This window comes from Gandjariella thermophila (genome assembly GCF_005405885.1).
GTDB lineage: Bacteria > Actinomycetota > Actinomycetes > Mycobacteriales > Pseudonocardiaceae > Gandjariella > Gandjariella thermophila.
Genome location: NZ_BJFL01000006.1, coordinates 173015 through 224090, shown reverse-complemented (window position 1 = coordinate 224090; position 51076 = coordinate 173015). Strand labels below are relative to the sequence as shown.

The 51076-nt window shown below is 73.0% G+C and carries 50 protein-coding genes, 1 tRNA gene and 2 riboswitches (1 of these 53 only partly in view); of the genes, 27 read left to right on the top strand and 24 right to left on the bottom strand.

Going from position 1 to position 51076, the window contains the following annotated elements; all coding sequences use genetic code 11:
- The 3 genes from FFT21_RS09425 to FFT21_RS09415 all read right to left on the bottom strand — a co-directional run.
- The coding region (locus FFT21_RS09425) for a trehalose-phosphatase (RefSeq protein WP_307722911.1) at positions 1-262 on the bottom strand (262 nt) is incomplete at its 3' end.
- Positions 263-302: 40 nt separating this feature from the next.
- Positions 303-1745: an alpha,alpha-trehalose-phosphate synthase (UDP-forming) gene (locus FFT21_RS09420; RefSeq protein WP_225978246.1), complete on the bottom strand. Its 1443-nt coding sequence runs from the start codon at positions 1743-1745 to the stop codon at positions 303-305.
- Between the two features lie 220 nt (positions 1746-1965).
- Positions 1966-3351 (bottom strand): threonine/serine exporter family protein, encoded by a 1386-nt coding sequence (locus tag FFT21_RS09415; RefSeq protein ID WP_137813420.1) that lies wholly within the window; start codon positions 3349-3351, stop codon positions 1966-1968.
- Positions 3352-3725: 374 nt separating this feature from the next.
- Between FFT21_RS09415 and FFT21_RS09410 the strand changes: the two genes are divergently transcribed.
- A tRNA-Thr gene (locus tag FFT21_RS09410) sits at positions 3726-3798 on the top strand.
- Positions 3799-3970: 172 nt separating this feature from the next.
- Complete coding sequence (gene mgrA / locus FFT21_RS09405; protein ID WP_137813389.1) at positions 3971-4999, top strand: L-glyceraldehyde 3-phosphate reductase; 1029 nt, start codon at positions 3971-3973, stop codon at positions 4997-4999.
- A 10-nt stretch (positions 5000-5009) separates the two neighbouring features.
- Here the strand turns inward: mgrA and FFT21_RS09400 are convergent, their stop codons facing one another.
- Positions 5010-6461 carry a sensor histidine kinase gene (locus FFT21_RS09400; protein ID WP_137813388.1) on the bottom strand — a complete coding sequence of 484 codons (1452 nt, stop codon included), beginning with the start codon at positions 6459-6461 and terminating at the stop codon, positions 5010-5012.
- Positions 6458-7165 carry a response regulator transcription factor gene (locus tag FFT21_RS09395; RefSeq protein ID WP_137813387.1) on the bottom strand — a complete coding sequence of 236 codons (708 nt, stop codon included), beginning with the start codon at positions 7163-7165 and terminating at the stop codon, positions 6458-6460. Before FFT21_RS09395 ends, FFT21_RS09400 begins: the two co-directional genes overlap by 4 nt.
- A gap of 150 nt (positions 7166-7315) precedes the next feature.
- Between FFT21_RS09395 and FFT21_RS09390 the strand changes: the two genes are divergently transcribed.
- Entirely contained in the window at positions 7316-7612 is a 297-nt protein-coding gene (locus tag FFT21_RS09390; protein WP_137813386.1) for a hypothetical protein, read from the top strand.
- Positions 7613-8180: 568 nt separating this feature from the next.
- Here FFT21_RS09390 and FFT21_RS09385 read toward each other — a convergent pair.
- Positions 8181-9227 (bottom strand): ADP-ribosylglycohydrolase family protein, encoded by a 1047-nt coding sequence (locus FFT21_RS09385; RefSeq protein ID WP_225978245.1) that lies wholly within the window; start codon positions 9225-9227, stop codon positions 8181-8183.
- A gap of 56 nt (positions 9228-9283) precedes the next feature.
- Positions 9284-10072 (bottom strand): SGNH/GDSL hydrolase family protein, encoded by a 789-nt coding sequence (locus FFT21_RS09380; protein ID WP_225978244.1) that lies wholly within the window; start codon positions 10070-10072, stop codon positions 9284-9286.
- Positions 10073-10249: 177 nt separating this feature from the next.
- On the opposite strand from FFT21_RS09380, the gene FFT21_RS09375 reads away from it, so the two are divergent.
- Positions 10250-10924 (top strand): endonuclease V, encoded by a 675-nt coding sequence (locus FFT21_RS09375; protein WP_371856751.1) that lies wholly within the window; start codon positions 10250-10252, stop codon positions 10922-10924.
- Here FFT21_RS09375 and FFT21_RS09370 read toward each other — a convergent pair.
- Together FFT21_RS09370 and FFT21_RS09365 are read right to left on the bottom strand one after the other, a co-directional pair.
- A complete protein-coding gene (locus FFT21_RS09370) occupies positions 10891-12876 on the bottom strand; it encodes a putative bifunctional diguanylate cyclase/phosphodiesterase (RefSeq protein WP_137813385.1) in 1986 nt (661 codons plus the stop codon). The two genes, FFT21_RS09375 and FFT21_RS09370, sit on opposite strands and share 34 nt — an antisense overlap.
- Positions 12877-12915: 39 nt before the next feature.
- Positions 12916-13971: a sugar ABC transporter substrate-binding protein gene (locus tag FFT21_RS09365; protein ID WP_137813384.1), complete on the bottom strand. Its 1056-nt coding sequence runs from the start codon at positions 13969-13971 to the stop codon at positions 12916-12918.
- Between the two features lie 141 nt (positions 13972-14112).
- On the opposite strand from FFT21_RS09365, the gene FFT21_RS09360 reads away from it, so the two are divergent.
- The gene (locus tag FFT21_RS09360; RefSeq protein ID WP_137813383.1) at positions 14113-14817 is read left to right on the top strand and encodes a DUF3159 domain-containing protein; all 705 of its coding nucleotides are present in this window, start codon (positions 14113-14115) and stop codon (positions 14815-14817) included.
- Here the strand turns inward: FFT21_RS09360 and FFT21_RS09355 are convergent.
- On the bottom strand, positions 14741-15781 hold the full coding sequence (locus FFT21_RS09355) for an N-acetylglucosamine kinase (protein WP_137813382.1): 1041 nt from the start codon (positions 15779-15781) through the stop codon (positions 14741-14743). The genes FFT21_RS09360 and FFT21_RS09355 overlap by 77 nt on opposite strands.
- Before the next feature lie 104 nt (positions 15782-15885).
- Between FFT21_RS09355 and FFT21_RS09350 the strand changes: the two genes are divergently transcribed.
- The 9 genes from FFT21_RS09350 (at position 15886) to FFT21_RS09310 (ending at position 24102) form a co-directional block, all read left to right on the top strand.
- Positions 15886-16752 (top strand): fumarylacetoacetate hydrolase family protein, encoded by an 867-nt coding sequence (locus FFT21_RS09350; protein ID WP_137813381.1) that lies wholly within the window; start codon positions 15886-15888, stop codon positions 16750-16752.
- 10 nt (positions 16753-16762) lie between these two features.
- The gene (locus tag FFT21_RS09345; protein ID WP_137813380.1) at positions 16763-18064 is read left to right on the top strand and encodes an enolase C-terminal domain-like protein; all 1302 of its coding nucleotides are present in this window, start codon (positions 16763-16765) and stop codon (positions 18062-18064) included.
- Positions 18061-18816 (top strand): SDR family NAD(P)-dependent oxidoreductase, encoded by a 756-nt coding sequence (locus FFT21_RS09340; protein ID WP_137813379.1) that lies wholly within the window; start codon positions 18061-18063, stop codon positions 18814-18816. Before FFT21_RS09345 ends, FFT21_RS09340 begins: the two co-directional genes overlap by 4 nt.
- A 64-nt stretch (positions 18817-18880) precedes the next feature.
- The gene (locus FFT21_RS09335) at positions 18881-19963 is read left to right on the top strand and encodes an ABC transporter permease (RefSeq protein WP_137813378.1); all 1083 of its coding nucleotides are present in this window, start codon (positions 18881-18883) and stop codon (positions 19961-19963) included.
- Between the two features lie 37 nt (positions 19964-20000).
- Positions 20001-21032: a substrate-binding domain-containing protein gene (locus FFT21_RS09330; protein ID WP_137813377.1), complete on the top strand. Its 1032-nt coding sequence runs from the start codon at positions 20001-20003 to the stop codon at positions 21030-21032.
- A gap of 110 nt (positions 21033-21142) precedes the next feature.
- Complete coding sequence (locus FFT21_RS09325; protein WP_137813376.1) at positions 21143-21910, top strand: ATP-binding cassette domain-containing protein; 768 nt, start codon at positions 21143-21145, stop codon at positions 21908-21910.
- A 19-nt stretch (positions 21911-21929) separates the two neighbouring features.
- A complete protein-coding gene (locus FFT21_RS09320; RefSeq protein ID WP_137813375.1) occupies positions 21930-22265 on the top strand; it encodes an L-rhamnose mutarotase in 336 nt (111 codons plus the stop codon).
- Complete coding sequence (locus tag FFT21_RS09315; protein ID WP_137813374.1) at positions 22262-23257, top strand: aldo/keto reductase; 996 nt, start codon at positions 22262-22264, stop codon at positions 23255-23257. Before FFT21_RS09320 ends, FFT21_RS09315 begins: the two co-directional genes overlap by 4 nt.
- Positions 23257-24102, top strand: coding sequence for an amidohydrolase family protein (locus tag FFT21_RS09310; RefSeq protein WP_137813416.1), 846 nt, complete (start codon positions 23257-23259; stop codon positions 24100-24102). The genes FFT21_RS09315 and FFT21_RS09310 overlap by 1 nt, the downstream gene beginning before the upstream one ends.
- Here the strand turns inward: FFT21_RS09310 and FFT21_RS09305 are convergent.
- From FFT21_RS09305 to FFT21_RS09280, 6 genes are all read right to left on the bottom strand, one after another.
- Positions 24099-24773, bottom strand: coding sequence for a FadR/GntR family transcriptional regulator (locus FFT21_RS09305; RefSeq protein ID WP_137813373.1), 675 nt, complete (start codon positions 24771-24773; stop codon positions 24099-24101). The genes FFT21_RS09310 and FFT21_RS09305 overlap by 4 nt on opposite strands.
- A gap of 166 nt (positions 24774-24939) precedes the next feature.
- The gene (locus FFT21_RS09300; RefSeq protein ID WP_137813372.1) at positions 24940-25983 is read right to left on the bottom strand and encodes an SIS domain-containing protein; all 1044 of its coding nucleotides are present in this window, start codon (positions 25981-25983) and stop codon (positions 24940-24942) included.
- Entirely contained in the window at positions 25983-27446 is a 1464-nt protein-coding gene (locus FFT21_RS09295; protein ID WP_137813371.1) for a glycoside hydrolase family 3 protein, read from the bottom strand. Before FFT21_RS09295 ends, FFT21_RS09300 begins: the two co-directional genes overlap by 1 nt.
- Before the next feature lie 3 nt (positions 27447-27449).
- The gene (locus tag FFT21_RS09290) at positions 27450-28268 is read right to left on the bottom strand and encodes a carbohydrate ABC transporter permease (protein WP_137813370.1); all 819 of its coding nucleotides are present in this window, start codon (positions 28266-28268) and stop codon (positions 27450-27452) included.
- Positions 28265-29227: a carbohydrate ABC transporter permease gene (locus FFT21_RS09285; protein ID WP_137813369.1), complete on the bottom strand. Its 963-nt coding sequence runs from the start codon at positions 29225-29227 to the stop codon at positions 28265-28267. Before FFT21_RS09285 ends, FFT21_RS09290 begins: the two co-directional genes overlap by 4 nt.
- A gap of 6 nt (positions 29228-29233) precedes the next feature.
- Positions 29234-30508: a sugar ABC transporter substrate-binding protein gene (locus tag FFT21_RS09280; protein WP_137813368.1), complete on the bottom strand. Its 1275-nt coding sequence runs from the start codon at positions 30506-30508 to the stop codon at positions 29234-29236.
- 277 nt (positions 30509-30785) lie between these two features.
- Here FFT21_RS09280 and FFT21_RS09275 point away from each other — a divergent pair, with 277 nt between their 5' ends.
- The 3 genes from FFT21_RS09275 (at position 30786) to FFT21_RS09265 (ending at position 34507) form a co-directional block, all read left to right on the top strand.
- On the top strand, positions 30786-31547 hold the full coding sequence (locus FFT21_RS09275) for a GntR family transcriptional regulator (protein ID WP_137813415.1): 762 nt from the start codon (positions 30786-30788) through the stop codon (positions 31545-31547).
- Positions 31548-33041 (top strand): MFS transporter, encoded by a 1494-nt coding sequence (locus FFT21_RS09270; RefSeq protein ID WP_137813367.1) that lies wholly within the window; start codon positions 31548-31550, stop codon positions 33039-33041.
- 371 nt (positions 33042-33412) lie between these two features.
- Positions 33413-34507 (top strand): S1 family peptidase, encoded by a 1095-nt coding sequence (locus FFT21_RS09265; RefSeq protein ID WP_307722910.1) that lies wholly within the window; start codon positions 33413-33415, stop codon positions 34505-34507.
- A 59-nt stretch (positions 34508-34566) separates the two neighbouring features.
- Here FFT21_RS09265 and thiE read toward each other — a convergent pair whose 3' ends face one another.
- Entirely contained in the window at positions 34567-35232 is a 666-nt protein-coding gene (thiE, locus tag FFT21_RS09260) for a thiamine phosphate synthase (protein WP_137813365.1), read from the bottom strand.
- A gap of 46 nt (positions 35233-35278) precedes the next feature.
- Positions 35279-35386: riboswitch (TPP riboswitch) on the top strand.
- On the opposite strand from thiE, the gene thiO reads away from it, so the two are divergent.
- The 4 genes from thiO (at position 35387) to FFT21_RS09240 (ending at position 38135) form a co-directional block, all read left to right on the top strand.
- Positions 35387-36535 carry a glycine oxidase ThiO gene (gene thiO / locus FFT21_RS09255; RefSeq protein WP_137813414.1) on the top strand — a complete coding sequence of 383 codons (1149 nt, stop codon included), beginning with the start codon at positions 35387-35389 and terminating at the stop codon, positions 36533-36535. It begins immediately after the preceding riboswitch.
- An 86-nt stretch (positions 36536-36621) separates the two neighbouring features.
- Positions 36622-36822, top strand: coding sequence for a sulfur carrier protein ThiS (thiS, locus tag FFT21_RS09250; RefSeq protein ID WP_137813364.1), 201 nt, complete (start codon positions 36622-36624; stop codon positions 36820-36822).
- 2 nt (positions 36823-36824) lie between these two features.
- Positions 36825-37580, top strand: a complete 756-nt coding sequence (locus FFT21_RS09245) for a thiazole synthase (RefSeq protein ID WP_137813363.1) — start codon at positions 36825-36827, stop codon at positions 37578-37580.
- 102 nt (positions 37581-37682) lie between these two features.
- Positions 37683-38135: a MarR family winged helix-turn-helix transcriptional regulator gene (locus tag FFT21_RS09240; protein ID WP_225978243.1), complete on the top strand. Its 453-nt coding sequence runs from the start codon at positions 37683-37685 to the stop codon at positions 38133-38135.
- A gap of 64 nt (positions 38136-38199) precedes the next feature.
- On the opposite strand, the gene thiD is transcribed toward FFT21_RS09240, so the two are convergent.
- Positions 38200-39048, bottom strand: a complete 849-nt coding sequence (gene thiD, locus FFT21_RS09235; protein WP_137813361.1) for a bifunctional hydroxymethylpyrimidine kinase/phosphomethylpyrimidine kinase — start codon at positions 39046-39048, stop codon at positions 38200-38202.
- Between the two features lie 3 nt (positions 39049-39051).
- Positions 39052-40701 carry a phosphomethylpyrimidine synthase ThiC gene (gene thiC, locus FFT21_RS09230; protein WP_137813360.1) on the bottom strand — a complete coding sequence of 550 codons (1650 nt, stop codon included), beginning with the start codon at positions 40699-40701 and terminating at the stop codon, positions 39052-39054.
- Positions 40695-40826: riboswitch (TPP riboswitch) on the bottom strand. (Overlaps the previous gene by 7 nt.)
- A gap of 148 nt (positions 40827-40974) precedes the next feature.
- On the opposite strand from thiC, the gene FFT21_RS09225 reads away from it, so the two are divergent.
- Entirely contained in the window at positions 40975-41622 is a 648-nt protein-coding gene (locus tag FFT21_RS09225; protein ID WP_137813359.1) for a hypothetical protein, read from the top strand.
- A 99-nt stretch (positions 41623-41721) separates the two neighbouring features.
- Here FFT21_RS09225 and FFT21_RS09220 read toward each other — a convergent pair whose 3' ends face one another.
- On the bottom strand, positions 41722-42297 hold the full coding sequence (locus FFT21_RS09220) for a peptide deformylase (protein ID WP_137813358.1): 576 nt from the start codon (positions 42295-42297) through the stop codon (positions 41722-41724).
- Between the two features lie 137 nt (positions 42298-42434).
- On the opposite strand from FFT21_RS09220, the gene FFT21_RS09215 reads away from it, so the two are divergent.
- Both FFT21_RS09215 and FFT21_RS09210 read left to right on the top strand, forming a co-directional pair.
- Positions 42435-42731 carry a DUF3263 domain-containing protein gene (locus FFT21_RS09215; RefSeq protein ID WP_137813357.1) on the top strand — a complete coding sequence of 99 codons (297 nt, stop codon included), beginning with the start codon at positions 42435-42437 and terminating at the stop codon, positions 42729-42731.
- Positions 42728-43342, top strand: a complete 615-nt coding sequence (locus FFT21_RS09210; protein ID WP_137813356.1) for a LytR C-terminal domain-containing protein — start codon at positions 42728-42730, stop codon at positions 43340-43342. Before FFT21_RS09215 ends, FFT21_RS09210 begins: the two co-directional genes overlap by 4 nt.
- Positions 43343-43360: 18 nt before the next feature.
- On the opposite strand, the gene FFT21_RS09205 is transcribed toward FFT21_RS09210, so the two are convergent.
- The 4 genes from FFT21_RS09205 to moeA form a co-directional block, all read right to left on the bottom strand.
- Complete coding sequence (locus tag FFT21_RS09205) at positions 43361-45568, bottom strand: AAA family ATPase (RefSeq protein WP_137813355.1); 2208 nt, start codon at positions 45566-45568, stop codon at positions 43361-43363.
- A gap of 70 nt (positions 45569-45638) precedes the next feature.
- A complete protein-coding gene (pssA, locus tag FFT21_RS09200; RefSeq protein WP_137813354.1) occupies positions 45639-46646 on the bottom strand; it encodes a CDP-diacylglycerol--serine O-phosphatidyltransferase in 1008 nt (335 codons plus the stop codon).
- A gap of 2 nt (positions 46647-46648) precedes the next feature.
- A complete protein-coding gene (locus FFT21_RS09195) occupies positions 46649-47383 on the bottom strand; it encodes a phosphatidylserine decarboxylase (RefSeq protein ID WP_137813353.1) in 735 nt (244 codons plus the stop codon).
- Positions 47384-47848: 465 nt separating this feature from the next.
- Positions 47849-49078, bottom strand: a complete 1230-nt coding sequence (moeA, locus tag FFT21_RS09190; RefSeq protein ID WP_225978242.1) for a molybdopterin molybdotransferase MoeA — start codon at positions 49076-49078, stop codon at positions 47849-47851.
- 106 nt (positions 49079-49184) lie between these two features.
- Here moeA and FFT21_RS09185 point away from each other — a divergent pair, with 106 nt between their 5' ends.
- The 3 genes from FFT21_RS09185 to FFT21_RS09175 all read left to right on the top strand — a co-directional run.
- Positions 49185-49859, top strand: a complete 675-nt coding sequence (locus FFT21_RS09185; protein ID WP_137813352.1) for a TIGR00266 family protein — start codon at positions 49185-49187, stop codon at positions 49857-49859.
- A gap of 160 nt (positions 49860-50019) precedes the next feature.
- Positions 50020-50223 (top strand): cold-shock protein, encoded by a 204-nt coding sequence (locus FFT21_RS09180; RefSeq protein WP_137813351.1) that lies wholly within the window; start codon positions 50020-50022, stop codon positions 50221-50223.
- 122 nt (positions 50224-50345) lie between these two features.
- Positions 50346-51076 carry the 5' portion of a serine/threonine-protein kinase gene (locus FFT21_RS09175; RefSeq protein WP_137813350.1) on the top strand. The gene runs 520 nt beyond the window's last position, so only the first 731 of its 1251 coding nucleotides appear in the window; its start codon is at positions 50346-50348; its stop codon lies off the right edge, out of view.

The window sequence follows — 51076 nt, the reverse complement described above, 5'->3', positions numbered from 1 at the left end:
CCAGATGCACCTCCCCCGGCAACCGCGACAGCGTCGCCAAATCCCGCAACGCCCGCCCCGAAATCACCGCCGCCGTGGTCTCATGCAACACCGCCAACGACCGCAACGCCCCCACCGACTCCGGCAACGGCAACGCCCGCTCCGGATCCGCCACAATCGGCGCCAACGTCCCGTCGTAATCACACGCCACCAACAACCGCGGCGTACGAGCCAACCGCACAAGCGCACGACGCAGCTCGGCAGGAAGGGCCTCGGCGGTCACGGTTCTCCTCAAGGTCTCCGGCGGATTGTGGACAAAGCTTTCACGAAGCGGGCTGCGCACCCAGCGCTTCGAGGAACGACCGTGCCCAACGGTCGACGTCGTGCGTCAGCACCTGCCGACGCAGCGCGCGCATCCTACGTCGCCCCTCGGCCGGGTCCACGGTGAGGGCCGCGTGCAGCGCGTTCTTGACCCCGTCGAGGTCGTGCGGGTTGACCAGGAAGGCGCTGGTGAGTTCGGCGGCGGCGCCGGCGAACTCGCTGAGTACGAGGGCACCGCCGAGATCGTATCGGCAGGCCACGTACTCCTTGCAGACGAGGTTCATACCATCTCGGACCGGAGTCACCACCATGACGTCGGCGGCGCTCATGAACGCGACGAGTTCTTTCCTGTCGACCGACTGATGGAGGTAATGCACCACCGGGTGACCCACTCTGGAGAATTCCCCGTTGATCCGGCCGACCTCGCGCTCGATGTCCTGGCGCATGAGTTGGTACTGCTCGACGCGTTCCCGGCTCGGCGTGGCGAGCTGCACCATGACCACGTCCTCGGCGTGCACCCTGCCCTCGTCGAGCAACTCGTGCAGCGCGCGGAGCCGCAGGTCGATGCCCTTGGTGTAGTCCAGCCGGTCCACGCCCAACATCAACTTGCGCGGGTTGCCGAGGTCCGCGCGGATCTCCCTGGCCCGCTGCTGGACGTCCTTGCGTCTGGCCAGGCTGTCCAGGTGGGCCGCGTCGATGGAGATCGGGAACGCGCCGACCCGGACGGTGCGGTCACCGACCTGGACGACGCCCGGCCGGGTGCGCACGCCGACCGCGCCGCGGCTCGGTTCTAGCCCGACCAGGCGACGCGCCAGCCACAGGAAGTTCTGCGCCCCGCCGGGCCGGTGGAAGCCGACCAGGTCGGAGCCGAGCAGGCCGCGGATGATCTCGGTGCGCCACGGTAGCTGCATGAAAAGCTCGACCGGCGGAAACGGGATGTGCAGGAAGAAGCCGATGCGCAGATCGGGACGCTGCTCGCGGAGCATCGCCGGGACCAGTTGGAGCTGGTAGTCCTGCACCCAGACCACCGCGCCCTCCGCGGCGATCTTCGCGCACGCGTCCGCGAACCTGCGGTTGACCTGCACATAGGTGTCCCACCACGCGCGGTCGAACACCGGCGGCGCGACCACGTCGTGGTACAGCGGCCACAGCGTGGCGTTGGAGAAGCCCTCGTAGTACTCCTGCACCTCCCGCGCGCTCAGCGTCACCGGGTGCAGCCAGAGGCCCTCCTCCTCGAAGGGGTCGACCTCCTCGCCGGCCACGCCCGGCCAGCCGACCCATGCACCGCTGCGCGAGCGCAGGAACGGCTCGATCGCGCTGACCAGGCCACCTGGGCTGCGCTTCCAGTTGACGCTGCCATCCGGAAGGCGCTCCAAGTCCACCGGCAGCCGGTTGGCCACGACGATGAAGTCGGCGCTCGTTCCATCTTGTCCGGTGCTGCTCACCTGGGCGCGCCTCCTCGTGGATGGGACACATGTGGGGAGCATCTCCGAGGCTAGTGCGGTGGCCTGCCGACCACGTGCCGTCGTCGCCGCCGTCACACTTGGTCGGCACGGATGTCCGAGCCGGCTCGTCGCATCGGACCAGCGGCGTTGCGCCGCCGGCGCGGCGGTCGGCGGCGGACCGGCGGGCGACCGCGCCCGGTCACCCGCCCGTCATCCCCGATCAGTCCAGCCGCTGCGCGACGGGGTTCAGCGGGCCGGCCATCCGCGGCCCGGCGAACTTCCGCTCCAGCCGGCCGATGCCGGTGCGTAGGGGCTGGGCCAGGAACTCGCCGAGGACCACGCCCGCGGCCAGCGCGAGCGCGATGCCCAGCGCGAGGAACAAGCTGGACAGCCCGCTGATGTTGTTCACGACGGTGAGCTCGTACATGGCGCGGTAGGTGGTCAGACCGGGCAGCAGCGGGGTGATCCCGGAGACCGCGACGACCAGCGGGGCCAGCCGCAGCCGGCGGGACATCAGCGCGCCGGACAGGCCGATCAGCGTGGCGGCGACCGCGGAGGCGACCAGCCCGCCGGCGCCGACGTGCAGCAGCACGCCGTAGCAGCCGGCGCCCGCCGCGCCCGCGGCGGCGGACACCACCAGCGCGCGCAGCGGGGCGTAGCTGGCCAGCGCGAAGCAGGCGGTGGCGGCGGCGCCGGCGAACACCTGCACCGGCAGGGACGTGATCGGCAGCGGGACAAAGTCGCTCGGCACGGTGACGTGCAACCCGAGCTGGGTCCCGACCCGCAGCGCCAGCGCGACCCCGGCGACCAGACCGGCGGAGGCCAGCGTCACCTCCATGGTGCGGCCCGCCGCGGTGACGTTGTATCCAGTGATCCCGTCCTGCACCGCGCTGACCACGGACAGCCCGGACAGCAGCACCACGATGCCGGCGGCGACCACCAGCGAGGGCTGCACGTCCGGCAGCAGCCCGGTGGCGCTCAGCCCGAGTGCGGCGCCCGTGGCCACTAACCCCCCGACCACCTGCTGGAAGAAGAACGGGACCGCCCTGCGGTTGAGCACCCGGCCGAGCCGGTCGATCACCGCGGTGATCGCCGCGGCCACCAGGCCCAGCGCCGGCCCGCTGCCGAGCAGGAAGGTCACCGCCGCGGCCATGCCCGCCCACGCGGCGGTGGCCACCCAGCGCGGGTAGGGGTGAGGCGCGTTGGTGGCCCGCTCCAGCTCGGCGAGCGCGTCCTCGGCGCCGACCTCGCCCGCGGTGATCTTCCGGACCAGGGCCTCCACTGTGGACAGACGGGTGTAGTCGAGGCTGCGGGCGCGGACCACTCGCTGCGAGGTGACCGGGGCGGCGTGCGAGCCACGGTGGCAGCACACCGAAATCGAGGTGAAAATCACATCGACCTCGCAGCGCAGCCCGTATGCCGCGGTCACCGCGATCACCGTCGCGGTGACGTCCGCGGCGCCGGCCCCGCTGGCCATCTGCACCTCACCGATGCGCAGGGCGAGGTCCAGCACGAGGTGCACAGTGGACTCGCTGGGCACCTCCGGGCCGTAAATGGGCCGGCCAGGGGCGTACGCGGTGCCGTAAGGAGTCGGCGGGCGAGTCATGCTCGGCCGGGTCACGTGGTCACGCCGACCACGCAGCAGCGCTGTTGGGGCCCGCCTTGCGAACACCACGATCCTCACCTCCGAGCTTCTGTCCCGTGGGGCATCGGCGTGGCCGACCACACTGTTGCTGCCGGCCGACGTGTCTTATGCCACCCCGGATCGGGCTACCCGGAACAGGCGATATGCGCACACTGCGCGTGGTCGACCGTCTGCCCTGCTCAACGGGGATAGCCAGGGACGTCGGTGACCGCATCACCCACCCGGCCGGCGCACCTGACCTCCGGTCGGACGAACGGGAGCACACCGAGGGCAGCCCGTTCGTCGCAGGTAGCGTGCGGTTCGGGCGCTTACGATGGGTCTCGCCCACGGGGCGCGCCGGCGTAGCTCAACTGGCAGAGCACCCGCCTTGTAAGCGGGTGGTTAGGGGTTCGAGTCCCCTCGCCGGCTCCTTCCGGGTCGCGGCGCCGCACCCGCCGATCTCCTCCCCGCCACTCGAAATGACCACTGTTGGAGCAGGGCGCTCGGCCGAACGTGGCGAACACCCGGCACCCGCCGGTAGTGGCCCCGACGGGGTACCGTGGCCGGCCGGGAGAGCTGGGCCCACCAGATCGGGAGCGCCATGCCCTACACCGCCGACCCCTTCCGGTACGACGCGATGTCCTACCGGCGGTGCGGGCGGAGCGGGCTCAGGTTGCCAGCGATCTCGCTCGGTCTGTGGCACAACTTCGGCGGGGACCGGCCGTTCGAGCTCGGCAGGTCGATCGTGCGGCGGGCGTTCGACCTGGGCATCACGCACTTCGACCTGGCCAACAACTACGGCCCGCCGTACGGGTCTGCGGAGGAGAACTTCGGCCGCATCCTGGCCAAGGACCTCGCCCCGTACCGCGACGAGCTGCTGATCTCCACCAAGGCCGGGTACGACATGTGGCCCGGCCCGTACGGCGAGTGGGGCTCGCGCAAGTACCTGCTCGCCTCGCTCGACCAGTCGCTGCGCCGGATGGGCCTGGACTACGTCGACATCTTCTACTCGCACCGGTTCGACCCGGACACTCCCCTGGAGGAGACCATCGGCGCGCTGGTCTCCGCGGTGCACCAGGGGAAGGCGCTGTACGTCGGCATCTCGTCCTACTCGCCGACCAAGACCAGGGAGGCCGCGGAGATCCTGCGGATGGCCGGGGTGCCGCTGCTGATCCACCAGCCCTCGTACTCGATGCTCAACCGCTGGGTGGAAACGGAACTGCTGGACACGCTGTCCGAGGTGGGCGCCGGCTGCATCGCGTTCTCCCCGCTCGGCCAGGGCATGCTCACCGGCAAGTACCTCGGCGGCATTCCCGACGGTTCCCGCGCCAGCCAGCAGAAGTCGCTGTCCCCGTCGCTGCTCACCGAGCAGAACCTGGCACGGGTGCGGGCGCTCAACGAGATCGCAGGCCGGCGGGGGCAGACCCTGGCGCAGGCGGCGCTGGCCTGGGTGCTGCGCGACCCGCGGGTGACCTCGGCGCTGGTCGGGGCCAGCTCGGTGGCCCAGCTCGAGGAGAACGTCGCCGCGCTGGGCGCCCCGCCGTTCACCGACGACGAGCTCGCCGAGATCGACCGGCACGCGGTCGAGTCCGGCATCGACCTGTGGGCGGCGTCCCGGTCCTCCGGGTGACCGGTGGGGGTCAGGACGGCCGGGGCAGCCGGACCGTGAACGCGGTGCGGCCCGGCCGGCTGGCCAGCTCCACGGTGCCGCCGTGCGCGGCAACCAGCGACCGCACCACGGCGAGACCGAGCCCGGTGCCGCCACCGGTGGCCGAGCGGACCCTTGTGTCGTCCACCCGGTAGAACCGGTCGAACACCCTGGCCTGCGCCTCGGCCGGGATGCCGGGGCCGTCGTCGGTCACCGCCAACTCGACCGCGGCCGGCTCGACCCGCAGCACCACACCGACCGCGGTGCCCGCCGGGGTGTGCACCGCGGCGTTGGTGAGCAGGTTGTCCAGCACCTGGCGCAGTCGCATCGGGTCGCCCGCGACCGGCCCCGGGTCGCCCGGGGACGTCACGGTGAGCGGGTGGTCGGGATGGGCGGCGCGGAACGCCTCCGCCGCCGCGGTGACGATCTCCGCCAGGTCGACCCGTTCGGCCCGCAGCGGTGCCTCGGCCGCCGGGTGCGCCGCGTCCAGCCGGGCGAGCAGCAGCAGGTCGTCCACCAGCAGGCTCATCCGCTCGGCCTCGTCGCGCATGCGGGCTAGGTGGGCGTCCCGCTCCTCGGGGGCGTTGGCCGCCGCGTAGCGGAACAGGTCGGCGTAGCCGCGGATCGAGGTGAGCGGGGTGCGCAGCTCGTGCGAGGCATCCGCGACGAACCGGCGGAGCCGCTCCTCGGCCCGCTGCCGCGCCTCCAGCGACGAGTCGATGTGCGCGAGCATCACGTTGAACGCCTGGCGCAGTTCGGTGACCTCGATCCCGCCGCCGCTGCCTCCGGCGCGCAGCCCCACCTTGGCCGACCGGCCGGTCAGGTCGATGGAACTGATCTCGTGTGCGGTGGCGGCCACCTCGGCCAGCGGTCGCAACCCCCGGCGCAACGCCAGGCCGCCGGTGCCGACCAGCACGGCGAGCGCGGCGAGGAAGGTCACCGTCTCCACCACGGCCAACCGGGTCACCGTCTCGTCCAGCGGCTCCACCGGAGCCGCCGTGACCAGCACCCGCCCCGGCCCCAGGTCGCTGGCCATGCCGCGGTATCGCGCATCCCCGGCGGCCGCGGGTAGCGGTCCGCGCACCGGCGACCCGGTCCGGCTGGCCGAGACCGCCAGGTTGGTCGCGTTCAGCCAGGGCGGCAGGCCGATCTGCCGGCTTTCCGGGGTGACCGTGCCGTCCGCGCCGACATCGAGCACACCGGCCAGCCACTCCTTGGGTACCTGCCGGATGCCCGGCCCCGCGGTGACCTCGCGGCACTCCTCCGCGTGCACCTGGGCGAGCTGGTCGTCCAGCCGGCGGTCCAGGTAGCTCCGCATGCTGGTCACCGTCGCCACGCCGACCAGGCCGAACACCACCAGGGCGAGCACCCCGAGCAGCAGCGAGATCTGGGTGCCCAGCCGCAGCCGCCGCCACCCCGAGACCCACCGCCCCCGCCACCTCACGTCGAAACCCTGCGCAGCACGTATCCCACCCCGCGCACGGTGTGGATCAGCGGTTCCCGGCCGTGGTCCAGCTTGCGGCGCAGGTGCGAGACCACCAGTTCCACCACGTTGGAGCGGCCGCCGAAGTCGTAGTCCCAGACGTGGTCGAGGATCTGCGCCTTGCTGAGCACGGCGGGGGACCGGCGCATCAGGTAGCGCAGCAGCTCGAACTCGGTGGGCGTCAGCGAGATCGGTTGGCCGTCGCGGCGCACCTCGTGGCTGTCCTCGTCCAGCGTCAGGTCGGCGACCCGCAGCACGGAACGCCGCCAGGTGGCCCCGGTGCTGCGCCGCAGCACCGCGCGCAGCCGAGCCATCAGCTCCTCCACCGAGAACGGCTTGACCAGATAGTCGTCCCCGCCCCGGGTCAGCCCGGCCACCCGGTCGGCGGTGCCGTCCTTGGCGGTGAGGAACACCACCGGCACCATCACCCCGGCGTCGCGCAGCCGGTCCAGCACGGTGAACCCGTCCAGGTCGGGCAGCATGACGTCGAGCACCACGATGTCCGGGTCGAAGCTGCCCACGGCGGCCAGCGCGTCGGTCCCGGTCAGCGCCTTGTGCGCTGCCCAGCCCTCGTAGCGGGCCACGGTGGCGACCAGGTCCGCGATGTGCGGCTCGTCGTCCACCACCAGCACCCGCACCGGTCGGTCGCCGTCCTCGCTGTGCACGCAGCCTATGGTGCGCCAGCGCCGCCGTGGTGGGAGGCGCCGGGCCAACGGACAGCAACTCGACAGCTTCGTGCCAGTGCGCTCTCAGGAACCGCCAGCATGCTCGATCACGTGCTCCTGACGACCGTGCCAGCGCGATCGATTCCCGCCGTGCGACGCCGTCCCGACGCCGCTGGCTGGCTGGTCGGCGCGCTGTGGCTGAACCTGCTGTGGGTCACCGACGTGTTCGTACTCGGCGGCAGGCTGGCCGGGCCGTCCCGGCCCGGTGCCCCGCTCACCGCGCTCGGCCGGCTCGCCGGGCTGTATGGGGCGCTGCTGCTGGTCGGCCAGTTGGTGCTGATCTCGCGGCTGCCGTGGATTGGTGTACGCGGTGGACGAGCACCGGAGGGTGCTCCGCTCGCCAGGGCTGGACGGCATTCTGCTGCCGGCCGCGGACCCGTCCAGTGAATCTTGGGCCGAACGGGTGAAATTCAGGACAAGTTCCGGCAACCAAGATCCGTCCGTGCTATCCGTCCCCTGTTGATCGACGTGTCTGCGAAGCGGCGTTTTCCCTGCACAGCGCGGAAATCGGGAGTGATCGTGATCTTCCGCGGTGACCGAACCCACCGCGGGGGGCGGGTTGTGATCAAGGGTGCGTGCTCTGTTAGGTTTGCCACGCAGTTCAGGGAGCACGGCGGACCAAGGGGAGAGCTGGGTTGGTCCAAACGCTCCCGTTCCTGCGTTCGTTGATCAAGAGCAGCTCGGGGCCTCTTGCTCGGGGTGAGGTCCGAACTGCTGTTGACCAACTTGATCGGGTGCGGCCCCGCCCGTCCGTAATCGGGAACGGACGGCGCGGGGCCTCGCCATGTCCGTGCTTGTTCCTGAACGCGCGCCGCGATCGCGTCGCCGGGGCGCGATCGGGACCCGCACTCCGGTCGTGCCTGACCCGGCGCCCCGCCCCCGCGATCGCGGGGCTTCGCCCTGGTGCGTTCCCATACTCGTCATCGCAGGGTCGGTCCGGTTCGGAAACGGGCTGTCAGACCACGGGTTGCCGGGCGTACCTGCGATGATCGAAATTGACGTCTACAGTGGACAATCCGAGGTCGGTGGCCACCTCGGTGAGCACGTCGCACAGTTCGAGCCGTTCCAGCCAGGCCCCGGGCAGCGCCGCGGTGCCGTGCAGTGCGCCGAGGATCTGCCCGGTGATCGACGCCGTGGAGTCGCTGTCCCCGGAGTGGTTGGCGGCCAGCCGCAGAGCGTCCGCGAACCGGCGGGGCCTACGGCCCGCCAGCGCCGCGTACACCCCGATGGCGAGCGCCTCGGAGCCGAGCCAGCCCTGGCCGATCTCCTGCACCCGGTCCGGGCCGGGATCACCGTGCTCGGCCAGCCGCACGGCGTTTAGCAGCGCGCTGCCGGTCGCCGCGTCGTCCCGCAGCACCCGGCCGATCACCTGGTCCACGGCCTCGCCCAGCGGTCGGCGCTTCACCGCGACCAGGTGGACCAGCAGCGCCAGCGCGCCGGCCGGGGCCCAGCCGGCGGGGTGGCCGTGGGTGAGCGCGGCGAACCGGCAGCCCAGGTCGTAGGCGATCGCGGAACTGGGTGCGAACCCGGCCGGGGCGGCGCGCACCACGCCGCCGCAGCCCTTGGCGTCGTTGCGCGGGCATTCCCGCGACGGCGGCTCGTCGGCGGACAGCGCCCGCAGGCAGGTCAGCCCGGGTGACCGGCTGGCGTACAGCCGCTCCTCGGAGAGCAGGCCGGCCGCGCCCTGCGGCGGGCCGTCCAGTTGCTGGGTGGCCAGCCAGCGGCGGTAGGCCCGCCACACCGCCTGGTCCGGCTCCCACACCCCTTCGGCGTGGCCGCGCACCCAGGCGTTGAGGTAGCCCTCGGCGGTGAACAAGGTCATCTGCGTGTCGTCGCTCACCAGCGCCGGGCGGGGCGGCTCGACGATGCCGTTCGGGCCGTACTCGCGCCGGATACCGTCCAGCGGCACGAACTCGACGGGAGCGCCCAGCGCGTCGCCGAGCGCACCGCCGAGCAGGCAGCCCACGGCCCGGTCGACCACTGTGGACGGATCTCGCGGCACGCACCCCTCCACCACTGCGTCCCTGTCCGACGTAGTGGATGACCCTACGGGGTGAATCAGAGCGGAAGCAGGTGCGGGCGCTTGGGCTGGATGCCGTCGCCGGAGGAGCGGCCGCGCAGCCGGCGGCCGAGCCAGGGCACGAAGTGTTGCCGCGCCCAGCGCAGGTCCTCCCGCCGCATGCTGACCCAGTCCTGCCGGGGCACCGGCGGCCACGGGGCGTCCCAGCCCTCGCCGCCGGGCAGGCCGAGCACGTCGGCGACCCGCAGCGCCACCCGCTCGTGGCCGTCCGCGGACAGGTGCAGCCGGTCCTCGCTCCACGCCCTCGGGTGGTGCAGCACGTCCATCGACCACAGGTCCACCACCTGGCAGCCGTGCCGGTCGGCGATCGCCCGCAGGTGCCCGTTGTAGGTGGCGACCTTGCCGCGCACCCGCTGCAGCACCGGCGTCCCCCGGGTGTCGAACCCGGTGAAGACGACCACGTCGCTGCCCGCATCGCGAAGCTGGACCACCGCCTGCTCGAACACCTCGGCCAGCGTGTCCGGGTCTCCGCCGGGCCGCAGGATGTCGTTGCCGCCGGCGGCGAGGGTGACCAGGTCCGGCTTCAGTTCCACGGCCAGCGGTACCTGCTCGGCCACGATGCCGCGCAGCAGCCGGCCCCGGACGGCCAGGTTGGCGTAGCGGAAGCCGGGTGCCCGCTCGGCCAGCATCTCGGCGAGCCGGTCCGCCCAGCCTCGGAAGCCGCCGCCGGGATCCGGGTCGTTGAGACCCTCGGTGAAGCTGTCCCCGATCGCGACGTAGCTCTCCCAGCGCTGCACGGTGTCCCCTCCCTCATCAAGCCGGCGCACGTGACCTTGCCGACCGACAGATCAATATGCCTCCCGCCGCGACACCTACGCCACCGAAGCCTACTGGCCAGTAGGCCCGGCGGTCGCCGGGTGACTCGCGCGGTACCCGGCCGTCCGTGCACGATCGGTCGTCGCCCTTGGCGCGCGGACCGGTTGCCGCTCCGGCAGGCTGGGTGGGTGCGGGTTGACCGACCAGCTACCTGGCCGTCCACTGTGGACGAGGCGGTGCGGATGCAGGACCTGCTGCGGCCGCTGGTCGACGCCCGCACGCCGGCCGGGTTCGCGCCGCGCACGGTCGCCGGGCTGGACGTCGCCTACGCGGTGCCGTCGGGCCGGCTGGCCGCCGCCGCCGTCGTGCTGGACATCGACACCCTGCGGCCGGTGGACACCGCCGTGGTGCTCGGCGAGGCACGGTTCCCGTACGTTTCCGGCGTCTTCGCGTTCCGTGAGCTTCCCGCGCTGCTGGACGCCCTGGAGCGGCTGGCGACCACCCCGGACGTGATGATCTGCGACGGTCAGGGCGTGGCCCACCCCAGGAGGTTCGGGTTGGCCTGCCACATCGGGCTGCTCACCGGGATTCCCACGGTCGGCGTGGCCAAGCAGGCCATGGTCGGGTACCGGCCGCCCGGGCCACGGCGTGGCGACTGGTCGCCGCTGGTGGACGACGGCGAGGTGGTCGGCCGGGCGCTGCGCACCCAGGACGGGGTGAAGCCGGTGTTCGTGTCCGTCGGGCACCGGATCGACCTCGGCGCGGCCTCCGACCTGGTGTTGCGGCTGTGCCCGCGGTTCCGGCTGCCGGAGACCACCCGGCAGGCCGACTACGTGGCCCGCCGCCTGCTCGGCGCGGAATGACCGACCCGATGCGCACGGTCCTGGCCGAGCCAGTCGTCCAGCTCGTCCGGCGGCAGGGGTTTGCTCAGGTAGTAGCCCTGGACCAGGTCGCAGCCCAGGGCGGCCAGCACCACCCAGGTGCGACGGTCCTCGACCCCCTCGGCGACCACCTGCAGCTCGAAGTTGCGGGCCAGATCCAGCAGCGCCCGCACGATCGCGCTGTTGCCGTAGTCGGAACACATGTCCGTGACAAAGGCGCGGTCCAGCTTCATCTCGTGGACCCGCAGGCTGCGCAGGTAGGCGATGGAGGAGTACCCGGTGCCGAAGTCGTCGATGGACAGCCGCACACCGATCTCCTCCAGCTCCTGCAGCACCTCGCCGGCCCGAACCGGGTCGATGATGATCGCGCTTTCGGTGATCTCCAGGGTGAGCATGTCCGCCGGCACGTCCTGCTCGGCGAGCACCTGCCTGACCTGCCCGGGGAAGGTCCGGTTGTGCAGGCACTGGGCGCCGACGTTGACCGACACCGGTAGTCGCCGGTCGGCGGCCAGCCACCGGGCGCACTGCTCGACCGCCATGCCGAGGACGCGGCTGGTCAGCGGTTCGATCAGGCCGCTGCGTTCGGCGGCGGGCACGAACTCGCCGGGGGCGAGCAGGCCCCGCCGCGGGTGCTGCCAGCGCACCAGCGCCTCGACGCCGCAGATCGTGCCGTCCCGCATGACCGCCTTGGGCTGGTAGTGCAGCACCAGCTCCCCGTTGTCGATCGCCCTCCGCAGCTCACTGACCAGGGTGAGATCCGCCGTGGTGTGCGTGTCGAGGCCGGCCTCGTAGCGGACGTACCGCAGCCGGCCGCGCTTGGCCGCGTACATCGCGATGTCGGCGTGCTTGAGCAACTCGTCGGCGTCAGTGGCGTCGGTGGCGTGGACGGCGACGCCGATGCTGCCGCTCAGCTCCAGGGACAGCCCGTCCAGCTCGACCGGTGCGGCGAGCGCCCGGCCGATCCGGTCGGCGGCGCGCGTGGCCTCGGCGCCGGAGGCCAGCCCGGGCAGCAGCACCGCGAACTCGTCGCCGCCCAACCGCGCCACGGTGTCGCTCTCGCGGACCGCGCCGGTCAGCCGCGCGGCCACCGCCTGCAGCAACCGGTCCCCGCAGAGGTGCCCCAGCGTGTCGTTGACCTCCTTGAACCGGTTGAGGTCCACCAGCAGCAGGCCGACGTGGCTGCCGTCCTGCCCGGATTGGTCGATGGCGTGCGCTGTGCGCCGGCCCAGCAGGGTCCGGTTGGCCAGGCCGGTGAGCGCGTCGTGCAGCGCCTCGTGCTCGTTCTTCGCCACCTGGCGCAGGATCCGGCGCCGGTAGTTGATCAACACGGCACCGCACAGTGCCACCAGGCCGAGGTTGACCGCGAACGTGCCGAACATGGCCAACCGGAGCGCCCGGTTGGCGCTGTCCGCTTCCCTGAGGTACTGGCTGGTCTGCAGGCGCTTGACCTGGATGATCGCGGAGAGTTGCTTGCGCAGCGAGACAACCGCCAGCTTGGCCAGGTCCGCCTGGATGCTCACCTGGGCGGTGTCGCCCCGGTCGCCCATGGCGACGATGTTCCGCAGGATCTCCGTGTAGTCGGCGTACAGGCCGCCCACCCGCACCGCCGTGTCGACGTCGTCGGGCGCGCCGTACCGCTGCATCCACCGCAGGCCGTCCTGTGCCGAGCCGGCCGCCGAGGCGAGCGGCTGGCGCAGGACGGTGCTGCGGTAGGACCGCAGGTAGTCGGTCATCGCGTGGTCGGCCAGGTCGACGAGTTGCAGCACCTGCAGCCACCGGTCGCTCATCTCGTTGAGCTGGTCGATCCGGGCCGTGGTGCGCTCCATGCTCAGGCTGCTAGCGAGCGACAGCCCGGTCAGCGCGATGAGGCCGATGGCCAGCCCGGCCAGCGCCGCCCGTGCCGTGGCGCGTGCCTCGATCGCCCTGCTCAGCATCGCATCATCCCCCGGACCGAGTCCCGTGCCGTGGGCACGTCACCTGACCTGGTCGAGCGGCCGGAGGAACGCGGCGAGGCCGGCGGTGGCCCGGTCGAGCTGCGGTCTGAACCAGGCCAGCCGGTTCGCGTCGGAGGACTCCCGCCAGCTGATCTCGTCCACGTTGGCCGAGGTCACCACCAGGCCGGGTTGTGCGTACCAGCCCTCCGGCAGCGGCCGGCCGGTCCTGGCGTGCTCGGCCAGCAGCCATCCGGCGATGGCGGCGGTGAGGAAGTGGTCGGGGGATACCACCGCGAACAGCCGGCCGTCCTTGACCGCGCGCAGCGCCTCTGGGTCGACGCTGTACCCGGCGGCCAGCCAGGTGCCCCCGGTGCTGGCCCGGATGCTGGCCAGGTTGACCGCGTCGAGGTCGCCGGTGCCCAGGAACGCGACGGCGTCCGGGTTGGCGGTGACCAGAAGCTGCCAGGCGGACAGGTTCGCCGCCCGCGCCTTCTGCGTGTCGAACGGACCCATCACGCGCAGGTTCGGCATCCGCTGGGTCAGCCGGTCCCGCATCCCCCTGGCCCGGGCGTCCTGCCCGGCCAGGCCGGGGGCGACGTTGCCCAGGATGACCTTTCCGGTGGCGTTCGGCGGTAACCGCCTGATCAGCTCGTCGGCCAGTTGCTCGCCGAGCGCGTAGCTGTCGTTGCCGATCAGCAGCTTGACGCCGGACCCCGGCGCGGGCGGCGTGGACACCGCGACCACCGGGATCCCGCTGTCCACCGCATCGGCCTCGGAACCGGCGAGCAGTTCCGGCGTCAGCGGCGCGACCGCGACGCCGGCCTTCGCGGTGCCGGTCAACCGCCGGAACAGGTCGACCTCCATGGCCCCGTCATCGGTGGGCGGGCCGGTCACCGTGGCGTCCACGCCGCCGGCGAGCTGGGCACCCGCCCGGAAACCGGCGCTCCACTGCTTGGCGAACCCGACCTCGGTGTTCTGCACGACCAGGCCGATCGTGGGCCGCGCCGCGGGTGTGGCCGGGCCGGAACAGCCGGTCAGGCCGGCGCCGGCGACGAGCGCGATCGACCAGGCCACGGCCAGCAGGGGTCGGGTCATCCGCCTTTCCTTCCCCAGGTGGCGTCGGAGATCACATTGTGGCCCGCTGCCGGGCGCGGCGAAACCGTTTCCGGCGGGAGAGTGCGTCCGCCCAGTTCAGGTCCACCGCCCTGGCCGCGGTCGGGCATTTCGGGCAGGCTGATGACCGTGCGGCGGCGGGAACGACGGGATCTGGTCGAGGCCGGCGAGCAGGCGGCCGAAGGGAACGCGAAGGGCGGCGCCGGCGGCGAGACGCTGGTGTCGTTGCTCGGCGGGCGGTCCGGCGCGGTGGACGCGACGCTGCCGCCGCTGGCGTTCGTGCTCGGCTGGTTGCTGCTCGACCGGTCGGTGGCGCTGGGAGCGCTGGCGGCCCTTGCGGTCGGCGTGCTGGTCGCGGTGGTCCGGCTGGTGCGGGGTGACCGGCCGCGCGCGGTGGTGCTCGGCCTGCTGGCCGTGGCGGTGGCCGCGCTGGTCGCACTGCGCACCGGCCGTGCCGTCGACTTCTTCCTGGTGCAGCTGGTTTCCAATGCGGCGAGCGCGCTGGCCTGGGCGGGCAGCATCGTGGTGCGCTGGCCACTGCTCGGCGTGGTGGTCGGTGCGGTGATCGGCCAGCGCACCCGGTGGCGGCGCGATCCCGACCTGCTGCGCGGCTACGCGCGGGCGAGCTGGGTGTGGGTGGCGCAGTACGTGCTGCGCGTCGCCGTGTTCGGCGTGCTGTGGTGGGCGGACGCGGTGCTCGCGCTCGGCGTGGCCCGGGTGGTGCTGTCCTGGCCGCTGGTCGCCGCCTGCCTCACGGTGAGCTGGTGGGTGCTGCGCCGCTCGCTGCCCGCCGACCATCCGGGCCTGCGGCATCCCCGCACCGGATAGGCCGGCCCGCCGCGGGGCCGGCGAGATCGACCGCGGCCAGCCAGGCGGCTCCGGCGGCGCCGTCGTCGGCCACGTACACCGGCCCGGAACAGCGGGCGGCCAGTTCTGCGCGCAGCCGCTCGCCGACCGGGCTGGCCGGGCCGACCAGGCTGCCGATCAGCACCACCGGCGTGGTCTCGCCGTCGCGGCGGACGGCCATCGCCGCATCGGTGAGCAGCCGGGCGGCCTCGGCCACCACCGCGGCGGCCGCCGGGTCGCCCTCGGCCACGGCCCTGCTGACTAGCGGCGCCAGCCGGGCCAGCCGGATCGGCGGCTCGCCGTTGATCGCGCTGATCAGCGCGGCGAACTGCCGCCGCGCCGCGTCCGGCCCGCCCGCCGCCGGCGCCTCGCCCAGCACCGCGCCGAGGACCGCCGTGGCCAGCGCTCCCGGCGGCGCTGCCGACTCCAGCGCGCGCAGCGCCACCCGTACCGCCTCCCGGCCCAGCCAGAACGCCGACCCCTCGTCGCCGAGCAGCCAGCCGTAGCCACCGGCCGTGGCCACCCGCCTGCGGTTCTCGATCCGCGCGGCGACCGAGCCGGTGCCGGCCACCAGGGCGGTGCCGTCCGGCTCCGCGGTGCCGGCCGCGAACGCCGCCTCGTAGTCGGCGACCACCCGCATCGGGCAGCGCAGGCCGGCGCGGCGCCAGGCCGCGTCGAACAGTTCGGCCACCCGCGGGTCGGCCAGCCGGCTGCTGCCGGCCATGCCGACCACGCCGGCGCTGACCGTGCCCGGGTCGGCGCCGGCCAGCGCGGCGCGCAGCGCGGTGGTGATCCGCTCGGCGGCCTCCTCCGGACGGTGCGAGTTGGGATTGGCGCCCCCGGCCGTGCCGGTGCCGAGCCGGCTGCCGTCCACGCCGGCCAGCAGCGCCCGCGTGGAGGTGCCGCCCACGTCCACGCCGACCACACGCCCGTCCTGGGCGCTCATCCGACCAAACCTCCGAGGTTGTCGGCCGATGGGGCTAGACGCCACGCTATTCGCGCGGTTATACATCGGATGTATCGTCCGACGACTCGACAGGGAGGCACGGCGTGCGACTCCTCCGCCTGGGTGCGCCCGGCGCCGAACGTCCCGCCGTCCGGGCCGGCGACGGCAGGGTCTACGACCTCCAGCCGCTGACCGCGGACATCGACCGGGCGTTCCTGGAAGGCGACGGGATCGCCCGCACCCGCGCGGCGCTGGACGCCGGCGGGCTGCCCCCGCTGGACGACCCCGGCGACGGGTCCGGCGATCGGGTCGGCGCGCCGCTCGCCGGCATCACCAAGATCGTTTGTATCGGGCTGAACTACTCCGACCACGCCGCCGAGACCGGCGCCACGATCCCCGCCGAGCCCGTGGTCTTCCTCAAGACACCGGACACCGTGGTCGGGCCGTACGACGAGGTGCTCATCCCGCGCGGGTCGACCAAGACCGACTGGGAGGTCGAACTCGGCGTGGTGATCGGCCGCACCGCCCGGTACCTGGAACCGGACGACGACCCGCTGTCCTACGTGGCCGGCTATGTCGTCTCTCACGACGTCTCCGAGCGGGAGTTCCAGATCGAGCGCGGCGGCACCTGGGACAAGGGGAAGAACTGCGAGACGTTCAACCCGCTCGGGCCGTACCTGGTCCCCGCCTCGGAGGTGCCCGACCCCCAGGCGCTGGTCATCCGCCTGTGGGTCAACGGCGATCCCAAGCAGGACTCGCACACCAAAAACATGATCTTCCCGGTCGCCGAGCTGGTCCGCTACCTGAGCCGCTTCATGGTGCTGCGCCCGGGGGACGTCATCAATACCGGTACACCGGCCGGCGTAGCGCTCGGCGCCCCCGACCCCAAGCCGTTCCTGCGCGCGGGTGACGTGGTCGAACTGGAAATCGAGGGGCTCGGCCGGCAGCGTCAGGTTTTCGCACAGGCATAAGGGGGAGTCGGTGGCACGCATCGTCGACCTGGAGGTGCTGGACATCCGGTTCCCCACCTCCCGGCAGCTGGACGGCTCGGACGCGATGAACCCGGACCCGGACTACTCCGCCGCGTACGTGGTGCTGCACACGGACTCCGGGCCGGACGGCTACGGGTTCGCGTTCACCATCGGCCGGGGCAACGACGTGCAGGCCGCCGCGATCCGGTCACTGGCCCCGTTCGTGGTCGGCCGCCCGGTGCCGGAGACCGCGGAGGCACTCGCCGCGCTGTCCGCCGAACTGGTCGGCGACTCGCCGCTGCGCTGGCTCGGCCCGGAGAAGGGCGTGGTGCACATGGCCATCGGCGCCGTGGTCAACGCCGCGTGGGACCTGGCCGCCCGCCGCGCCGGGCTGCCGCTGTGGCGCTTCCTGGCCGGCCTCACACCCGAGGAGATCGTCGGCCTGGTCGACTTCCGCTACCTCACCGACGCGATCACCCCGGACGAGGCGCTGGCCATCCTGCGCAAGGCGGAGCCGACCCGGCAGCGGCGGATCGACCAACTCGTCGCGGACGGCTACCCCGCCTACACCACCTCGCCGGGTTGGCTCGGCTACTCCGACGAGAAGCTGGCCCGGCTGGCCCGGCAGGCCGTCCAGGACGGCTTCGACATGATCAAGCTCAAGGTGGGCGGCGAACTCGCCGAGGATGTCCGCCGGATGAAGCTGGCCAGGGAGGTCGTCGGGGACGGCGTGCGCATCGCGGTGGACGCCAACCAGCGGTGGGACACGTCGACCGCGATCGCCTGGATGCGCGAGCTGGCCCCGTTCGACCCGTACTGGATCGAGGAGCCGACCTCGCCGGACGACGTGCTGGGGCACCGCACCATCGCCGAGGCGCTGCGGCCGATCCGGGTGGCCACCGGGGAGCACGTGCAGAACCGGGTGGTGTTCAAGCAACTGCTGCAGGCCGACGCGATCGACGTGGTGCAGATCGACGCGGCCCGGGTCGGCGGGGTGAACGAGAACGTCGCGATCCTGCTGCTGGCCGCGAAGTTCGGCGTGCCGGTCTGCCCGCACGCCGGCGGGGTCGGCCTGTGCGAACTGGTGCAGCACCTGTCCATGTTCGACTTCGTCGCGGTGTCCGGCTCGGTCGGGGGCCGGGTCATCGAGTGGGTGGACCACCTGCACGAGCACTTCCACGACCCGGCGATGGTGGTGCGCGGCCGGTACGTGGCCCCGAACGCCCCCGGCTTCTCCGCGAGGATGTACGACTCCACGCTGCGCCGGTTCCGTTTTCCGGACGGTCCGGAGTGGACGGTGAGTAGTCCGTGAGCGGCGAGTTCGACGGGCTGGTCGCCGCGGTCACCGGCGGGGCGTCCGGGATCGGGCTGGCCACCGCCCGGCTGCTCGCCGGCCGCGGCGCCCGGGTGGCCTGCCTGGACGTCAAGCCCGAGGCCCTCCCCGGGACGCTGGCCGTCGTGCCCTGCGACGTCACCGACGACACCAGCGTGCGGGCCGCGGTGGACGCCGTGGTGCGGCGGTTCGGCGGCCTGGACGTGCTGGTGAACAACGCCGGCGTCGGCGCGCGCGGCGACGTGACCGCCAACGACGACACCGAGTGGCACCGGGTGCTGGACGTCAACGTGGTCGGCATGGCCCGGGTGGCCCGGGCAGCGCTGCCGCACCTGCGCCGGTCCGCGCACGCCGCGATCGTCAACACCGGTTCGGTCGCCGGCTGGGCCGGCCTGCCGCAGCGCGCCCTGTACTCGGCCAGCAAGGGCGCGGTGCACGCGCTGACCCTGGCCATGGCCGCGGACCACGTGCGCGACGGCGTCCGGGTCAACGCGGTCGCCCCGGGGACCGTGGACACCCCCTGGATCGGCCGGCTGGTGGACGACGCCGAGGACCCGGCGGCGGAACGCGCGCTGCTTGCGGCCAGGCAGCCGCATGGCCGGCTGGTCTCCCCGGAGGAGGTCGCGCACGCGATCGCCTACCTGGCCAGCCCGCTCTCCGGTTCCACCACCGGAACGGTGCTCGGCGTGGACGGCGGGATGCAGGGACTTCGCCTGCGACCGCGCTCCTGATCTGGACAGGGCCGGAGGGACGGCGGTGAACTCAGGCGGGCAGAGCGTAGCGACGGGAGCGGACATGACACGGACAGGCGGTGCGGGCGGTGGCCGGAGAGTCGGCGAGGAGTCCCCGCCGGCGGGTGCCCGCCGGGCCCGCGGGTCGGTCCTGCGCCAGCGGCTCGGCGACCTGGTCTCCCAGGCGGCGGCGCTGGCCGCGCTGATCGTCATCGCGGTCGTGCTGTCGATCCTGTCCCCGCGCTTCCTCTCCTACCTCAACCTCAGCGAGGTGGTGGTGGAGGGCGCCGTCACGGCGATCATCGCGGTGGGCGCGACACTGGTGATCGTGACCGCTGGTGTCGACCTGTCGGTCGGGTCGGTGGCGGCGCTCTCCGGCGTGCTCGGCGCGATGCTGATGGTGGACGCGCACCTGCCGTGGCCGCTGGCCACCGTGGCCGGCGTGCTGCTCGGCGGCGTGGCCGGGCTGGTCAACGGCGCGCTGGTGAGCTGGGTGCGGCTGGCCCCGTTCATCGCCACGCTCGGCATGATGGGCGTGGCCCGCGGCCTGACGTTCATGTCCACCGGCGCGGTCGCCGTCTACGGCCTGCCTCCCGGGTTCAACGCGCTGGGGCAGGGGTACCTGGGTCCGATCCCGGTGCCGGCCATCTGCCTGGTCGGCGTGATCGTGGTGTTCGCGTTCATCTTCACCCGCACCAAGCTCGGCCGGTACGCGTACGCGATCGGCTCGAACAAGGACTCGGCCCGGCTCATGGGTATTCCGGTGGGCCGGTACCTGGTCCTCGTCTACGTCCTGCAGGGCCTGCTCGCCGGGTTCGGCGGCATGATCGCCACCGCCCGCGTGTCCTCCGGCCAACCCAACTTCGGCACCGGCCTGGAACTCGAGGCGATCGCCGCCGCCGTCATCGGCGGCGCCAGCCTTTTCGGTGGCCAGGGCACGGTGTCCGGCGCGATCATCGGCGCCTTTCTGATCCAGGTGATCCGGGACGGCTCGGTGCTGCTGGACGTCAACATCTACCTGCAGGACGTGATCATCGGAATCGTCGTGTGGATCGCCGTCGCCTGGGACTACTTCCGCCGCAGGCGCATCACCGAGCGCACCAGAGGGATACAGCAGTCAGTACGTCAGTCAGTGCGTGCTGGGTAACAGCACCGGGCAGGAGATCGGGTCAAGGGAGATACCGATGAGTTTCAGAGCACGATGGATGGTGCCGGCCGCGGTGCTCGCCGTTCTGGTGCCGGCGCTTGCCGGTTGCGGCGGCGGCGGTGGCTCGGCCCCGGGGTCGAAGCAACTGACGATCGCGGTGGTGCCCAAGGCCGTGGGCTTCGACTACTGGACGCACGTCAAGGACGGCGCGGAGTGCGCCGCGCAGAAGCTGGGTAACGTCAAGATCGAGTGGAACGGGGTCTCCCAGGAGACCGACGTGACCGGCCAACTCAACCTGCTCAACGGGTCGCTCCAGCGCGGGGTGGACAGCCTGATCTACGCGGCGACCGACGCCCAGGCGCTGGTGCCCGTCACGCAGAAGGCGCAGCAGGCCAAGATCCCGGTCTACAACATCGACTCGGGCACGACACCGCAGAACGTGCCGCTGTTCGCCACCGACAACATCAAGGGCGCCCAGCAGGTCGCGCAGATCATGAACGAGAAGCTGAACGGCCACGGCAGCGTCGCCCTGCTGGAGTTCCAGCCCGGTTCGATGACCAACAACCAGCGCAAGCAGGGATTCGTCGACGGACTCAAGCAGTACCCGGGGCTGAACCTGGTGGCCGACCAGGCCGACCACAGCGACTCCAACCAGGCGCTTGACGTCACCAACAACATCCTCACCGCGCACCCCGACCTCAACGGCCTGTTCGGTTCGAACGAGCCGTCCGTGATCGGTGCCTCGCAGGCGATCAAGCAGCGCGGCCAGCAGGGCAAGACGGTGCTGGTCGGCTGGGACGCCGCGCCGGACGAACTCAACGGCCTGAAGTCCGGCGAGATCAGCGCGCTGATCGTGCAGAACCCGTTCCGGATGGGCTTCGACTCGGTGATCGCCGCGGTGCAGCACATCCGGCAGAACGTGAACGTGACCAATGAGGACACCGGCGTCTACACGGTCACCAGCCAGAACATGAACGACAGGGAGATCCAGGCGATCCTGCAGCCGAGCTGCGCGAACCCGCCGCTGCCACCGGACGACCCGTGGCTGAAATACGTCAACATGAAGTGACACCGACCCCTGGTGCCCCGCCCGGCCCGGGCGGGGCACCAGGGCAACTGATCGGCGACCGTCGAGTCCACGGTGGTCGAGAGCTTCGACAAGGAAAGCCGAGTTCGACCATGGCAGACGCGATTCTCCGCGCGGAGGGAATCTCCAAGTGGTTCGGTGGCGTGGCGGCGTTGCAGGACGTCGACTTCGAGATCGCCCCCGGCGAGCACGCCGCGCTGGTCGGTGACAACGGGGCGGGAAAGTCCACTTTGGTCAAGGTGCTGACCGGGGCGGAACGGCCGGACGGCGGAAGGATCTGGTTCGACGGGCAGGAGCGGCACTTCCACTCGCCGCTGGACGCCCGCCGCGCCGGCATCGAGACCGTCTACCAGACACTCGCCCTGGCTGACCACCTCGACGTGGTGGCCAACCTGTTCCTCGGCCGGGAGAAGTACCGGGTGAGGCTCGGCCCGTTCAGCGTCCTCAACCGGTCGGCCATGCGCGCGGAGGCGCGGAAGATGCTGGAGAGCACCGGGGTGCACATTCCCGACCTGCGGTCCTCGGTGATGGGCATGTCCGGTGGCCAGCGGCAGGGCGTGGCGATCGCGCGCGCCGCGGGCATGGGCTCGCAGGTGATCGTGCTGGACGAGCCGACGGCTGCGCTTGGCGTGCAGGAGACCGCCCGCGTCGAGGAGATCATCCGTGGGCTCAAGCGGCGCGGGGTCACCATGCTGATGGTCAGCCACAACCTGCGCCAGGTGTTCGACCTGGTCGACACCATCTGGGTGTTGCGGCACGGCCAGATGGTCGGCCGCCGGGACACCAGCGAGGTGAGCCCCGAGGAGATCGTCTCCATGATCACCGGGGCGGACCGGGTGACCGGTCTGGAGTTCACGTAAGGCCGGCCGGAGGTCATTCATGGAGACCGTCGCACTGCACACCCGGCTGCGGCCGGGCAAGGAGGCCGAGTACGACCGGGTGCACGCGAGGATCCCGGACGAACTGGACGCGGCGCTGCGCGCGGCCGGGGTGCGCTCGTGGCGGATCTGGCGCAGTGGCCGGGACCTGTTCCACCTGGTCGAATGCGAGGACTACGCGGCCATGCGGGCGCACCTGCGGGACCATCCGGCCAACGTGCCGTGGCAGGCGAGGATGGCCGAGCTGCTGGAGGTCGAGGACGACTACTCGGGCGCCGCGCCCGGCGTGAAACTGGTCTGGGAGCTACCGCAGGCGCTGGCGAAGGGAGTGCCGTGAGGACCCGCCGGCTCGGACGGTCCACTGTGGAGGTCACCGAACTGGGCTTCGGCGCGGCGCCGGTCGGCAACCTGTACCGCGAGGTGTCCGAGGCCGAGGCGCGCGGCGCGGTGGACGCGGCCTGGGACTGCGGGGTGCGCTACTTCGACACCGCCCCGCACTACGGCCTCGGGCTGTCCGAGCGGCGGCTCGGCGCGGCGCTGGCCGGCCGGCCGCGCGCCGAGTACGTGCTGTCCACCAAGGTCGGGCGGCTGCTGGAGCCGTGGCCGGGCGGCGGGATGGATCCGGCCGGCTTCGCGGTGCCGGCCAGCCACCGGCGGGTGTGGGACTTCAGCGTCGACGGCGTGCGCCGGTCGCTGGCGTCCTCATTGGACCGTCTCGGCCTGGACCGGGTGGACGTGGTGCTGCTGCACGACCCGGACGGCCACTGGGAGCAGGCGGTGTCCGAGGCCTACCCGGCGCTCGCCCGGCTGCGCGGCGAGGGCGTGGTCGGCGCCATCGGCGTGGGCATGAACCAGTGCGAGATGCCGGCCCGGTTCGTCCGGCACACCGACATCGACGTGGTCATGCTGGCCGGCCGGTACACGTTGCTGGAGCAGCCGGCCGCCGACGACCTGTTGCCGCTGTGCGCGGAGCGCGGCGTGTCCGTGCTCGCCGCCGGGGTGTTCAACTCCGGCCTGCTGGCCCGGCCCGACGTGCCGGAGCACGCCACCTACGACTACGCGCCCGCGCCGCCCGCGCTGCTGGAGCGGGCCCGGCGGATCGCCGCGGTGTGCCGCCGGCACGGGGTGACCCTGCCGCGAGCGGCCGCCTGGTTCCCGCTCGGCCACCCGGCGGTCGCGTCCGTCGTGCTCGGCACCCACAACGCCGCCCAGGTCACCGAGAACGCCGGCCTGCTCGCCGAGCCGGTGCCCGCCGAGCTGTGGGACGAGTTGCGCGCCGAGGGCCTGCTGCGCGGCGACGTCCCGGTGCCAACGGGGGTGAGCTCGTGATCCGGGTGGACGCGCACCACCACGTCTGGGACCTCGGCGCCCGGGACCAGCCGTGGATCACCGGCGCGGCGATGTCGCCGATCCGCAGGGACTTCGGCCTGGCCGACCTGTCCCCGCACGTGGCGGCGGCCGGCATCACCACCACCGTGCTGGTGCAGACCGTCACCGTGCCGGAGGAGACACCGGAACTGCTCGCCCTGGCCGAGTCCTCGCCGCTGGTCGGCGCCGTCGTCGGGTGGACCGACCTGACCGCCGAGGCGGTGGCCGACGACCTCGCCGTGCTCCGCGAGGCACCCGGCGGGCCGTGGCTGCGCGGCATCCGGCACCAGGTGCAGGGCGAGCCGGACCCGGAGTGGCTGGCCCGCGAGGACGTGCGCCGCGGGCTGGCCGCGGTCGGCGAGGCCGGGCTGGTCTACGAGCTGCTGACGCTGCCGCACCAGCTTCCGGCGGCGGTGCGCACCGTCGCGGCGCTACCCGACGTGCCGTTCGTGCTGGACCACTGCTCGAAGCCGCCGATCGCCGGCGGCGAGGTGCGGCCGTGGGCGGATCTCATCCGCGAACTCGCCGCGCACGGCAACGTCACCTGCAAGCTGTCCGGGCTGGTCACCGAGGCGGACTGGGCGTCGTGGACGGTGGCGGACCTGCGCCCGTACGTCGAGGTGGTGCTGGACGCGTTCGGCGCCGACCGGCTGATGTTCGGCTCCGACTGGCCGGTCTGCCTGCTCGCCGCGGACTACGCCGAGGTGGTGGCCACCGCCGAGCGGCTGACCGCGGCGCTGAGCACGGCCGAGCGGGCCGCCATCTTCGGCGGCACCGCCCAGCGGGTGTACCGGCTCGCCGGCTAGGTCAGATCCTTCAGCCACTGCTCCACGCCGGCCACGTGCACGGTGGACCAGGCGCGGGCCAGCTCCGGTTCGTGCGCGGCCAGGGCGTTGACGATGGCCCGGTGCTCGGCGACCGTCCGGTCCACCGCGCCGCTCTGCGTGATGCCCCGCCAGATGCGCACCCGCACGGTCGGCCCGGCCAGCGTGTCGAGCAGTTGAGCCAGGTACGAGTTGCCGGACGCCTCCGCGATCCGCCGGTGGAACCGCAGGTCGTGCTCGACCAGTTCCGCCACCGACTCGGCCGATTCGGCGGCGTCGCACAACTCGCGCAGCTCGGCGATCTCCTGCTCCGCGATGCGCTGCGCGGCCATCGCGGCGGCCGCCGGCTCCAGCAGCCGGCGCACCTGCAGCACCTCCAGCACGGACTCCTCGCCGCGGTGCAGTTCCAGCACGAAGGACAGCGCGCCGAGCAGGTCGTCGGCGCGGAGGCTGGACACGTAGGTTCCGTCGCCCTGCCGCACGTCCAACACCCGCACCAGAGACAACGCCCGCACCGCCTCGCGCAGCGAGTTGCGGGACAGGCCCAGGCGCTCGGCGAGGTCGGCCTCCCTGGGCAGGCGGTCGCCCGGCTTGAGTTCGCCGGAGACGATCATCTCCTTGACGCGCAGGATCGCGTCATCCGTGACGGCCACGGCACCCTCGAATCCTTGATAAACCTCCGATGTCTGTTTCCAGAATAACGTGCTCTGACCGCCGTTTGCGCGCTGCTCCGTTCGGCGTAGTGTGGGACTTGCCCGCTCCACCCCGCCCCCTCGGTGGAGCGGGTTCTTGTGTTCCCGGCGGTCGGTCGCCGCGCTGCTACCGGGTGCGGGTGACCTTACGCAGGCCGCGCGGGTGGTCCGGGTCGCCGCCCCGGGCCAGGGCGAGGCCGAGGGCGAGCCGCTGTGCCGGCAGCACCTCCAGGATTGGCGCGACCTCCTCGGCCGTCTCCGGCACCGGGATGCGCAGCGCGGCGGGCACGGTGTCCGCCGCCGAGCCGAGCGCGAGCACGTCCGCGCCCCGCTGCCGCACCACATCCAGCACCTCGCGCATGGCCGCGCCGCCGTGGCCGGCGCTGGTCACCGCGAGCACCGCGGTCTCCTCGTCCACCGCGGCCACCGGCCCGTGCAGCAGGTCGGCCCCGCTGTACGCGCGGGCGGCCAGGTAGCTGGTCTCCGCCAGCTTCAGCGCCGCCTCGGCCGCGGTCGCCGCCGAGTAGCCCCGGCCGGTGGTGATCACCCGCTCGACGAACCGGTACCGGCGCACCGCCTCGGCCACCGCCGCCGCGGAGCCGTCCAACGTCTGCGCGGCCAGCTCTGCCAGGCCGGCGGCGTGCTCGCCGCGCCCGCCGCGCACGGCGTCCACGAGCAGGTACAGCGCGAGCAGCGTCGCCGAGTAGGTCTTGGTGGCCGCGACGGCGAGTTCGGTACCGGCGCCGATGTCCACGGCCAGCTCGGCGGCCTGCTCCAGCGGGGAGCCGGGGGTGTTGGTCACCGCGATGGTCAGCGCTCCCCGCCGCCGGGCCGACTCGGTGACCTCCAGCAGGTCCGGCGAGCCGCCGCTCTGGCTGACCGAGACCAGCAGCACGCCGGCCAGGTCGGGCTGGGCCCCGTACAGCGTGGTGGTGGACGGGGACACCAGGCCGGCTGGCAGTTGCAGCAGCACCTCGATCAGATACTTGGCGTACAGCGCCGCGTGGTCGCTGGAGCCGCGCGCGGCGAGCAGCGCGAACCGCGGCCGCCGATCCCGGACCCGCTCCGCCACCGAGGTGATCTCCGCGCGCCGCGCCAGCAGACCGCCCAGCACGGCCGGCTGCTCCGCGATCTCCGCGGCCATGTGCTTGCCGCCGTCCGAGCTGGTCATCACGTTCCCTCGCTGATCGGTTGCTCGCTGCGCACCGCCGCGGCGACGCGCTCGGCGGCGGCCCGCAGGCAGACCCGCGCGCCGCCGTGCGTGTCGATCCGGGCGGTGGCGCCCAGGTCGGGGCCGGGGACTCCGGTCTCCAGGTGGACAAGGTTTAGACCAATGCTAGCGAGCGACTCCACCAGGTCACGCGCGGCGGGGTGCCGGTGCGCGTCCCTGGTCACCACGATCACCGGTCGGCCGGCGGCGGCCGAGGCGACCTGCTCGGCGCTGGCCCGCTCGGTGCGCAGCACCTCGACGTCCGGGATCAGCTCGGCCAGGTGCGCGCCCAGGCCCCACGGTACGTCGCCCACCGCGATCGTCGGCGGCACCACCAGGTCGACCACCAGCGGCGGCCGGGGCAGGTCGAGCCGGCCGCGCACGCGCAGCGCCCGCTCGGCGGCCAGCCGGCCCAGTTCGGGGTCGTGGCCGGACACGGCGGCCGGCGCGGCGCCCAGGTCGGCCACCCGCTTCGCCGCCTCGGCGAGCCGGTCCTCCGGCAGTTGCCCGGCCACCACGGCGGCCACCAGCGCGTCCGCCAGCCAGGTCACCGTGGCCTCCTCGGTGAACTCGCCGCCCACGCACAGCCCGTCCACCCCGGCCACCAGCGCGCGCACCGCGCCGTCGGCCATCCCGGCGGAGCCGGACACCGCCTTCATGTCCAGCGCGTCCGTGATCACCGTGCCGGTGAAGCCGATCTCGTCGCGCAGCACGCCGATCGCGCACGGGTTGAGCGTGGCCGGTTCGGGGCCCCACTCCGGGACGACCAGGTGCCCGGTCATCACCGCGCGCACCCCGGCGCGCACCGCGGCCCGGAACGGCACCAGTTCGGTGTCCCGGAGCTGGGCCGGGGTCCTGGGCAGCTCCGGCAGTTCGGTGTGCGAGTCCGCGGTGGCCGCGCCGTGCCCGGGGAAGTGCTTGGCGCACGAGGCCACCCCGGTGGACTGCACGCCCGCCACGAACGCGGCCACGTGCCGGGCGGCCAGCGCCGGGTCCGCGCCGAACGACCGCACCCCGATGATCGGGTCGTCCAGGGTGAGCGACAGGTCCGCGCACGGCGCCAGGTTGACGGTGATGCCGCAGCCGGCCAGCCGCGCGCCGATCCCGGCGGCCACCGCCCTGGTCAGGTCGGCGTCGTCGACCGCGCCGAGCGCGTAGCTGCCGGGCACCGCGGAGCCGCGCCGCGCGTCCAGCCGGGTGACGTCGCCGCCCTCCTCATCGATGGCGACGAGCACGCCGTCCCGGGCCGCGCGCAGTTCCGCGGTGAGCGCCGCCACCTGGGCGTCGTCCACCACGTTGCGACCGAACAGCACGACGCCGCCGAGGCCGGCCTCGATCCGGCGGGCCAGCCACGCCGGTGCGCGGGTGCCGGCGAATCCGGGCAGCAGCACGCCGGACGCCAGCCGGTGCAGTCGTTGGTTCATCTGCTACCCCTTCACGGCGCCGGCGGTCATCCCGGACACCAGGTTGCGCTGCACGACCAGGAAGAAGATCAGGACGGGCACGGTGAACAGGGTGGACGCCGCCATGGTGCCGCCCCAGTCGGTGCCGAACACGCTCTGGAACGACGACAGCCACACCGGCAGCGTGAACCGGTTCTCGTCCTGCATGAACACCAGCGCGTACAGGAACTCGTTCCACGCGGTGATGAAGCCGAACACCGAGGTGGCCACCAGGCCGGGGCCGAGCAGCGGCAGGGTGACCCGGCGGAACGCCCCCCACCGCCCGCAGCCGTCCACCATCGCCGCCTCCTCCAGGTCCGCCGGCAGGCCCAGGATGAAGCCCCGGAGTGTCCACGCGGTGAACGGCAGGGTGGTGGCGAAGTAGACCAGCACCAGGGAGGGCAGCCGGTTGAGCAGGTCGAGGTCCCGCATCATCAGGTACATCGGGATCAGCAGCGCCTCGAACGGCGCCATCTGCGCGACCAGCAGGAGCAGCAGGAAGCCGCGCCGGCCCCGGAACCGTAGCCTGGCCAGCGGGACCGCGGCGAGCAGCCCGGCGACCAGCGCGCACAGCACCGCGCCGAGCGTGACGACCAGGCTGTTGCGCACGTAGGTGAGGAAGTTCGGCTTGGCCACCGCGTCGGCGAAGTGCCGGCCGGTGACCGCGGTGGGCACCAGGTCGTAGCCGGAGGACAGCAGGAGCTGCGACGGCTTGAGGGCGGTGGCCACCATCCAGTACGTCGGGAACGCGAACACCACCGCGACCAGCAGGGCCACCACCGAGATGGTGATCTTCTTGCTCATCGGTACTCCTGCGCCCGCAGCATCAGCCGGAGGTTCTGCGCGGTCAGCCCGACCAGCACCAGGATCATCAGCACGGCCACCGCGGCGGCCACTCCGAAGTGGCTACCCGCGATGCCCTTGACGTACTGCAGCACCGCGAGGGTGGTGCTGCCGCCGTCCGGTCCGCCCTCCCGCATCGCCCACACCTGCGGGAACACCTTGAAGTCCCACAGCAGGGACAGGAACGTGACCAGGGTGACCAGGGGCCGCACCGCGGGCCAGGTCACCGCGCGGAAGGTCTGCCAGCCGCTCGCCCCGTCGATGGCGGCCGCCTCGTACTGCTCGGCCGGCACCCCGAGCATCCCGGCGAACAGGGTGAACGCCACGAACGGGATGCCCTGCCAGGTGATCAGCGTGACGATCACGGCCAGGGTGGAGAATCCGGTGGTGAACCAGGAGTGCCCGGCGAACGACGTGAGGCCCAGCCGGACCAGCGTCTTGTCGAGGATGCCGTAATTCTGGTCGAACATCCACTGGAACACCGTGGTCGCGGCGAGGAACGGCATCGCCCACGCCAGCACCAGGCTGACCTGCAGGACGGTCCGCACCGCCCGGCCGACGTGCCGCATCAGCACCGCCACGGCCAGCCCGCCGACCACGGTGGCGATCACGCATGCGGCGGTGAACGCCAGCGTGCGCAGGGTGACCGTCCAGAACGTCGGGTCGCCGAGCACCGCGCGGTAGTTGTCCAGCCCGACCCAGACCACCTTGCCCTGCACCAGCTCCCGCAGGTCCAGCCGGCGGAAGCTGGTGAGCAGCACGGACAGCACCGGCCAGCCGAGCAGCACGAGCAGGGTGAGCGTGGCCGGGGCGAGCAGCAGGTAGGGCAGGGCCGCCACGCCCGGCCGCCGGTGCCGGCGGGCCACGGCGGGCCGCGCCGGCACCGGCGTCACGATCGGCGGGTTCTCCGTCGCCGTCATCGCGACTCAGCCGGACAGCGCCTGGCCGATCGCCCGGTTGGCGTCGGCGGTGGCGGCGTCGATGCTCTTCTGGCCGGTGAGCACCGCGGTGAGCATGCTCTTCAGCGGGTTCTCCCCGGACTCGATCGGGCCCCACTTCGGGGTGATCGGGGTGACCTTGCCGTGCCGCGCGGCCCTGGCCATGGCGGCGCCCACCTCGGTGGCGTCCAGCCCGCTGGTGTCCGTGGAGGTGCCGGGCACGGAACCGGCCCTGGCCAGCTGGGACTGGTACTTCGCGCCGCTGAGCAGCTTGAGGTACTGCTTGGCCAGGTCGGCGTTCTTGCTGCCGGCCGGGATGGCCACGTTGGACCCGCCGAGGAACACCGGGGCGGCCTGCCCGGCGGTGCGGGACGGGATGGGGAACGCCCCGGTCTGCGACGAGAGCTGCGGGTTCGCCTTGACCGCGCCGGCCAGCTCCCACGGCAGCCCGATCATCATGGCCACGTGGCCCTGGGCGAACACGTCCGACTGCTGCGGCTTGGCCTCGTCGGTGTCCTTCGGCGCCCTGGTGCCCGAGGCGTTGACGAGCTGCTGGTAGAACGCCACGCCCGCCTTGGCCTCCGGCGCTTCCAGGGTGGCCTGCCAGCTCTTGCCCGATTGCTTGGCCACGTCACCGCCGGCGTCCCAGATGAACGACAGCAGCGTGTACCACTCCTGGCCGGGCAGGTAGAGGGCCTGGAAGTCGGGGTCGGTGGCGTTCGCCGCCTTCAGCTTGTCGATGTCCGCCAGCCATTCCGCGTTGGACGCCGGCGGCGCCGTGATACCGGCCTTGGCGAAGAGGTCCTTGCGGTAGATCACCGTCCGGTTGGCGGCGTAGAACGGCATGGCGTACTGCTTGCCGTCCCAGGTGCCGGACTCCTTCAGCGCCGGCAGCCACTGGCCGCCGTTCAGGTCGTTCACCGAGTCGGACAGGTCGAGCAGCGTGCCCTGCTCGGCGAACTGCGCGGTCTGGGTGTTGCCCAGCTCGATCACGTCCGGAGGATTGTTGCTGGTTAACGCCGTGGTCAGCTTCTGCTGGATGCCGTCCCACTGCTGCACCCGGTAGTCCACCTTCACCCCCGGGTGGGCGTCGGAGAACTCCTTGTTGAGCGCGTCGGTCAGCGAGGTGGGCGCCGAGCCCGACATCAGCCACACGGTGAGGGTCTTGCCGCCGGCGTCGCTCGAGCCTCCGCCCGAGCCGCAGCCCGCGGTGGCCAGCGCCACCGCCGCGGCGCCGACGACCAGCTTTGTCCAGCGCTTCACGTCTCCCGCCCTTCCCCTTCCACCCGGCCCGACCGGGCGACCAATGGTGTAGACCAATGTGGAAGGAGAGCGTGGTCCGTACCACACTCGCTGTCAAGGCAGTTGCCAAGACGTTGTGAAGTCATCCGATGACCGTGACGACACGCCTGGGTTGGTGGGTTCGGCGCCCGTGCCCGGGGTCGACAAGGCATCCTGGTCAGGGGCGCTGGGAAGAGCCGGAGGAGCGTGCATGATCGTGTCAGGCCGCGGCACCCGCAGCGACCCGGAGGAGGTTGCCATGCTCGACACGACGTCGTCCGGCACCGTGGACGGTGGCCGGAGCCGGGTGCAGCGCGAGCCGAAGTACTGGGGGCTGAAGCGGCACCTGCTGGACATGCTGCGCTCCATGCCCGCCGGCTCCCCGATCCCCACCGAGCGCTCGCTCGCCGCCGAGTTCGACGTCTCGCGGACCACCGTCCGCCAGGCACTGGCCGAACTGACCGTGGAGGGCCGGCTGCTGCGGGTGCAGGGCAAGGGCACCTTCGCCGCCGAACCGAAGGTCGCCCAGCGGCTGCAACTGTCCTCCTACACCGAGGACATGCGGGCCCAGGGCCGGCAGCCCTCGTCCCGGCTGCTGGAGGCGGCCGAGGAGCCGGCCGACGCCGACCTGGCCCGGCTGCTCGGCGTGCGCACCGGTGCGAAGGTGCTGCGGCTGCGCCGGCTGCGGCTGGCCGACGACGAGCCGATGGCGATCGAGACCACCCATCTCGCGCTGGGCCGGTTCCGCGGGCTGCGCCGCTACCTGGCCGAGACCGGGTCGCTGTACCAGGTGCTGCGGGAGAAGTTCGGGGTGGAGATGGGCCACGCCGAGGAAACCATCGAAACCGCGCTGGCCAGCCCGGAGGAGGCCGAACTGCTCGGCGCGGACGTGGGCATGCCGATGCTGCTGCTGTCCCGGCACTCCTTCGACACGGACGGCAAGCCGGTGGAGTGGGTGCGCTCCGTCTACCGCGGTGACCGCTACAAGTTTGTCGCCACGCTGAACCGCCCGGGCAGCTAGATGGCGGTCGCCTGGGGGAGCAGCCAGGGGCGCGGGGTGCTGGCCGCCACCGTGGTCGGCTCCGGCATGGCCTTCCTCGACGGCACCGTGGTCAACGTCGCGCTGCCCCGCATCGGCCACGAACTGGGCGCGTCCGTGGCCGGGCTGCAGTGGATCCTGGACGGCTACCTGCTCTCCCTCGCCTCGCTGATCCTCATCGCCGGCTCGCTGGGCGACCGGTACGGCCGGCGCCGGGTGTTCGTCATCGGGGTCATCTGGTTCGGCGCCGCCTCGCTGCTGTGCGGGCTCGCGCCGGACACCGAGGCGCTGGTCGCGGTGCGGGTGCTGCAGGGCGTCGGTGCCGCGCTGCTCACTCCCGGGTCGCTGGCCATCCTGCAGTCCGCGTTCGACCGCAACGACCGCGCCAGGGCGATCGGCGCCTGGTCCGGGCTGGCGGGCGTGGCCACCGCGGTCGGCCCGCTGGTCGGCGGGCTGCTGGTGCAGGTGTGGTCGTGGCGGCTGGCGTTCCTGATCAACCCGCCGCTGGCGGTGCTGTGCGTGTGGCTGGCCGGCCGGTACGTGCCGGAGTCCTGTGACGAGCGGCTCGGCGGCCACCCGGATGTGGCGGGCGCGGTGCTCGGCGCGGCCGGCCTGGCCGGCGTCACCGCCGCGCTGGTCGAGGCGCCCGCCCGGGGCGTGACCGACCCGCTGGTGGTGGTCGCGGCGGCGGTTGGGGTGGCGGCGCTCGCCGCGTTCGGTGTGCGGCAGGCCAGGGGCGCCGACCCGATCGTGCCGCCCGTGCTGTTCACCAGCATCACGTTCACCCTGGCCAACGCGCTCACCCTGCTGATGTACGCGGCGCTGGGCGGGGTGACCACGCTGCTCGTGCTGCAACTGCAGGTCTCCCTGGGCTACCCGCCGGCCGCGGCCGGGCTGGCCGGGCTGCCGATCACGGTGATCATGCTGCTGCTGTCCGCCCGCTCCGGCCGGCTGGCCCAGCGGATCGGGCCACGCTCGCAACTCGTCGGCGGGCCGCTGCTGGTCGCCGCCGGGATGCTGCTGCTCCGCCGCGCCGTGCCGGGCACCGGCTACCTGGACGCGGTGCTGCCCGGGGTGCTCGTGTTCGGCCTGGGCCTGGCCGCCGTGGTCGCCCCGGTCACCGCCACCGTGCTGGCCGCGGCGCCGGACCGGTACGTCGGCGTGGCCTCCGGGGTGAACAACGCGGTGGCCCGCACCGGCACGCTGCTGGCCATCGCCGCGCTGCCGGCCGCGGTCGGACTCAGCGGCAGCCGGTACGCCCAGCCGGCCGCGCTGACCGCCGGCTGGCAGGCCGCGCTGGCGATCTGCGCCGGTGCCGCCGCGGTCGGCGGGCTGCTCGCCATCGGCGTGGACAACCGGGTGCTGCGCGCCGCGCCCGCCGCGAAGCGCCCGGCGGAGTCGCCGTCGCCGGGGGAGTGCCTGCACTGCGGGGTGGAGGGGCCGCCGACCCACCTCCGGCCGGCCGGAACCCGCTAGGGATTCGTGCGCCGAACGCCATTCCGTTGACCGATTCGTCGTGCGCGACGAATTCGGCACGTGAATCCATCCTGCGGAAACGTTCCGTACCGTTACCGTGTTAAATGTCAATTAGCGCACGGCGCGTCCAATTTGCCGTCTTCGGTGCCACACTCTGAATCCCCGCGTTGGGGAGTGGGGCGGCCCCTGCTGCCGCCCCACCGCCCGTCCCCCTGCGGTTCCCGGGGTGCCCACCCCTGCATGCGGGCCCTCCCGGGATTCCCTGCACCCGAAGATGAGGGAGACGACAGATGAACCGCACGAGTGCGGTCCGACTGGCCGGCGCCGCATTACTCGCCGCTGGTGTCGTTGCCGCTGCCAGCCTACCTGCCATGGCCGGAACCTCGCCGGCAATGTCGGTGACCTCGGCGGAGGACCCGCAGGTCTCGCCGGAAATCCTCGCCGCCATGCAGCGCGACCTCGGGTTGACCCCGCGGCAGGCCACGGCACGGCTGCTGGCCGAAGCGCATGCCGGCACGGTGGAGCGGCAGCTACAGGCGAGCCTCGGCGAGGCCTTCGGCGGCGCCTGGTTCGACGCCGCGGCGAACCGGCTGGTCGTCGGCGTCACCGACGCCGGAAGGGCAGAGGCGGTCCGCGCCGCGGGCGCCGACGCCAGGGTCGTGACATTCACGGAACGGCAGCTCGACGCGGCCAAGGCCGCGCTGGACGCGATGCCCGCGCCGCGCACGGTCAACGGCTGGTACGTCGACCCGCAGAGCAACTCGGTGGTCGTCGAGGTCAACGGCGACGGCGCCGACCCGGCCACCCGGGCGTTCCTGTCCGGCGCCCGCGCGCAGGGCGGCATGGTGCGGGTGGTGACCGAGTCGGCGGCGCCGCGGCTGCTGTACAACGTGCGCGGCGGTGACGCCTGGTACGGCTCGAACTTCCGCTGCTCCGTCGGGTTCAACGCGGTGGACTCGGGCGGCGGTAAGCACTTTGTCACCGCCGGCCACTGCACCGCCAGCGGCGGCTCCGCCTACGGGTACAACCAGGTGTACCTGGGCCGGATCAACGGCAGCCACTTCGGCAGCGGCGGCGACTACGGCAAGGTCGACGTGACCAGCTCGTCGTGGTCCCTGGTCGGCACGGTGAACCGCTACGACGGCACCAGCGTCGCGGTGCGGGGCTCCACCGCGGCGGCGGTCGGTTCCTCAGTCTGCCGCTCCGGGTCCACCACCGGCTGGCACTGCGGCACGATCCAGGCCAAGAACCAGACGGTGAACTACGCCGAGGGCACGGTCACCGGCCTGACCCGTACCAACGTCTGCGCCGAACCGGGTGACTCCGGCGGATCATGGATCAGCGGCAACCAGGCCCAGGGCGTGACCTCCGGTGGCTCCGGCGACTGCACCTGGGGCGGCACCACCTACTTCTCCCCGGTCAACCCGGCGCTGTCCGCGTACGGGCTGCGGCTGGTCACCGGCTGAGAAGTTACCCGCTGGCTGCCCCGGTTTCCCGCCGCCACGGGAGCCGGGGCACCCGCCGGTCAGCCGCGCAGCCGGGCGGCCAGCCGGTGGGCGGCGTCCCGGGGATCGTCCGCCCCGGTGATCGCCCGCACCACCACGACCCGGCTGGCGCCGGCGGCCAGCACCTCGTCGATCCGCTCGTGGTCGATCCCGCCGATGGCGAACCACGGCCGCTCGGTGCCCAGCGACGCGGTGTGCCGTACCAGATCCAGGCCGGGAGCGGTACGGCCGGGCTTGGTCGGCGTCGGCCAGCACGGCCCGGTGCAGAAGTAGTCCACCCCCGGTTCCGCCGCGCCCGCCTCGGCCTGCGCCGCGTCGTGCGTGGACCGGCCGACCGCGATCTCGTCGCCGAGGATCCGTCGCGCCCAGCTCACCGGCAGGTCGTCCTGGCCGAGGTGCAACACGTCGGCGCCGGCGGCCAGCGCCACGTCGGCGCGGTCGTTCACCGCGAGCAGCGCGCCGTGCCGGGCGCACGCCTCGCCGATCACCTCCAGCGCGGCCAACTCCTGCCTGGCCTCCAGCGGCTCACCGCCCTTGTCGCGGAGCTGCACGATGTCCACCCCGCCGGCCAGCGCCGCGTCGACGAACTCGGCGAGGTCGCCCCGGTCGCGGCGGGCGTCGGTGCACAGGTACAGCCGCGCGTCCGCAAGCCGCGTCCTGATCTGTTCTCCGTCGAGTCCCGGCACGTCGTGACGGTAACCCAGGGGACAGGTTCGCGGTGCTACCGTGGGGGCTGGTCCGCACGGGAGCCCGGAGGACCGGGCTGAGAGGGGGCTTGCCGCCCCGACCGTCGAACCTGATCCGGGTCATGCCGGCGCAGGGAGCGTGAGTGCCTTGTCCATGAGGGTTGCCGTCGTTGGCGGCGGGGTCATCGGTTCGTCCATCGCCTGGCTTGCCGCCGCGGCGGGCCTGGACGTGCGGCTGATCGATCCGCGGCCGGGCTCCGGGGCGTCCTGGGTGGCCGGCGGGATGCTCGCCCCGATCACCGAGGCATGGCCCGGCGAGGAAGCCCTGCTGGAACTGGGTTCCGCGTCGCTGGCCCGGTGGCCGGCGTTCGCCGAGCGGTTGCGCGCCGCGGCCGGCCGGGACCCCGGCCTGCGCACCGGGGGCACCGTGGTCGCCGCGGTGGACGCCGCCGACCGCGACGAGCTGGACCGGCTGGCCGGCTACCTGGGCCGGCTCGGTCGTGAGGTGCGCCGGCTCGGCCCTCGGGAACTGCGGGAGCTGGAGCCGGCGCTCAGCCCATCCCTCCGAAGTGGACTGTCTGTGCCCGGCGACCTGGCGGTGGACAACCGGATGCTGCTGGCCGCGCTGCGCGCCGCCAGCGAGGCGGCGGGTGTGGTTCCGGTCGCCGCCGAGGCGCGGTCGGTGCGTTCCGGGGCGGTGGAGTTGGCCGACGGATCGGCGGTGGCGTGCGACGTCGCGGTGATCGCCGCCGGGGCGTGGAGCGCCGGGCTGCATCCGGTGCTGGCGCACCAGGTCCGGCCGGTGAAGGGGGAGGTGCTGCGGCTACGCGCCCGGCCGTCCGCGCTGCCGCCGCCCAGCCGCACCGTACGCGGCCTGGTCGAGGGGCGGCCGGTGTACCTGGTGCCCCGGGACGGCGGCGGCCTGGTGCTCGGCGCCACCCAGTACGAGGCCGGCTTCGACGCGGACGTCACCGTCGGCGGGGTGCGCGACCTGCTGCACGACGCCGAGCGCCTGCTGCCGGGGGTGGCCGAGTACGCGCTGGTCGAGTGCACCGCCGGGTTCCGGCCGGGGAGCATGGACAACCTGCCGCTGGTGGGCTGGCTGGAGCCCGGAGTGCTGGTGGCCACCGGGCACCACCGCAACGGCATGCTGCTCGCCCCGGTCACCGCCGAGTCGGTGCTCGCCCTGCTGCGCGGCGAGCCTGCCCCCGCCGAGGTCTCGGTGGCCAAGCCCGACCGTCTGGTCTCCGGTGCGCGTTGTCCAGCGCCGGACCGGCGACCACGGGCCGCCAGGCCCGTGTGAGCCACCGGTGTGGCGACGTACCTGGCCGGACGCACGGTGCCGCCGGAGGGCGCGGACTTCCTGACAGGGAACAGTGGAGGGAAAGCATGATCGTCCGGGTGAACGGCGAGGCGCAGGAATGGGCCGAGGGGACCACCGTCGACGAGATCGTGCGGCGGCTCGGTGCTCCGCCGTCCGGGGTGGCCGTGGCGATGGATGGGGAGGTCGTGCCCAGGGCGACGTGGGAGGCGACGGCCGTGCGCGACGGCGCCGTCGTCGAGGTACTCACCGCGGTTCAGGGAGGTTAGACGTGGACGACCCGTTGACCATCGCCGGCAGGGAGTTCGGCTCCCGGTTGATCATGGGCACCGGCGGGGCGAGCAACCTCGCCGTCCTGGAACGCGCGCTGATCGCCTCCGGGACGGAGCTGACCACGGTGGCCATCCGCCGGGTCGACGCCTCGGGCGGCGGCGGGGTGCTGGACCTGCTGCGGCGCCTGGGCATCGAGCCGCTGCCGAACACCGCGGGCTGCCGCACCGCGGCCGAGGCCGTGCTCACCGCGCGGCTGGCCAGGGAGGCACTCGGCACCAACTGGATCAAGCTGGAGGTCGTCGCCGACGAGCGCACCCTGCTGCCCGACCCGGTGGAACTGCTGGACGCGGCACGGCAGTTGGTGGACGACGGGTTCGTCGTGTTGCCGTACACCAACGACGATCCGGTGCTGGCCCTGCGTTTGGAGGAGGCCGGCTGCGCGGCGGTGATGCCGCTCGGCTCGCCGATCGGCACCGGGTTGGGGATTCGTAACCCGCACAACATCGAGTTGATCGTGGCCCGCTCGTCCGTTCCGGTGGTGCTCGACGCCGGGGTGGGGACCGCGTCGGACGCCGCGCTGGCGATGGAACTGGGCTGTTCCGCCGTGCTGCTGGCAACCGCCGTGACCAGGGCAGAAGATCCCGAGCGGATGGCCGCGGCGATGCGCGCGGCGGTGGACGCCGGGCGCCTGGCGCGTACCGCGGGACGCATCCCGAAGCGGTTCTGGGCGCAGGCGTCCAGTCCGGGGATCTGAGCCCCGCCACATCCACCGACCCGCTGCCCACCGCACGGACGCGCCATCATGGAAGGAGCACGCCCGCGGCGCGGGCCGGGTGCAGTGGGAGGCGAGGGCAAGGTGTCAGCTCCGACGACGGAAGCCCAGGTGCAGGAGGCCGCTGGCCGGGTCTACCTGGCGGTTGGGCGGTTGTTCCGGTCCCTGCGCAGGGCCGGCGCGCCCGGCATGGGCCACGGAATGCTGTCCGCGCTGGCCACACTGGTCGCGTGCGGTCCGATGCGGCTCGGTGACCTCGCCAGCAAGGAGAGCGTCGCGCCGCCCACCCTGTCCCGGATCGTGGCCGGGCTGGTGGAGGCGGGATATGCCCGGCGGGAGCCGGACCCGGTGGACGGCCGCGCGTGGCTGGCCTCGGCAACCCCGGACGGCGAACGCATGATCTCGGGTGTGCGCTCCAGCCGGATCCAGGAGCTTCAACGACGAATGGAGCGGCTCAGCGACGAGGAACGCCTCGCACTGATCGCGGCGCTTCCCGCGCTCGAGAGACTGATCGGCGAGGAAGGGTCGAGTTCCTGAGCGGCGCTGGCGGGGTTTGTCCGCGTGTTGGGGTGGCACAACGCCGCTCCAACCCCGGCCAGCGTCAAACGCGCTCCGGCGAGATGCGCCACAGCGGCGACACCGGGCCGACACCGGCGCCGAGCGGGTAGGACTCGCGCACCGCCCGCAGCACGAACCGCTTGCCGAACCGCACCGCGTCGACCAGGTCCATGCCATGGGCCAGCGCCGAGGTGATCGCCGAGGCGAGCGTGTCCCCACCGCCGTGCGTGTGCGCCGTGTCCACCCGAGGCCCGGGTAGCTCGACGAACTCCGAGCCGTCGTAGAGCACGTCCACGCAGTCGGGCGCACCGGCCAGATGACCGGCCTTGATGAGCACCCAGCGGGGACCCAGCTCGTGCACGGCCCTGGCCGCCTTACGCAGCCCCGACGGCTCGGTGACGTCGACGCCGACCAGCAGCCGCACCTCGTCCAGGTTCGGGGTGACCAACGTGGCCCGCGGGAACAGCAACCCGCGCAGCGCGTCCAGGGCGTCGGAGTGCAGCAACGGGTCGCCGTGCATGGACGCCGCGACCGGATCCACCACGAACGGCGTCGCATCCGAGCCGCCGATGCCCACGGCGTCGCAGGCGTCCGCCACCGCGGAGATGATCTCCGTCGACGCGAGCATGCCGGTCTTCGCCGCGTCCACGCCGATGTCGGTGGCCACCGCCCGGATCTGGGCGGCGACCACGTCGGCCGGCATCTCGGTGAAACCGCTCACCCCCACGGAGTTCTGCACGGTCACCGCGGTGACCGCGGTCATCCCGTGCACCCCGCAGCAGGCAAAGGTGCGCAGGTCGGCCTGCAACCCGGCGCCGCCACCGGAGTCGGAGCCGGCGATGGTGAGCGCCCGGGGCGGGGTCACCCCGGGCGCCGGAACCAGCGAAGCCATCGTCTACTCCGCCATCGGCAGGTAGATCTGCTCGCCGTGCTCGCGGAACTCCTGCGACTTCTCCCGCATCCCGGTCTCGATGGCCTCCACCGTGGACAGGCCGCGCTCCTCGGCGTACCGCCGCACGTCCTGAGTGATCTTCATGGAGCAGAACTTCGGCCCGCACATGGAGCAGAAGTGCGCGGTCTTGGCGGGCTCGGCGGGCAGCGTCTCGTCGTGGTACGCCCGCGCGGTGTCCGGGTCCAGCGACAGGTTGAACTGGTCCACCCAGCGGAACTCGAACCGCGCCTTGGACAGCGCGTCGTCCCACTCGTGCGCCCGCGGGTGCCCCTTGGCCAGGTCGGCGGCGTGCGCGGCGATCTTGTAAGTGATCACGCCGGTCTTCACGTCGTCCCGGTTGGGCAGGCCCAGGTGCTCCTTGGGCGTGACATAGCACAGCATCGCCGTGCCGTTCCAGGCGATCTGCGCGGCGCCGATCGCCGAGGTGATGTGGTCGTATGCCGGCGCGATGTCGGTGGCCAGCGGCCCGAGGGTGTAGAACGGCGCCTCGTCGCACCATTCCTCCTCCAGCCGCATGTTCTCCGCGATCTTGTGCATTGGCACGTGGCCGGGGCCCTCGATCATCACCTGCACGTCGTGCTCGCGGGCGATCCTGGTCAGCTCGCCGAGCGTGCGCAGCTCGGCCAGCTGGGCCTCGTCGTTGGCGTCCGCCGTCGACCCCGGCCGCAGGCCGTCACCCAGCGAGAAGGTCACGTCATACGTCCGCAGGATCTCGCAGAGTTCCTCGAAGTGGGTGTAGAGGAAGCTCTCCTGGTGGTGCGCCAGGCACCAGGCCGCCATGATGGACCCGCCGCGGGAGACGATCCCGGTGACCCGGTTGGTGGTCAGCGGCACGTACCGGAGCAGCACGCCGGCGTGCACGGTCATGTAGTCCACGCCCTGCTCGCACTGCTCGATCACGGTGTCCCGGTAGACCTCCCAGGACAGCTTGGCCGGGTCGTCGCCGACCTTTTCCAGCGCCTGGTAGATCGGCACCGTGCCGATCGGCACCGGCGAGTTGCGCAGGATCCACTCCCGCGTCTCGTGGATCCGCTTGCCGGTGGAGAGATCCATCACGGTGTCCGCGCCCCACCGGGTCGCCCACACCATCTTCTCCACCTCGTCCTCGATGGAGGACTTGATCGCGGAGTTGCCGATGTTGGCGTTGATCTTCACGAGGAAGTTCTTGCCGATGATCATCGGCTCGGTTTCCGGATGCAGCCGGTTCGCCGGGATCACCGCCCGGCCCCTGGCCACCTCGGAGCGGACGAACTCCGGGTCGACGCCCTCGCGGGCGGCGATGAACCGCATCTCCGGGGTGATCGTGCCCGCCTTGGCGTAGGCCAGTTGGGTCACCGCGCCGTTCACCGGCTCCCGCGCGGCGATCCACTCCGCACGCAGCTTCGGCAGTCCACTGTGGATGTCGATGGTGGCGTCCGCGTCGGTGTACGGCCCGGAGGTGTCGTAGATGTCGAAGTGCTCGCCGTTGGTGAGGTCGACCCTGCGGAACGGAACCCGCAGCCCGTCGCCGACGTCCTGGTACACCTTGCGCGATCCGGTGATCGGCCCGGTGGTCACGGTGGGACGGACGGAGCGGTCGTCAAGAGCCGTCACGGCGCATTCCTCCCTACGCCGGCATTACCCGGTCAGGTTCAGGCGGTCGGCGGCACCGGGTCGGTGATGACCGACACCAGCCGCCCTCTCAGCCCGCTCTGGTGCGAGCTCCCGCGGGGTGTGTAGTTGTCCCCGCGACCATAACCACGTTCGGCTGAGGGTGCCAACGCCGATCACTCGCACGTCGGCGTCCACCTACCACGGGTGCTCGCGGCACGTTCGGTGGACGTGGCACGCCACCGATCCGGGCGCGGGTTCGCGTACCGTGCTCGCGTGGCAGCGGTCCAGGCGTTCCCACCAGGTGCTCGTCGGGTGCCCCGACCGGCCGAGGTCCGGTCGTGCCCGTCCTGCGCCGTGCTGGCCGGCCGAAGTTACCCGTCCTGCGTGGTGTGCACCGAGCTGGTCGACCAGTTCTGGCTGGTCGACTGGCAGGCGTTGCTGGCCGGGGAGGGGGTCGTGCCCGGAGGGGGCGACGAGCGCGAACTGGCCGAGGCGGTGCTCGCCGACGAGGTCGGCCGCCACCCGTGGACGTGCACGGACTGGGCGATGAGCCTGCTGGAGTGCGCGGCCTGCGGCGCGGAACTGGGCACCGGCCACCGGGACTGCGTGCCGTGCACCATGGCGGACGAGCGCCGCTGGGAGTGGGATCACCAGGGCTACCCGGGCGCCATGACCGGCAACGAGCACGAGCTGCGGGTGAGCCGTGCGGTGCTGCGCGCGGAGGCCCGGCACCGGCCGACCACCGTGCAGACCTACCGGCTGCTGCTGCCGTTCCTGCTGGTGGGCGAGTCCACCGAGGCCGGAGAGGCGCGGCGGATCAAGGCGCACCTGCTCGCCGGCGGCTACGACGCGCTGGCGGAGTGCCGCAGCTACCCGGAACTGGCCGCGCTGCCGTTCCTGCCCTGGCGCCGCTCCTCCTGACGTTCCGGCCGGACCGGCGTTTCTGTCGGAGGCGCGATCTACGGTGGGCGAATGACGGAGTCAGCGCGGCGAAGATCACCGGGGGGCCGGGCCGGCGGATCAGTCCTCCGCGAACGGATCCCTGGCGGTGGCCGGGTCCCAGGACAGGCCGGGCACGCCCCAGCCGTTGCGCTTGACCATCCGCTTCGCCTCGCGGGCGTTCCGGCCGATCAACCGGCTCAGGTAGAGGTACCCGTCCAGATGGTCGGTCTCGTGCTGCAGGCAGCGGGCCAGGAAACCGGTGCCCTCCACGGTGACCGGCTGGCCGTCCGCGTCGGTCCCGGTCACCCTGGCCCAGTCCGCGCGGCCGGTGGGGAACACCTCGCCCGGCACGGACAGGCAACCCTCGAGGTCGTCGTCGGGGTGCGGCATGGTCTCCGGGATCTCCGAGGTCTCCAGCACCGGGTTGACCACCACGCCGCGCTGCCGCACGCCCTGGGAGTCCGGGCAGTCGTAGACGAACAGCCGGAGGTCGACGCCGATCTGGTTGGCCGCCAGCCCGACGCCGTTGGCGGCGGCCAGGGTGTCGAACATGTCCGCCACCAGGGTGCGCAGGTCGTCGTCGAACCGCTCGACTTTGCGGGTCGGGGTGGCGAGCACCGGGTCACCCACGATCCGGATCGGATGGACTGCCATGCCTCGAGACCCTAGCCCGGACGCGCCGCCCGATCGCCGTCGCGGGCGCACCGGCGCGTGATGTAATGATCCCCGGGAATCACACGGATGTGGTTGCTGCGTGCCGCAGGGAACCGGACCGTGAGGCTAGGAGCCAGATGGACGCCGCAGAGGCCCTGGAACCGGCGGAACCGCCGGCGGTTGGTCTGACCAGTCGCGAGCTGGAAGTGCTTGCCTTCGAGCGCAAGTGGTGGAAGTACCAGGGAGCCAAGGAGCAGGCCATCCGCGAGTCGTTCGCCATGTCGCCGACGCGCTACTACCAGGTGCTGAACGCGTTGCTGGAGAAGCCGGCCGCGCTGCAGTCCGACCCGATGCTCGTCAAGCGGCTGCGGCGGCTGCGAACGGGTAGGCAGAAGGCCAGGGCGGCACGCCGGCTGGGCATCGAGCCGAAGTGAGTCCCGTGGACCCGTCCAGCCCCTACCGCCCCGCCCGCGTCGCCGGGCTGACCCTGCTCGGTGTCGCCGGCGCCGCCTTCGTGCTCGGCCTGGTCAGCCTCTTCGCCCCCGGCGGCGGCAACCCGCAGGCCGGCGGCCCGGCGAGCGGCAGTGCGACCGCGAGCCCCACCGGCGGTGCGCCGGCCAGCAGCGGGCCGCCCGCGACCATCACCGCCCCGCCGCCGACGGGCACCAGCTCCGCGCCGAACCAGCCGCCGCCCGCCCCGGGCGCGAGCGGCGCCCCGTCCGCCCCGCCGGCCGGCCAGGGCATCACCGGCACCCCGGTGCGGGTGCTGAACAACAGCACCATCAAGGGCCTGGCCAACCGAGCCGCCGACGATCTTCGGGCGGACGGCTGGAACGTGGTCGAGGTGGGCAACTACGGCGCCCAGAACGTGCCCACCACCACGGTGTACTTCCGGCCGGGCACGCCGGAGGTGGAAGCGGCCAAGCAGCTCGCCGAGCGCTTCCAGGCCCGCTACGAGCCCCGGTTCGAGGGCATCCGCAACCTGCCCGACGGGATCATCATGATCGTCACCAACGACTACAAGGGCGTCGCCGCCGACAAATAGCGGCGGCCGAGTGGCGCGTCACCGCGCGGCCGCCGCGTACCCGGCCAGCGCGGCGAGCTGGGCCGGATCCAGCGACGGCCGCACCGCCCGCCGCGCGGCGGCCAGGTTGTCCGCGGTGACCTCGGTGGCGTCCAGCGAGGCCCGCATCGCGGTCAGCGCCGCCTCCCGGACCAGCGCCGCGCAGTCCGCCGCCGAGTACCCGTCCAGCTCCTCGGCCACCGCGGCGAGGTCCACGTCCCCGGCCAGTGGCGTGTTGCGGGCCGCGGCGCGCAGGATCTCCGCCCGCGCGGCGGCGTCCGGCGGCGGCACGTACACCAGCCGCTCCAGCCGGCCGGGGCGCAGCAACGCCGGGTCGACCAGCTCCGGCCGGTTGGTGGCGGCGAGCACCACCACGTCGCGCATCGGCTCCACCCCGTCCAGCTCGGTGAGCAGCGCGGCGACCACCCGGTCGGCCACCCCGGAGTCGGCGGACTGGCCGCGGCGTGGGGCCAGCGCGTCCACCTCGTCCAGGAACACCAGCGTCGGCGCGGCCTGCCTGGCGCGGGCGAACAGCTCGCGCACCGCTCGCTCCGACTCGCCGACCCACTTGTCCAGCAGCTCGGCGCCCTTCACCGAAAGCACGTTGAGCCGCCCGCTGCCGGCCAGCGCGCGCACCAGAAACGTCTTGCCGCAGCCGGGCGGCCCGTACATGAGCACCCCGCGCGGCGGTTCCACGCCGAGCCGGGCGAAGGAGTCCGGATAGGACAGCGGCCACAGCACCGCCTCGGTGAGCGCCTGCTTCACCTCGGCCATGTCGCCGACGTCGTCCAGGGTCAGCCCGCCCACCCTGAGGATGTCCGAAGTGGACATCGAAAGCGGCCGGACGGTGTCCAGCGCGCCGAGCAGGTCGCGCTGGCCCACCCGGGGCTCGTCGGCGTCCCGCTGGCGCAGCGCCGCCCGCACCGCCGCCTCCCGGCGCAGCGCGGCCAGGTCGGCGGCGACGAACCCGGGCGTCCGGTCGGCGATCCGGCCAAGGTCCACATCGGACTCCAGCGGCACCTCGGCGAGCAGCACCCGGAGCAGCTCGGTGCGGGTGGCGGTGTCCGGGGCGGGCAGCACCAGCTCCCGGTCGACGAGGTCGGGGGCGCGCAGCCGCGGGTCGACGGCTTCGGGACGGGCGCTGGTGACGACCAGCGCGAGCCCCGCGGTGGCCACCGCCGAGCGCAGCTCGTCCAGCGCGACGGTGGCCACCGGCGGCGGGTCGCCCGCCGGCAGCAGCGCGTCCACGTCGGTGACCAGCAGCACGCTCGCCCCGCCGCGCTGGGCGGCGGCCGTCGCGGTGGCGATCGCCTCGTGTACCCGCCGGGCCGCGGCGCCGGCTTCCAGCGCGGCGACGCTCGGCGCGGCCACCTCGACCAGTTCCGCGGTGACCTCCCGCGCCACGGCCCGCACCAGGGTCGCCTTGCCCACCCCCTCCGGCCCGCTGACCAGTGCGGCCAGCCGGGGCGTGGCGCCGAGCCGGGCCAGCAGGTCCGGGCGGCGGAAGGTCAGTTCCAGCCACTCGGTCAGCCGGCGCACCGCGTCCTGCTGGCCCACCAGATCGGTGACCGGCGGCGCGGCCGGCGGCTCGACCGGAGCGGGTGCCGGTGCCGGGGTCGGAGTCCGGGTCGGGGTCCGCGGGGTGTCCCCGGTGCGCGCCCCGTCCCGCCAGCCGACCACGGTGGACGGCTGCACCGCGACCGGCCCGTCCGGGTCGGTCGCCGTCACGGTGAGCAGCTCGTTGGTCCAGGTCAGCCCGATGGCCGAGGCGAGCCGGCTGCGGGCCTCCGACGCGTCGGCCCCGGGCGGGGGTGCCACGTCCTGCGGCAGCAGGGACACCGCGTCCCCGGGGGTGAGCACCTTGCCGATCAGCGCGAGCCGCAGCGTCTCCGGCGGCACGGACGCACTGGCCAGCCGCGATCCCGCGACGGTTACCGCGCGGGCCGGGGCGACCTCCACCGGCGCGACGACCACCTCGGCGCCCTCGGCGATCCCCAGGTTGGACAGGGTCAGGTCGTCCACCAGCACGACGCCCGGCGCACCGCCGTCCGCGGCCGCGGCGATCGCGGCGCTCACCCGGGCGCCGGTGAGCCGGACCGCGTCCCAGGGCCGCAGCCCCAGTGCGTCCAGCACCTCGCGGTGCAGCCGGACGATGCCGCGCCGGGTGTCCAGCGCGGACGGGGTCAGCCGGGTGGTCAGCCTGATCACGCTGCCCAGCCTAGGAGGTCCTGCTCAACCGCCGAGCAGCTTCTCGGTGGCCGCGCGCCGGGCGCGGGACTCAGCGCTGGCCGCGGCGCAGGCCGATCGGCGGCCACGAGCGGCGCCGGTCCCGGCCCTGTGGCGGGCGGTTGTGCGGCTCGCCGGCCGGCGGGTAGATCTCCAGCACCCGACCGGTGTCCGGCTGCCGGGCGGTGTGCCCACCGCGCCGGGGCAGCCGCACCGCGCGGCGGGCCGCGCCGGCCACCCGGCGGCGCAGCGGCGGCCGCAGGCTCAGCCGGCGCGCGCCGTGCGCCCGGCGGATCGCCCGCCGCTGGCTCGGCGGCACGTCCCACGCCTCCGGGTGCCTGGCCAGCCACCGGTACCGGTACGCCCCGTACGGCAGGTGCAGCAGGTAGCCGAGCATCGCCACGGAAAGCGCGCCCAGCGGATAGGTGATCACCGCCGCGGCGAGCAGGGCGACCAGCACCAGCAGCGGCGCCATCGCCCGCGGCCCCACCCGGATCGTCTTCAGCGACAGCGTGTGCACCCGGCTGATCAGCAGTGCGGCCACACCGATCGTCCAGACCGACACCGTCACCGGCGCCGACCACCAGCCCCGGCCGACCTGCAGCGTGACCACCAGGGGCAGCAACGCCAGCAGCGCACCGGCCGGCGCGGGCACGCCGATGAAGAACTCCTTGGCGAACGGCGGCTGGCTGTCGTCGTCCAGCAGGGTGTTGAACCGGGCCAGCCGGAGCACCATGCACACCGCGAACACCAGCGCGACCACCCAGCCGGTGCGGTAGCCGTGCAACCCCCACACGTAGAGCACCAGGGCCGGCGCGACGCCGAAGGACACCGCGTCGGACAGCGAGTCGAGCTCGGCACCCAACCTGCTGGTGGCGTCCAGCAGGCGGGCGAGCCGGCCGTCCAGGCCGTCCAGCACCGCGGCCACGGCGATGGCCGCCACGGCGCCCACCGGGTCCCCGTTCAGCGCGAACTGCACGGCGGACAGCCCCGCGCACAGCGCGAGCACCGTGATCGCGTTGGGCAGCAGCCGAACACCGGGAGGTGCGCCGCGCGTCATGCTCAGCCTCCCGTCCCGCTCGGGCCGGCCGCGGGCAGCTCGGCGAGCACCGTCTCCCCGCCGACGGTGCGCTGGCCGGGCTCGACCAGGACCCGGCTGCCGGTGGGCAGGTAGAGGTCGACGCGGGAGCCGAAGCGGATCAGCCCGTAGGTCTGCCCGACGCCGACCTTCTCGCCCTCGCCAACCGAGCACACGATCCGCCGGGCCACCAGGCCGGCGATCTGTACACAGACCAAGTCGTGCCCGTCCACGGTGCGCAGCAGCAGGGCGTTGCGCTCGTTGTCCTCGCTGGCCTTGTCCAGGTCGGCGGAGAGGAACTTCCCCGGCCGGTAGGAGATCCGGCGCACCTCACCCTCGGCGGGAGCGCGCTGCACGTGCACGTCGAAGATGGACAGGAACACGCTGACCCGGAGCATCGGGGTGGCCGGAAGGCCCAGCTCCGCGGGCGGCACGGCCTCGGCGACCTGGGACACGGTGCCGTCCGCGGGCGCCACGGCGACCCCTGGCCGGCTCGGCGCGATCCGGGCCGGCTCGCGGAAGAACCACGCGCACCACGCGGTGACCAGCCAGCCGGCCAGCCCGGCGGGGCGCCAGAGGCGGCGCAGCAGTACGGAGGCGATGGCGCCGGCCAGGACGAACGGACGGCCGGCGGGGTGCATGGGGGGCACCGTCTCGCGGGCCAGTTCGATCAGATGGGGGAGGAAGGCGCCGGAGCGGCGCTCGCGGTCGGCGGTCATCGGGTCGTGATCCGTTGGTCTTTCGTGATGTGGCGTCGATGTGCGGCACACGCTACGCCACGTGGCGACCAGGGTGCGTTGCGCCCGCGTGGGCACCGGCCGAACGGGGCTGCCCCGGCCGGCCCGTGCGCCCCCCGACGGCGCACGCACCGGCCGGGCGCCCAGCTCCTCGCGCCCCACCGATCGGCCGACGGCCCCGGCGCGACCGGTACGGCGCCCGGCCACGCGGAAGCTCGTCGCGGGACGGTCACGGCATCCTCCCGACGTGGAATGCCTTTGTCACCGCGGTGAGAAGCGAAGTGTAACCCATGTCACAGTCAGTAATCAATGGCGGACCGTGAGCCAGCGCTCACATCTCGTCACTCTGTGCTGCTGGTGGCCATGGTGCCGGTGATTCGCGCGATCCGGCGGCTGGGACCGGGTAGAGCCTAGGGGTCACCCACATGTGACCGCGACCCTCACCGATCAACGCAGCGGAACCACGCCCACGGTCGAGCCCTGTGGCAGTTCCGTGACCTGCTCCGGAATCTCGATCAGGCAGTTCGCCACGGCGAGCGAGCCGAGCAGGTGCGAGCCCGGCCCGCCGACCGGACGAACTCGCCCGGTGGCGGGATCGTGGTCGCCGCGCAGGTACTGCCGCCTCCCCCGCGGCGAGCGCACCGCCTCGGCCAACTCGGCGGACAGCCGTGGCCGGTGCGGCTGGGCGTGCCCGGCGGCGGCCCGCAGCGCCGGGCGGACGAACACCTCGAAGGACACGTGCGAGCTGACCGGGTTGCCCGGCAGCGTCACCACCGGTACCCCGAGGTAGCGCCCGGCGCCCTGCGGCATGCCCGGCTGCACGGCAACCTTGGTGAACCGCACGCCGTGCTCCGCGAGCGCGTCCTTGACCACCTCGTACGCGCCCGCGCTCACCCCGCCGGAGGTGAGCACGAGGTCCACAGTGGACAAACGGGGGGAGAGGGCGGCACGGAACTCGGCCACGTCGTCCGGCACGAAGCGGAGCAACTCGGCCTCGCCACCGGCCTCGCGCACCGCGGCGGCCAGCATGATCCCGTTGGACTCGTAGATCTGCCCCGGCTGTAGCCGGGCGCCCGGCTCGACCAGCTCGGAGCCGGTGGACAGGACCAGCACCCTCGGGCGGCGGTGCACCGCCAGCTCGGCCCTGCCCACGGCGGCGGCCAGGCCGAGCTGCGCCGGACCAAGCTCGGTGCCGGCGGCGAGCACGGTGGCGCCCTCGGTCACGTCCTCGCCGGCCTTGCGCACGTTGCGACCGGGCGCGGCGGCGGAGAGGAACCGCACCCGCTCCGTGCCGGCGTCCGTGTGCTCGACCGGCACCACGGCATCCGCACCGGGCGGCACCGGCGCACCGGTCATGATCCGGTGCGCGGTGCCGGGCTGCAGCGGCACCAGGTCGGTGCGGCCGGCCGGCACGTCCTCGGCCACCGGCAGCTCGACGGGCCGGTCCTGGCTGGCGCCCGCCACGTCCACAGAGCGCACCGCGTACCCGTCCATCGCCGAGTTGTCGAACGAGGGCAGCGGGATGGGCGCGGTCAGGTCCTCGGCCAGGGCGAGGCCGAGGCAGTCGGCGAGCGGTAGCCGGACGGCGGGCGTCCGGCCGAGCAGCCCGGCCACCGTGGCCCGGTGCTCGGCCACGCTGATCAACGGCTGCTGGCTGGTCCGTGACGAGTTCGACACGGGTGCATCCTCCCTCGGCAGGACGGCGTGGCGGCCAACTGGCCGTGACAGACTCCCACCCCGGGGCCGCAGGCGCGGGAACCTGCGGAGGAGTGGAGGAGGAAGCGTGCAGGTCCGCACCCGCCACACGCCGGGGTTCGGGGTGGCCCGGCTGCTCCTTGCCCCGGCCGAGCCGGTGCAGGTCGAGCCGGGCGCGATGCTGGCCACCAGCTACGGCATCTCCATCGAGAGCAAACCGCGCAGCGGCCTGCTCAAGTCGTTGACCCGCAGCAACAACCCGCCGCCGGCCGCGGTGTTCACCGCACCCGCCGAGGGCGGCTGGGTGGACGTCGCCCCGAGCCTGCCCGGCGACCTGCACGTACTGGAACTCGACGGCACGGCGGGCTGGTGCGTGGCCCGCAACGCCTGGCTGGCCTCCGCGGGCACCGCCCGGCTGGATACCCAGTGGCCGGGGTTCCGCGTGCTGCTCGGCTCCGACGACGGCTTCCTCACCCACCTCGGCGGCACCGGCGCGGCGGTGCTGGCCTGCTACGGCGCGCTGGACGTGGTCACCCTGCGGGCCGGCGAGTTCATCACCGTGCAGCCCGGTCACGTGGTCGCCTTCGCCGACGCCATGCAGACCCGGCTGCGGGCGGTCAGCCAGGGCGGCCACCAGTCGGTGCGCACCGGCGAGGGGCTGGTCTTCGACTTCGCTGGGCCGGGCATCGTGCTCACCCAGACCCGCAACCCACTCGGGATGGTCCACTGGCTGGGCGCCAACGGCCTCGGCCAGCGGGGCTGAGCGCCGGCCTGATCACCGGGGCGGAATGGGCCACATCCGAGCGACGGCACGGACATTCGCGTCGCGGAACAGGGTGGCGGAGGTCGTTTTCTCCGGTAGCGTGGCGGACGCTCCAAGCGGTGCTCCAGGGCGCCGTGCGCTACATATCAAGGAGGACGCCGTGGCAGTCGGCACGGTCAAGTGGTTCAACTCGGAAAAGGGGTACGGCTTCATCGCCACCGATGGCGGGCCGGACGTCTTCGTTCATTACTCGGCGATCATGATGGACGGCTTCCGCACCCTCGTCGAGGGGGACCGGGTGGAGTTCGAGGTGCAAGCCGGCCGCGACGGCCGTAGCCAGGCCGCGGAGGTCCGCAAGGTCTGAAGGCTTAGCTGCGTGACGGCCCGGCGATCCGCTGGATCGCCGGGCCGCCGCTCGTCCGGCCGCGGGGTCGTTGTCCCGTAGGGAAAGCGGACCTCCGGCTGCGACCGTTAGGCTGCGCTCTCGTGTCGGAGGACCTCACCGGGCGACGCCTTGGTCACTACCGCATCGACGGCGTGCTTGGCCGTGGCGGCATGAGCGTGATGTACCGGGCGACCGACGTCCGGCTGGGGCGCAAGGTGGCGCTCAAGGTGATCGCCGAGCACCTCACCGAGGACCCGGAGTTCCGCGAGCGGTTCGTGGACGAGGCGCGCAACACCTCGGCGGTGGACCACTCGCACGTCGTGCCGCTGTACGACTTCGGCGAGGTCGACGGGCTGCTCTACATCGCCATGCGGCTGGTGGACGGCTCCGACCTGGCCAGCCTGATCAAGGACGGGCCGATCTCGCCGGCCCGCGCGCTCGCGCTGCTCGGCCAGGTCGCCGACGCGCTGGACACCGTGCACGGCGACGGCCTGGTGCACCTGGACGTCAAGCCGGCGAACGTGCTGGTGACCACCCGGGAGGCCGCCGGCGAGCACGTCTACCTCGCCGACTTCGGGCTCACCCGGCGCGGCGCCACCGGCCACCGCACCCGCGGCGGCGACTTCCTCGGCTCGCCCACCTACGCCGCGCCCGAGCACCTGCGCGGCGAGCCGGTGGACGGCCGCACCGACCTGTACGCGCTCACCTGCGTGCTGTTCGCCTGCCTGACCGGCCGGCCGCCGTACCGGGGCAGCGTGCCCGAGGTGATCCAGGGCCACCTGGGCGCGCAGATCCCCGCGGTCACCTCCTACGTGGTGCTGCCGCCGGCGAT

What these genes read in the sequence shown, in the direction of transcription:
- FFT21_RS09275 (WP_137813415.1), top strand. Translation starts at nt 30,786, where the DNA reads ATGCTCGACACGACGTCGTCCGGCACCGTGGACGGTGGCCGGAGCCGG.
- FFT21_RS09285 (WP_137813369.1), bottom strand. Translation starts at nt 29,227, where the DNA reads ATGACGGCGACGGAGAACCCGCCGATCGTGACGCCGGTGCCGGCGCGG.
- FFT21_RS09330 (WP_137813377.1), top strand. Translation starts at nt 20,001, where the DNA reads ATGAGTTTCAGAGCACGATGGATGGTGCCGGCCGCGGTGCTCGCCGTT.
- FFT21_RS09355 (WP_137813382.1), bottom strand. Translation starts at nt 15,781, where the DNA reads ATGAGCGCCCAGGACGGGCGTGTGGTCGGCGTGGACGTGGGCGGCACC.
- FFT21_RS09365 (WP_137813384.1), bottom strand. Translation starts at nt 13,971, where the DNA reads ATGACCCGACCCCTGCTGGCCGTGGCCTGGTCGATCGCGCTCGTCGCC.
- FFT21_RS09325 (WP_137813376.1), top strand. Translation starts at nt 21,143, where the DNA reads ATGGCAGACGCGATTCTCCGCGCGGAGGGAATCTCCAAGTGGTTCGGT.
- thiD (WP_137813361.1), bottom strand. Translation starts at nt 39,048, where the DNA reads ATGGCTTCGCTGGTTCCGGCGCCCGGGGTGACCCCGCCCCGGGCGCTC.
- FFT21_RS09270 (WP_137813367.1), top strand. Translation starts at nt 31,548, where the DNA reads ATGGCGGTCGCCTGGGGGAGCAGCCAGGGGCGCGGGGTGCTGGCCGCC.
- FFT21_RS09335 (WP_137813378.1), top strand. Translation starts at nt 18,881, where the DNA reads ATGACACGGACAGGCGGTGCGGGCGGTGGCCGGAGAGTCGGCGAGGAG.
- pssA (WP_137813354.1), bottom strand. Translation starts at nt 46,646, where the DNA reads ATGACGCGCGGCGCACCTCCCGGTGTTCGGCTGCTGCCCAACGCGATC.
- thiO (WP_137813414.1), top strand. Translation starts at nt 35,387, where the DNA reads ATGAGGGTTGCCGTCGTTGGCGGCGGGGTCATCGGTTCGTCCATCGCC.
- FFT21_RS09290 (WP_137813370.1), bottom strand. Translation starts at nt 28,268, where the DNA reads ATGAGCAAGAAGATCACCATCTCGGTGGTGGCCCTGCTGGTCGCGGTG.
- FFT21_RS09265 (WP_307722910.1), top strand. Translation starts at nt 33,413, where the DNA reads ATGGCCGGAACCTCGCCGGCAATGTCGGTGACCTCGGCGGAGGACCCG.
- FFT21_RS09370 (WP_137813385.1), bottom strand. Translation starts at nt 12,876, where the DNA reads ATGCTGAGCAGGGCGATCGAGGCACGCGCCACGGCACGGGCGGCGCTG.
- FFT21_RS09215 (WP_137813357.1), top strand. Translation starts at nt 42,435, where the DNA reads ATGGACGCCGCAGAGGCCCTGGAACCGGCGGAACCGCCGGCGGTTGGT.
- FFT21_RS09295 (WP_137813371.1), bottom strand. Translation starts at nt 27,446, where the DNA reads ATGAACCAACGACTGCACCGGCTGGCGTCCGGCGTGCTGCTGCCCGGA.
- mgrA (WP_137813389.1), top strand. Translation starts at nt 3,971, where the DNA reads ATGCCCTACACCGCCGACCCCTTCCGGTACGACGCGATGTCCTACCGG.
- FFT21_RS09360 (WP_137813383.1), top strand. Translation starts at nt 14,113, where the DNA reads ATGACCGTGCGGCGGCGGGAACGACGGGATCTGGTCGAGGCCGGCGAG.
- FFT21_RS09195 (WP_137813353.1), bottom strand. Translation starts at nt 47,383, where the DNA reads ATGACCGCCGACCGCGAGCGCCGCTCCGGCGCCTTCCTCCCCCATCTG.
- FFT21_RS09300 (WP_137813372.1), bottom strand. Translation starts at nt 25,983, where the DNA reads ATGACCAGCTCGGACGGCGGCAAGCACATGGCCGCGGAGATCGCGGAG.
- FFT21_RS09220 (WP_137813358.1), bottom strand. Translation starts at nt 42,297, where the DNA reads ATGGCAGTCCATCCGATCCGGATCGTGGGTGACCCGGTGCTCGCCACC.
- FFT21_RS09320 (WP_137813375.1), top strand. Translation starts at nt 21,930, where the DNA reads ATGGAGACCGTCGCACTGCACACCCGGCTGCGGCCGGGCAAGGAGGCC.
- FFT21_RS09415 (WP_137813420.1), bottom strand. Translation starts at nt 3,351, where the DNA reads ATGACTCGCCCGCCGACTCCTTACGGCACCGCGTACGCCCCTGGCCGG.
- thiS (WP_137813364.1), top strand. Translation starts at nt 36,622, where the DNA reads ATGATCGTCCGGGTGAACGGCGAGGCGCAGGAATGGGCCGAGGGGACC.